This window comes from Stenotrophomonas sp. YJH_SMC_10 (assembly GCF_059371555.1).
Genome location: NZ_JCAFUS010000003.1, coordinates 1 through 56,975 on the forward strand (window position 1 = coordinate 1; position 56,975 = coordinate 56,975).

A 56,975-nucleotide genomic window follows, 5' to 3' on the forward strand; every position below is an offset into this window, starting at 1 on the left:
GACGTCGGTACCGCGGATCTGCGTGCCGAAGCGCTCGGAGATCGCCAGGCCGGCGGCGTCGTCCTTGGCGCTGTTGATGCGCGAACCGGAGGACAGGCGCTGGATGGTGGTAGCCAGCGAGCTGCCGCTGGTGCTCAGGTTACGCTGAGCATTCAACGACATCGTATTGGTGTTGATGACTTGTGCCATGAGGAGAGGTCCTTGAGCGGTTGCACGTGAGTTGGGTTAGACGCCCCCGACGTGCCCCGGGGGCGGCTCATGTCAGCGCTGCAACAGGCTGAGCACGTTCTGCGGTACCTGGTTGGCCTGGGCCAGCATGGCCGTACCGGCCTGCTGCAGGATCTGGGTGCGGGTCAGTTCGGCGGTTTCCTTGGCGAAGTCGGTATCGCGGATGCGGCTGCGCGATGCGGACAGGTTCTCCGAGGAGGTCTGCAGGTTGGCCACCACCGAGGTGAAGCGGTTCTGGATCGCGCCGAGGTCGGCGCGGACGCTGTTGACCGATTCCAGGGCCTTGTCGACGATCGACATCGCCTTCTGGGCGCCTTCGGCGGTGGTGACGTTCAGGTCCTTGACGAAGCTGACCGCTGCACCGGTCAGGGTGCCGCCGTTGGTGCTGGTTTCGGTCAGGCCCAGGCCGGCGAGGGTCGCAGCGGTGGCGCCGGCCGGCGGGGTGGCCGCGCTGACGCCCAGGGCGAAGGTCTGGCCGTCCTTGACCGAGGCCAGGCTGATGACGCCGGCATTGACCGAGGCCACCACGCCGGTTTCACCCAGCTTGTTGTTGATCGCTGCAGCGGTGGCCGAGGTGATCGACTCGCCGGCCTTCACGGTGAAGTCGCTGATGGTGACCGTGGTGGCGGTGCCGCCCGGCGGGGTCACCGAGACCTGCAGGCCGGAGTAGGTGGTGTCGGCCGTCGCCTTGTCCACCGCCAGTGCGGTGCCGGTGTAGCCGTTGGCGAAGGTGGCCGCGCCCAGCGAATCGGCCTTGGCATTGACCACGCTGTTGATCGCGATGGCCTGGCCGGCGTTGGCGCCCACCTGGAACAGCTGGCTGGTGAAGCTGCCATCGAGCAGCTTGGTGCCGTTGAAGTCGGCCTGCTTGGCGACGCGGTCGATTTCCGAGACCAGCTGGGTCACTTCGGCCTGCAGTGCCTTGCGGTCGCTGGCCGAGTTGGTGGCGTTGGAGGCCTGCACGCCCAGTTCGCGGATGCGCTGCAGGTTGTTGCCCACTTCGTTCAGCGAACCTTCGGCGACCTGGGCCAGCGAGATGCCGTCGTTGGCGTTGCGGATGGCCACGTCCAGGCCACGGATCTGGGTGGTGAAGCGCTCGCTGATGGCCAGGCCGGCCGCGTCGTCCTTCGCGCTGTTGATGCGCAGGCCGGACGAGAGGCGCTGGATGGTGGTAGCCAGCGAGCTGCCGCTGGTGCTCAGGTTGCGCTGAGCGTTGAGCGACATCGTATTGGTGTTGATTACCTGTGCCATGGGGTCGTCTCCTCTTATATGGAACCCGTTGGTGAATGGAACGAAGCGCCGCCTGTTTTTTTGTGTGGCTGTGTGCTTCGCCGTTGCCAAATGAATAACGGCGCTTTGTCAACAACCTTTAGCCGTGAATTCCGTCGAAGCCAGAATTCGTTGCCTGAAGCTGTTTTCCCGGGGTTTTCAGCCCTGATGCCAGGGTGGAAGCGGCCCCGGGCGGGGCGGTCGGGCAGGGCCTGACCAGCGCTGATGAAGGTATCGGCGGGGTCGGGCCGGGCTTGATGGAGAATCACGGAACATCGGCCGGCGACGGCCAGGTGGCCGCGCGCCGGCAGGCAGGCGCGCAAACGAAAAAGGCCGCGATGCAGGGCATCGCGGCCTTTCGGGACTGACGCGGGCGGGGCGTCAGCGCAGCTTGTTGAACAGCGACATCGACTGCATCTGCGAGAAGATCGTCTGCGCCGCCTGCAACGCGGTGCTCTGCAGCTGGTACTGGCTCAGCGCATCGGCGTAATCCAGGTCGCGCATCTGCGACAGCGTGGTTTTCAGGGTCACGCCATTGGCCTCGCGCATGTCGGCGGCATTGTCCAGCGCCTTCAGCTGCGCGCCTCCCGCAGCGCGCGAATCGATCATCCGCTCGGACGCACGCGCCACGTCGCGCAGTGCGCTCTGCAGCTGGTTCTGCTGCGCGGCCATCTGTGCAGGGGTGCCAGTGTCGGCGCCCAGCGCGGCCACCAGGTTGTCCATGGTGGTGAAGATGTCGCGGCTGCTGGCCGCCTGCACGTTGAAGCTGTCGCCGGCTGCCGGTGCGCCGGTGATGCGCAGGCGCACACCGTTCACTTCCAGGTCGTCGCCGGCCTTGTAGGTGCCGGTGCCGGTCACGTTGCCCGCACCGTCCACCACCTCGTACTGGGTGCCGGTGGTGAAGCGGACGCTGAAGCCCTGGCCGTTCCAGCTGTCGCTGCCGTCGCGGGTGATGTTGGTCAGCACGCCGTTGCCGGTGTTGCCGGCCGCGGCGCTGCCGTCGACGAAGCCATCGCCGGTGGGAATGCGCATGAAGATCTCGCTGCCGGGCAGCGCGTCCTTCACGTAGGTATCCGGACCGACTTCGACCTGGCGCTGGGTCTGGTCGCCACGGTAGACCACCTTGCCGTTGATCTTGGCAAAGGGCGGGTCGCCGTCGTTGGTGCCACCGAACACGTAGCGGCCGGTGCCATCATCGGCGTTGGCCAGCGACAGCAGGCCGTCGCGGATCTGGTTGACCTCGGTGATCAGCGTCTTCTTGTCCGCCGCGCTCAGCGCCGGGTTGCTGGCCTGGATGGTCAGATCGTTGACGCGCGCCATCAGCTCGTTGACCTGCGCCAGGGTGTTTTCCTGCACGCCCAGGCGGTTCTGGACGTTGCCGGCATTGAGCTTCATGCGGTCCAGTGCGGCCAGGCTGCGGTCGAGGCCGACCGCTGTGCCGGCAGCCACCGGATCGTCCTTGGCGCTGACGATCTTGCTGCCGGTGGCGATCTGCTGCTCCAGGTGGCTGAGCTTGGCCTGCTTGGCCATCATCAGCGACACCGACTGGTTGAACATCATGCTGGTGGAAATACGGCTGCTCATCGGCGGACGGCTCCCAGGATGGTCTGGAACATGCTGTCGGCGGTCGAGATCAGCTGCGAGGCGGCCTGGTAGGCCTGCTGCAGGCGCAGCATGTCCGCCGCTTCCTCGTCCAGGTTCACGCCGGAGACTTCGTCGCGGGCTTCCTGCGCTTTGTCATTGATCACCAGCTGCGCGTCGAGCGAGTACTCGGCCGAGCGGGCGGCGGCGCCGACCTGGGTGGTCAGGCCCCCCAGCGCACCATTGAGTGTCACCGTTCCGGCGTTGAAGGCCTTTGCGCTTTCCACCTTGGCCAGCTTCGACGCGTTGCTGTTGTCCGACGAGCCGGCCGGGGTGGGGGTGATGTTGAACGTGTCGCCCACCTTCGGCGCACCGTCCAGCACGAAGCTCCAGCCGTTGGCACTGATGGTCTGGCCCGGCGTATAGGTCTGCGGCGGGCCACCGTCGATGGTGTAGGTGGTGGCCGAGGTGAACACGATCGCTGCCGGATTGCGCAGGTTCGCGTGGGTCGAATCGGTGACGGTGACACCGCTCAGCTTGCCGGTGCCGGTGTTGGCGGTGGCTGCTGCACCCTTGACGGCGGCGGCGGCGGCGATGCGCGACGGATCGGTGATCGCCATTTCCAGGCTGCCGGCCACCCCCGCGGTCGGCTGCAGCAGGAAGCGGTCGTTGGCCGCCGGCGTGCCGCCGACCACCAGCTGCACGCCGTTGATCACCAGCGGATCGCCGGCGGTGCCGGTGCCGGTCAGCGGGATGCTGGCGCCGGTGTCGGCACGGCTGGCCTTCCAGGTGGTGCCATCGAACTGCAGCACCACGTTCTGCGCGTCCAGCTTGCCCAGGTCGCCATAGGTTGCGGTCAGGGTGCCGGTGCCGCTGTTGCTGTTGTTGGCGGTGACGCGCGGGTTGCCGATGTTGAAGAAGTCCCCACCCATCTGGCCATACAGGTCCACGCCCTGGTGGTGCACCTGGTTGAAGCTCTCGGCCAGGCCCACCGCCAGCTTGCCCAGTTCGGCCTGCGCCGGGGTCAGCACGGTGTCGCGGAACTCCAGCAGGCCGCCGATCTGGCCGCCGACTGCCTTCGGGTCGAGGCGGATGGTGTTGCCCTGGGTCTCCAGCGCCAACTGCAGGCGCTCGGGCTGGTACGGGTCGGCCACGGTGGTGACCTTGGTCGCCGTGGTACCCACCACCAGTGCGTTGCCGCCGGCGGTGTAGACATTCATGATGCCGCCGTCCTGGATCACCGCCGTGCCACCGGTGTAGCCGATCAGCTGGGTGATCAGCTGGTCGCGGCGGTCGAGCAGGTCGGGCGCCGCGGTGGCGACGTTGGTGCCGATGGCGCCGTTGATCTGGGCGATCTCCTGCGCCAGGCGGTTGACCTCGGTGGCACCGGCCAGCAGGCCGTTGTTGACCTCGCTGTTGAGGTTGTTCAGGTGCGTGTTGAGCTGCACGAAGCGGTTGGCCAGGGCTTTGCCACCGTCGAGCATGTTCTGGCGGTCGGCGGTGCCGGCCGCGTTCGACGACAGGCCACTGACCGAATCGAAGAAGTTCGACCAGACGCCAGAGACATTCGTGGCCGCATCGGAGAACAGCGCGTTGACCCGGTCGGCCATGCCCGAAAGCTGTTTCAGGCGCGCCAGTTCACCGCTGCTGTCGAGCAGGCGCGAGATCGCCAGCTGGTCGGCGGTGCGGCGGATGTCGGTGATCCGGGTGCCGTTGCCGACCGTGCCATAGCCGTAGTTCTGCGGGTCGGCGGTGGCGAAGTTGACCTTCTGCCGGCTGTAGCCGGGCGTATTGAGGTTGGCCACGTTGTGGCTGGTGGTCGCCAACGCACGCTGGAAGGCGAGCAGGGCACCGGTACCGGTGGAAAGTACGCTGGACATGGGGTTCCTCAACGACGGGTGATACCCAGCGCCGCGGTCGCGGTGCTGGCGAAGGTCTGGCCAAGGCGCGAGCCGGCGTCGGTCACGGCCGCTACGGCACGCTCGATGGTCGGGCCACCGGCAATCGCGGCGATCTTGGCTGCATAGCGCGGGTCGGTGGCATAGCCGGCGCGCTGCAGGCCACGGGCGAAGCCCTGCACATCGGTGCCGGCCTGCAGGGCCTGCTGGTAACGCGGGCTGGTCTTCAGCAGACGCACATAGTCGGCAAAGCTCTCGGCGGGCGAGCTGTAGGCGCGGAAGCTGGCGGTTTCGTTGCGGCGCACGCCATCCACGTATTCGTGGGTGCCGGCTTCAACGCGCTGGCCGCTCCAGCCGGTGGCCTTGATGCCGAACAGATTGTGCGAGGTGCTGCCGTCGGACTGGCGGATGTGGCGCTTGCCCCAACCGGTTTCCAGTGCTGCCTGCGCCACCAGCGCCCGGGCATCCACGCCCAGTTCCCGGGCCGCGCTCTGCGCGTGCTGCCAGATGCTGGCGACGAAACCCTCCGGCGTGTGCTCGCCGAGCTGGGCGACGGCGGTCCGGGTGGCCAGCGCGTCGACCGGGCTGACGGCGGTGCCGCGGTTGCTGGCCGTGGCCGACCATTGATCGTTGTTGGCGGCCCAATCCTGGCCCTGCAGGCTGCCCATGTACGGATCCTCGGTGCCGAGCGAGCGATGCAGGCCGCTGCTTTCGCGGCCGGCGATCAGGTCCAGCGCCTGCTCCATCGGTGCCAGCGCGGCCTGGGCACCGTGCTGTGCGCCGGCCGCCATCTGCTGCAGCATGCGCACGGCCTGGCTGCCATCTTCCAGCGGCAGCGACGGTGCCGGCTTGTCCGGGGCGTTGAGCTGGTAGGCGCGGCTGGCCTTGGCCGGATCCACGCGGGTATCCAGCGCCGGGCCGTCGGCGGCCTGGCCGGACAGCTGCCGGCTGATCATGCCCGACAGCCCCAGGCCCTTGCCGCGGGTCATCGCCTCGGCGATCTTCTGGTCGTACATGTCGCGGAACATCTTGTTCTCGCCGGGAAACAGCGAGTCGCCGAAGCTGGCATCGCGCATGCTCTTGACCAGCATCTGCGCGAACTGGCCTTCCAGCTGGCGTGCGACCTTGTCGATCTTCGCCGGATCGTTCTGCTGCGCCGGGTGCAGGTCGAATGCGGGATTGATGCGCATGTCAGATCACCTCGAGCTCGGCACTCAGTGCGCCGGCCTGCTTCAGGGCTTCCAGGATCGCGATCAGGTCACCCGGTGCCGCACCCACGGCGTTCACCGCGTGCACGATCTCGTCCAGGGTGGTGCCGCCGCTGAACTTGAACATGCGGCTGCCGTCGTTGGTGGCGGTGATGGTCGACTGCGGGCTGGCGACGGTGCGGCCGCCGGACAGGGCATTGGGCTGGCTGACGTTGGTGTTTTCCTGGATCGTCACCGTCAGCGAACCATGCGAGATGGCTGCAGGGCCGACCCGTACCTGCTGGCCGATGACCACCGTGCCCGTGCGCGAATTGACCACGACCTTGGCCGGCGCGCTGCCCGGGGTCAGTTCCAGGTTCTCGATGCGCGCCAGCAGGCCGATGCGCGCGCCCGGATCGGTCGGCGCAGTGACCGCGACCGTCACGCCATCGATCGCCCGCGCGGCGCCTTCGCCGAACGCATTGTTGAGCGCGGCGACCATGCGCGAGACCGTGGTGAAATCGTTGTTGTGCAGGTTCAGGGTGATGTCACCGCCGTTGGCCAGCGGATCGGGCAGGGCGCGTTCAACGGTGGCGCCGTTGGGAATGCGGCCGACGCTGGGCACGTTCACCGAGACGCGCGAACCATCCTTGCCCTGCGCACCGAAGCCGCCGACGATCAGGTTGCCCTGCGCGATCGCATAGATCTGGCCATCGGCACCGCGCAACGGGGCCATCAGCAGCGAGCCGCCGCGCAGCGACACCGCGTTGCCGATCGAGGACACGGTGATGTCGATCGGCTGGCCCGGCTTGGCGAACGGCGGCAGCTCGGCATGGATCGCCACCGCCGCCACATTCTTCAGCTGCGGGTTGACGTTCGGCGGCACGTTCACGCCCAGTTCGCCGAGCAGGTTCTTCAGGCTCTGCACGGTGAAGGGCGCCTGGCTGGTGCGGTCGCCGCTGCCATCCAGGCCGACCACCAGGCCGTAGCCCACCAGTGCGTTGCCCCGCACGCCGCCGACCTGGGCCAGGTCCTTGATGCGCTCGGCGCTGGCCGGGGCAGCCACGACCAGCAGCATCAGCGCGACGAACGACGCCACGCGGCGCTGCCAGGAAGAAGAGGAGAAGAGTTTCATGGCCATACTCAGAACGGCGTCAGGCCGGAATTGAAGAAGCGGCTCAGCCAGCCCATCGCGTTGGACTGCGCGACCGGGCCGCGCCCGCCGTAGACGATGCGGGCCTCGGCCACGCGACTGGAAGGAATGGTGTTGTCCTGGCTGATGTCGCCCGGGCGCACGATGCCCTGCACCTGCACCAGTTCATCACCCTGGTTCAGTCGCAGGTTCTTCTGCCCCTGCACCACCAGGTTGCCGTTGGGCAGGCGCTGGATCACCGTGACGGTGACGCTGCCCTGCAGGCGGTTGCTCTGCGCGCTGTTGCCCTTGCCGGTGAAATCGCGCTTGCCTGCTGCGGTGGCGCTGAGGATGTCCTTGCCGCCCAGGGTGACCGGCGCGCCGAGGATGGACGGCGTGCCCAGGCTCAGGTTCGATTCCTTGTTGGTGGCAGTGTTGGCACTGGTCTGCGCGGTGGTGTTTTCCAGCAGGGTGATGGTCAGCAGGTCGCCGACATCACGTGCGCGGCGGTCCGAGTACAGCTGCAGGGTGGGACCGGCGGCGTAGATCGCGCCGGCAGTCGGCGCGGCCTGCGGCGGCATGATCGGCTGGATCGGTGCCATCGCCGGGTAGGGGCGCACGTCGCCCGCGATCACGCAGCCACCGAGCAGGGCGACCACGGCGCAGGCGAGGGCAGTGCGGGCGAAGTTGGAAATGGGCGACATGGCGGTTTCCCGGTTGGGCCGGTCAGATCTTGTTGTTGAGGTAGCCGAGCATCGAATCGGTGGTGGAGATCGCCTTGGCGTTCATTTCGTAGGCGCGCTGGGTTTCGATCATCGACACCAGCTCTTCGACCACGTTGACGTTGCTGCCTTCCAGTGCGCCCTGCACCACGGTGCCGAGGCCGTTCAGGCCGGGGTTGCCGTTCTGCGCCGGGCCCGATGCCGTGGTTTCCAGGAACAGGTTCTCGCCACGCGCCTGCAAGCCGGCCGGATTGACGAAGTCGGTCAGGGTCAGCGCGCCCACTTCCACCGACGCCGCGTTGTCGGCCATCTTCACGCTGATGGTGCCGTCGCTGCCGATGGTGACCGACTGCGCACCTTCAGGAATCTGGATGCCCGGCTGCACCGGGTAGCCGCTGTTGGTGACCAGTTCGCTGTCCTGGTTGATCTTGAACGAGCCATCACGGGTATAGGCCGAGCTGCCGTCGGGCATCTGCACTTCGAAGAAGCCGCGGCCGTTGACCATCACGTCCAGCGCGCGGCCGGTCTGCTGCTGGCCGCCCTGTTCGAAATTCTTGGCGGTGGCGACCACGCGAACGCCGGTACCGAGCTGCAGGCCGGTCGGCAGCTGGGTCTGCGCCGACGACGAACCGCCGGGCTGGCGTACCTGCTGGTACAGCAGGTCCTCGAAGCTGGCACGGTCCTGCTTGAAGCCGGTGGTGTTGGTGTTGGCGAGGTTGTTGGAAACCACCGACATGCGCATCTGCTGCGCATCCAGTCCGGTTTTCGCGATCCACAATGCCTGGTTCATCTTCGGTGTCCTGTCTGGGTGAAGCCGGCCGCGCGATGCGGCCCCTGGTAACGGGTGTGCAAGCGGTGTGCCAGCGCCGCGCCCGGGCGGCGCCGGAAATCCGTCAGCTGCCCAGGCGCAGCAGGCTGTTGGCACTGCGCGCGTTGTCGTCGCCGTGCTTGATCACCTGCACCTGCATTTCGTACTGGCGCTGCAGCTGGATCATCTGCACCAGCGCACCGGCGGCATCGACGTTGCTGCCTTCCAGCTGGCCGCTGTGCACGGCCGTGCCCTGCGCCGGGGCGAACGGCTGGCGCGGATCGGTGTTGCGGAACAGGCCATCCAGGCCGCGCTCCAGGCGCTCGTCCGGGGCCTGCACCACCTTGATCCGGCCGATCTGCGCCATCGTCTGCGGGCCTTCGCCCTGCGGGATGATCGAGATCGTGCCGTCGCCGCCGATCTCCATCGCCTGGTAGGGCGGAATGGCGATCGGGTTGTTGTTGTCATCCAGCACCGTGCGGCCGCCGGAGGTCACCAGCTGGCCGTTCGGCGTCACCGACAAGGCTGCGCCGCGCGTGTACGCTTCGCTGCCGTCGCTGGCCTGCACGGCCAGCCAGGTGCCGCTCTGCAGCGCGAGGTCCAACGGCTTGCCGGTGATGTGCTGCGCGCCGGGCCGGCGGTTGAAGCCGGCGTCGACGTGCAGCGCATCCACCCGCGAGGCAAAGCCCGGGCCGCGGATCGGGAAGGCTTCGGTGTTGGCCAGCGCTTCCTTGAAGCCGGGGGTGTCCGAGTTGGCGAGGTTGTGGCTGAGCGTTCCCTGCGCCTGCAGGGAGGCGCGGGCACCGGTCATCGCCACGTAAAGGGCTTTATCCATGCGGGGAGTTCCGTGACAGGGTCAGCAGCTCATCAACGGATGTTGATGACGGTCTGGGTGATCTGGTCCTGGGTGGTGATCATCTGCGCGTTGGCCTGGAAGTTGCGCTGCGCGGTGATCATGTTGACCAGCTGCTCGGTGAGGTCGACGGTGGACGCTTCCAGCGAGCCGGCCTGGATCTTGCCGAGGTTGGAGGTGTCCGGCATGCCGGTGCGCGGCGTGCCCGATTCGAAGGTCTCCACCCACAGGTTGTTGCCCTTCGATTCCAGGCCCTGCGTGTTGTTGAACGTGGTCAGCGCGACCTGGCCCAGCGGCTTGTCGTCGCCGTTGGAATAGCGGGCGTAGACCACGCCGGATTCGGAGACGGTGATTTCATTGAGCTTGCCGGCGGCGTAGCCGTCCTGCTGGGTGTTGCGCAGCGCGAACTTCTCGCCGTACTGGGTCGAGCCGCTGATGTCCAGCGTCATGTTCAGCTGGCCGGCGCCGGTGGTGGGGGTGAAGGTGCCGAGGCTGACCTTGCCGTTGGCCGGGACGGTCAGCTTGCCGCTGTTGTCGAAGGTGACCGCAGTCGGGGTGCCGGCGGGCTGGCCATCGACGTAGTTGTGCACGGTCCATTCGTTGGGGTTGGCGCCCTTGACGAAGTACGAGACCTGGATGTGGCTCACGCCCAGCGAGTCGTACACGGTGATGCCACCGCTGGAATGGTTGTAGCTGTTGGAATCGGCCGGGTCGAAAGTCGCCACGGTCGGCTGCTTGGCATTGGCCGGCAGGGTGAAGCCAACCTTCACTTCGCTGGTCTGCTTCGGCGGGCTGTCGGTGGTCAGCAGCTGCAGGTCGACCAGGCGACCGGCATCGAAGTTGGTGCCGTCGGCATTCGGCGCGAACACCTGCAGGCGCGCGCCCTGCGGGTTGACCACGTAGCCGGCCGAATCGGTCTGGAAGTTGCCGGCACGCGAGTACACACGCGAACCGTTCATGTTCATGGTGAAGAAGCCCTCACCGGAGATGGCCATGTCCAGGCTGCGCCCGGTCTGCTCGTTGTGGCCCTGGATGAACTGCTGGGCGACGTTGGAGACGCGCACGCCCGAGCCGGTCTGGTTCTTCGACAGGCCATAGCTGGTGGAGGCGAACAGATCGGCGAACTCGGCGCGCGACTGCTTGAAGCCGGTGGTGTTGACGTTGGCGACGTTGTTGGCGGTGACGCTCAGGTCGGTGTTGGCGGCATTGATGCCGGACAGCGAGACATTGAAGCCCATGGGATGCTCCTGGTTGATGCGGGATGTGCGGCTCAGCTGACGCGGAGCACGTAGTCGATCGGGGCCGTGCCCAGGCCCTTGAGGTTCAGGTACAGGCCGTCGGAACCGACGGTCACGCTCTCCACCGGCGCCTGCACGTAGGTGGACAGCTTGGTGCTCTTGCCGGCGGTATCGACATGGTTGGCGACGATGGAGTACTTGCCCGGCTCCATGCGCTTGCCGTTGGCGTCCTTGCCGTCCCACTGGAAGGCGGTTTCGCCGGCGGCCGTGGCTTCCACGCTCAGCGAGGTGACCTTGGCGCCATTGGCATCGGTGATGTCCACGGTGATGATGCCGGCCGACGGTGCTGCCACCGTGCCTTCGACGCTGCCTTCCTTCTCCAGCACCAGCTTTTCCGACGGGACCAGCACCTGGTGGCCGACCAGCGCCGCACCACGCAGCACCTGGTCACTGGCCATCGATTCCTGGAAGCCCTTGACCGTCTTGTTCAGATCGGTGATGCCCTGCACGGTGGACATCTGCGCCATCTGCGCGACCATCTGCGTGTTGTCCATCGGCTTCAGTGGATCCTGGTGCTGCAGCTGCTCGGTCATCAGGCGCAGGAAATCGGCCTGGTCGAGCGTGTTCTTCTTTTTCGTGGCGTTGCTGTTGGGGGCGTTCAGGCCCAGCGCGGAGTACACATCCTGGCTGGTCTGGTTGTTGACGGCGGTGGTCATGGCGGTATCCGGTGCGGCGGGCCTCAACGGCCCATGGTCAAGGTGGCCAGGGCCAGTTCCTTGGCGGTGGTCAACATCTCCACGCCGGCCTGGTAATTGCGCGAGGTCGAGATCAGGTTGACCATCTGTGCGACCGGATCGACGTCGGGCTGGTAGATGTAGCCATCGGCGTCGGCCAGCGGGTGGCCCGGCTCGTAGCGCTTGATCGGCGCGGCCTCGCTCTGGGTGATCTCCTTCACCTTCACCGAGGTGATGTTCGGATCGTCCTTGCTGGTGACGGCCTGGAAGATCGGTTCCAGCGGCTTGTAGACGGCGTCGGCGGAACCGGCGACGGTGTCGGCGTTGGAGAGGTTGGAGGCGATGGTGCTCATGCGCACCGACTGCGCCTGCAGCGCGGAACCGGCGATATCGAAGATCGGCAGGTTGCTCATTGCTTATTGCCCCGTGATCGCGGTCAGCATGGAACGCACCTTGCTCTCGACGAAGCTGAGCGAGGCGCGGTATTCCAGTGCGGCGCGGCCATAGGCGGCACGCTCGGCATCCGGATCGACGGTGTTGCCGTCCAGGCTGGGCTGCACGCCTTCGCGCGCGATCTGGAACGGGTTCAGGCCACTACTGATCTCGTAGTGCTGCTCATGGGTGGTGGCCATCAGGCCGTTGGCATCCTGCCCCTGGGCGTGGCGCAGGGCGGCATCGAAGTCCAGGTCCTGGGCCTTGTAGCCGGGCGTATCGGCATTGCCGAGGTTGCTGGCGATCAGCTTCATCCGCTGTTCGCGCAACGGCATGGCCTGGGCGTGGACGCCCAGGTAGTCGGAAATCAGGTTGCGCACGGTGCACTCCCACGGGAACGTTGCCCGGGAAGCTGCAAGGGGTGTGCCAAATTCGAGGGGTTAGTGCCGGCCGCTGGCCGGCTCCCCGATGGATCTGCGGTTGCCGGCCAGCGGCCGGCACTACCGGATCAGTGGCTGTCAGGCCGCCATCGCCACCTTGCGCAGGCGGTCCAGCACGAAATCGGCCAGTTCGTGCGGCGAGTACTTGGCGACGAACGCGTTGGCGCCGACGCGCTCGACCATGGCGTTGTTGAATACGCCCGACAGCGAGGTGTGCAGCAGCACGTACAGGCCGGCCAGGCCCGGGTGGCGCCGGATTTCTGTCGTCAGCGTATAGCCGTCCATGGCCGGCATCTCGATGTCGGAGATGACCATGGCGTAGCGCTCGGCCGGGTTCTCGCCGGAGGCGTGCACCTGCAGCAGGTGGTCCAGTGCCTGCTTGCCGTCGGAGAGCAGGGTGGCGCCCACCCCCAGCTGGTCCAGCACGCTGCGGATCTGCTGGCGGGCCACGCGCGAGTCGTCCACCACCAGTACCTGCAGCTGCGGCCCGTCGGACGGCATGGCCATCGCCGGGTCGAGCACCGCTTCGCCGCGCACCTGGGCGATATCGGCCAGCACGCTCTCCACGTCGATCACCTGGATCAGTTCGCCCTGGAAGCGCGTCACGGCGGTCAGGTAGCTGGATTCGGCGCCAAGTTCCGGCGGCGGGTGGATGTCCTCCACCGCGATGTTGACGATGCGCTCGACGCCGCTGACCAGGAAGCCCTGGATCGAGCGGTTGAACTCGGTGACCACCAGGTAGCCCGGCGAGGTATCCGCATCGGGCTCGCGTTCGGGGTGGCCGATGGCCAGGCCCAGGTCCAGCACCGGCACCGAGCGGCCACGCACGTCGGCCACGCCGGCGAACTGGCTGGGCAGCCCGGGCACCTGGAACAGCTCCGGGCGCCGCAGGACTTCCTGCACCTTGAAGACATTGACGCCAAAAAGCTGACGTCCGCCGAGACGGAACAGCAGCAGCGCCAGGCGGTTGTGGCCGGCCAGTCGGGTCCGCTGGTCGATCCGGTTGAGCAGGTCATGGGACATGGCTGCTGTATCGGCGTGGCAGTGGCGGAACTTGAGGGCGTTCTGCCGCCCGCGAGGCCCGCACCGCGTTTGTAGAGTCGACTGTCAGTCGACTCTACCCATCCGGTCGCATCCCCATCCCGGATCCGATCAACGGGCCCCGGCGCTCTGGCACACCCCTTGCACGCTGCTGGGCCAGATCCCATCGACAGGAGGCGCCATGCGCCGGGTCACATCTCTGTTCGCCATCGCGCTCGCCCTGGCCGCGCCGTGGGCGGGCGCCGCGGACTGGCAGCCGGTGGCCAGCATCCGCACTGCGGCGCTGTCGACGCTGCCCGCCGGCAGCGAAGGCGAGGCCCAGGTGGCCGATGCGCTGCGGCTGCCGAAATGTGGCGGTGCGTTGCAGGTGCAGCCCACCGCCAACACCACGGTGGAGGTCAGTTGCCCCGATGCCGGCGGCTGGCGGCTGTTCGTGCCGGTGAAGGTGCGGCGCAACCAGACCGTGCTGGTGCTCAACCGCGGAATCGGCACTGGAGAAACCCTCACGGCCGCCGATATCACTACTGCCCAGCGTGACGCTGCCCGGATTGCCGGTGCGGTGCTGTCCGATCCGAATGCTGCGATCGGCCGCATTGCCCGCCGTCCGTTGCAGGCCGGAGCCCTGCTGTCGAACAACGATCTGGTGGTCCAGCGTCTCATCAAGCGAGGAGACAATGTGGCCCTGGTTTCGCGTCGCGGCTCGGTCGAGGTCCGCATTGCCGGCCGCGCGATGGGTGATGCCGGTGAGAACGAGCGGGTCTCGGTGGAGAACCTGTCCTCGCGGCGGATCGTGCAGGGCACGGTCGACGCCGCAGGTGACGTAATCGTGGCGCGTTGATTTACCGCAAAATATCCCTAAAGATCACGGCCCTGCGGCCGTTATCCCTTGTGAACGGCAACTCCAGGACACCCCATGAGCCAGAAAATCGACGGCAACCTGCAGGTCCCCCAGGCCCTGCGCAGCGTGACGACCCCGGCCCCCAAGCCCGGTGTCAGCACCGATGCGGCGGCACGCCCGGTCGAGGCGGCCGACAGCCTGCGCCTGACCGGCGAGGCCACCAACCTGCAGGCGATCGAGCGTGAGCTGACCACCGCCCCGGCGATCGACGCCCAGCGCGTGGCGGCCGTGCGCGAGTCGCTGCAGAACGGCACCTACAAGATCAATCCGGACGCGATCGCATCGCGCATGCTCGATCTGGACCAGCAGCTGCGCGGATGACTGCGGCGATGAGCGAGCCGCTGCAGCGTCTCGCCCAGGCCCTGGACGTTGAGCGCCAGGCCCTGGTCGAGCACGACGTGCACGCCCTGATCCGTGCCACCGGTGCCAAGCTGGAAGCGCTGCGTGCGCTGGAAGGCGCGCCGCCGGTGGGCGAGGGCGAACAGCTGCAGGAGCTGGCCGAGCGCAACCGCGCCAACGGCGTGCTGCTGGCGCGCCGCCGCCGCGAAGTGAACTGGGCACTGCGCCAGCTCGGCCGCACCGAAGACGCCTCGGCCTACGACGCCAAGGGCCAGTCGCACACGGTCAGCATCGGCCGGCCGCTCGCCGTCGCCTGACGCGACGGCGATTCCACACTGCTTCCCTGCGGGCTGAACCCCGCTGCGTGACCGCGTATATTGGGCGCCTGTTCGAACGCCCGAGTCGCCGTGTCCGCTGCCAACGCCCTGGTTACCGCCCCCCTCCCGCCGCAGCCGGTGCTGCAGGCCCTGCTTGAGCGCCTGCGCGAGGGCCTGCTGCTGTTCACTGAAGACGGGCAGGTGGCCCTGGCCAACCCGGCCGCGCAGAACCTGCTGGCCAGTGGCGAGCACGGTGGCCTGCCGCCGCCGCAGCGCCTGCGCGAACTGCTGCCCCCCGATGCGCTGGAACATGCACGCCAGCATGGCCACTGGAATGGCAGCCTGCCGCTGGGCGAGGGCGTGGTCATTGCCCACCTGTACCACCACGGCCCGGTCGGCGAAGGGCATTTCCTGGCCCTGTTCCGCCACATCGAGGGCCAGGAAGATTACGAACGCGAACTGCAGCAGCGCCACGCCGAGCTGCGCCAGGCCTACCTGCGCCTCAATGGCACCCAGGAAAAGCTGCTGCAGTCGGAGAAGATGGCGTCGATCGGCCAGCTGGCCGCCGGCGTCGCGCACGAGATCAACAACCCGATCGGCTACGTGCACTCCAACCTGGGCAGCCTGCAGGAATACCTGCGCAGCCTGTTCACCGTGATCGAAGCCTACGAGCGCGCCCTGCGCGCGCCGGACCCGAAGGCGCTGATCCCGGAAATCGACGATATCCGTGACCGCCTGGACATCGATTTCATCAGCCGCGATCTGCCGCAGCTGATGGCCGAATCCCGTGAGGGCATCGAGCGGGTGACACGCATCGTGCGTGACCTGAAGGACTTCTCGTACTCTGGCCGCGACGAGTCGTGGAAGCTGGTCGACCTGCACGCCGGCCTCGAGTCGACCATCAACATCATCTGGAACGAACTCAAGTACAAGGTCACCCTGGTGCGCGAGTTCGGACAGCTGCCGCTGGTGGAGTGCCTGCCGTCGGAGTTGAACCAGGTCTACATGAACCTGCTGCTCAACGCCGGCCATGCCATCGCCGAACGCGGCACGATCACGGTGCGCACCGGCGTCGAGGGCGATCACGTGTGGGTCGAGTTCGAAGATACCGGCGGTGGCATCTCGCCGGAACTGCGCCAGCGCATCTTCGATCCGTTCTTCACCACCAAGCCGGTGGGCAGTGGCACGGGCCTGGGCCTGTCGATTTCCTACAGCATCATCAACAAGCACCATGGCCGCATCGACCTGGACAGCACCCCGGGCGTGGGTTCGCGCTTCCGCGTCGTACTGCCGATCAAGCAGCCGCGCTGACCGCTTCCGGTAGTGCCGGCCGCTGGCCGGCAACCTCATCGAACCGGGCACCCAGAGCAGCCGGCCAGCGGCCGGCTCTACCCAGGGCCAATCGGTAGTGCCGGCCGCTGGCCGGCAACCTCATGGGAATCGGACACCCAGAGCAGCCGGCCAGCGGCCGGCTCTACCTGGGCCAATCGACGGTAGTGCCGGCCGCTGGCCGGCAACCTCATCGAACCGGACACCCAAGAGCAGCCGGCCAGCGGCCGGCTCCACCGGGGCCAATCGGTAGTGCCGGCCGCTGGCCGGCAACCTCATCGAACCGGGCACCCAGAGCAGCCGGCCAGCGGCCGGCTCTACCAGGACCAATCGGTAGTGCCGGCCGCTGGCCGGCAACCTCATTGAACCGGACACCCAGAGCAGCCGGCCAGCGGCCGGCTCTACCGGGGTCAATCGGTGGTGCCGGCCGCTGGCCGGCAACCTCATCGAACCGGACACCCCAAAGCAGCCGGCCAGCGGCCGGCTCTACCAGGACCAATCGGCTGGCCGGCAACCTCATTGGAACCGGACACCCAGAGCAGCCGGCCAGCGGCCGGCTCTACCCGGCGGAATCGTCACCGCGGCGGGCGATCCTCACCGCCGTCTCCGCTTTCCACCTGCACCGGCCCGGCATTGCTGCGGCGCTGTTCCTCGTACGTGCGGAACGCCTGGTGGATGTGCTTGCGCAACTCGTCGTCGTTCCATGGCTTGGTCAGGAAGCGATAGATCGCACCGCGGTTGATCGCATCGGTCACCGTGTTCAGATCGGTGTAGCCCGACAGCACCAGGCGGATCGTATCCGGGTACAGCATCTTCACCCGGCCCAGGAACTCGGTGCCGCTCATGTCGCTCATGCGCTGGTCGGACAGGATCACCTGCACGTCGTTGATCGCCAGCAGGTCGAACGCATCACGCACGTTGCCCGCCGCCAGGATGCGGTAGCCGTCGCGGCGGAACAGGCGCACCAGCGAGCGCAGCACGTTTTCCTCGTCATCCAGCAGCAGCAGCGTCCGGTCCGGGCGCGTTTCGGCGAAGGCTTCCGGGCGCAGGTAGCGGCGGCGCAGGGTCATGCCGGCGGCATCGGCCGACATCGGCTCGCCGAACAGGTAGCCCTGGAACACGTCGCAGTCGTTGCGGCGCAGGAAGCCCAGCTGGGCCTGCGATTCCACGCCGTTGGCGATCACCGTCATGCCCAGCTGGTGGCCCATCGCGATGATCGCGCGGGCAATGGCCGCCTCGCGGTTACCGGCCGGCGCGCTCTTGATGAAGCTGCGGTCGATCTTCAGCTTGTCCACCGGGTAGCGCACCAGCGCGCTCAGGCTGGAGTCGCCGGTACCGAAGTTGTCCAGGCTCAGGCTGATGCCTTCGTTGCGCAGGTTGGCCAGCGTCTCATGGACGAAATTGACGTTGTTGGTCAGCGCGCTTTCGTTGATCTCCAGCGTCAGCATGTGCGCCGGCACGCCAGCGGCCTGCAGCAGGGACATCACCTCGGCGAAGAAGTTCGGCCGCAGCAGCTGCAACGTGGACACGTTCACTGCGATGGTGAAGTCATCAAAGCCCTGGTCGCGCCACAGCCGGGCCTGCTTCAGCGCGCCTTCCAGCACCCACGTGCCGATCTGCACGATGATGCCCAGGCGCTCGGCGGTGCGCATGAACCGCTCCGGCACCAGCATGCCCAGGGTCGGCGACTGCCAGCGCAGCAGCGCCTCCATGCCGACCACGTGGCCGTCGCGGGCGCTCACCAGCGGCTGGTAGCGCAGCTTCAATTCGCCATTGGGAATGGCGTCGACGATCTGGCGCGCGATGATGCTCTCGCTGTGCGCGCTCGGCGGGGTATCCACCGCATGGATGCGCACGGCATTGCCGCCTTCGCGGGCGGCCTGGTACAGCGCATCCTCGGCATGGTCGAGCAGGCGCGAGGCGCTGCTGGCGTGCTCCGGGCACAGGCTCACGCCCAGCTTGCCGGTCATGAACAGCGTGTACGGCAGCACCGACAGCGGCAGTTCCATCTGCTGGCGGATCTCCTCGGCGAAATCCTCCGGCAGCGGCACGTCGTCGGTGCGTGGCACGGCGATCAGGAACTCGTCGCTGCCATGCCGCCACAGCTTGCCGCGCCCACGCAGGTAGGACTGCAGGCGCTGGGCCACCAGCACCAGCGCCTGGTCGCCCACTTCGGCGCTCATGTTCTCGTTGACCGATGCGAAGTGGTCGATGTCCACGTGCATCAACATCAGCGCGATGCCGCCGGAGGCCGCCTCGGCAACCATCGCCTGCAGCTCGGGGTTGCCGGCGCCAAGGCGGTCGGGAGCATCATCGATGCTGACCGGGGGCAGGTTGGAATTCCACATAGGCTCAGTATTCCGGTGAATCGACGGCGGCCATGCAGGCCGCCTGGTAGGGAAGATGGACGTCGACCAGGGTGCCTTCGCCATGCGCGGACTCGATCCGCACGTGGCCGCCGACGCTCTGCGCGCGCTCGCGCATCACGATCAGGCCGAGGCCGCGCGGGCCATCCGGATCGAAGCCCTCGCCATCGTCGCGGATCTGCAGGTGCAGGCCGCGCTGGCCGACATCGCGCAGCTGCAGCAGGACCTGGCTGGCGCGCGCATGGCGCAGCGCGTTGGTCAGGCTTTCCTGGGCAATGCGGAAGCAGGCCTGTTCGATGCTGTTGTCCGGGCGATGCGGCAGCGGTTCGATCTCGGCCAGCAGCTCCACCGGCGAAGAGCGGAACAGCACCCGCGCCTGCCAGCTCAGCGCCGCCTCCAGGCCCAGTGCATCCAGTTGCGGTGGACGGAGCAGGGTCGAGATGTCGCGCAGCTTGGCCACAGTGGTGTCGGCCAGGCTGACGATCTGCGCCAGATCCTCGCCGCGACGCTGCGGATCATCCTCGTCCTGCGCCGCGTGCGCGGACAGCTTGATCGCGGTGATGGCCTGGCCGATGTCATCGTGCAGGTCGCGCGAGATCGCGCGCCGCTCGTCCTCCTGCAGCGAGAACAGTCGCCCGGCCATCGCCTGCAGTTCGCGGTTGCTGGTTTCCAGCGCGCTGCGCGTGCGTTCGGAATCGCTCAGGTCGCGCACGATCAGCAGCTTGCAGTCGCGGCCGCCGTAGCGCACTTCGCCCACCGCCAGGCCGGCGTGGAAGCTGCGGCCGTCGGCACGCTGCATCGCCACCACGCTGCTGTGGCCCGGCCCCAGGTGGGGCTGGCCGGCGCGCAGCTGGCTGCGCACCCGCGGCAGGTCTGCGGCAGCAACCAGTGCCGACAACGGCTCGCCCAGCAGGGTATGGCTGCCATAGCCGAACAGGCCGGCGGCCCAGGCATTGGCGTACAGCACATGTTCGTCGGACAGGATCACCACGCCGTCGGGCAGCACCCGCACCAGCTCGCGGAACTGCTCCTCGCGCTCGCGCAGCAGGCGCCGCGACTGCTCGCGCTCGGTCACGTCCTGCAGCGTGCCCAGCACGCGGCTGCGACCGGCTTCATCGACGCCACTGGCCGCGCGCAGGTGCACCATCAGCGCGCGCCCGTCCATCGACAGCAGCGGCAGCAGCACGTCCACCTGCACCGGCTCGCCGCAGCACAGCTCGGCCAGCAGCTGTTCGGTCTGGGTGGCGGTGGCCGGGTCGGCCGGGACCAGCAGTTCGTCGAAGCGGTGCCAGCGCCGGGCCTCGGGCGGGCGCCGGCCGAGCAGGCGATAGACCTGGTTGGAATAGCGGCCCAGCCCGGTGGACGGGTCCAGTTCCCAGGCGCCGATGCGAGCCAGTTCGTGGGCTTCCTCCACCCGTGCCAGCGCCTGGTCGCGACGCAGCTGGGCCAGGTCCTCGGCAGTGCGGTCGATGGCGATCAGCAGGCGGGCGTTGTGGCCGTCGTAGCTGATGGCGTTGGAGCGCAGTTCCATGTGCCGCAGCGAGCCATCGCGCAGCTGCAGCTGCGCGCGCAGGATGCACAACGCCTCGGGCGCCTCGCGGATCGCCTCCAGCTTGGTCTGCAGCGCCTGGTCCTGGCCCGGTGGCCACAGCGCATCGATGGTCTGCTCCAGCAGTTCGTCACGGTCCCAGCCGAACGCGCTGCAGGCGGCGGGATTGGCATCGAGGATCGCCAGCGTGTCCAGGTCATAGACCAGGATCGGGCCGGGGTTGCCCTCGAACATCTGGCGCAGGCGCAGCTCCGAGGCCTGCTGGCGGGCATGGGTGTGCAGCACGTGTTCGGCCAGCGGCCGCAGCAGCAGATACAGCAGGCCTGCGCTGGCCAGGGCGAAGAACGAACCCTTCAGGCCCTGCCACAGCGCCGCCCGCTGCGGATCGGGCACCAATGCCTGGACCACGCTGTCGGTGGAGATCATCCAGGCCAGCGCCATCACCAGGTAACTCAGCACCACCCGCCGCCGGTCACGGCTCAGCGCCTGCGCCATCCGCGGGTCGGGAACAGGGGCGTTGCCGGTGGGGTCTGCGGGCATGGGCGGGGCGGGTGACAGGGGCGCCGGTCATCTTACCCCGCAGCGTGCCGTGACCACTCAATTATCCGCCGCAGGCGCCGTTAACCACTGCGTGCCCCGCTGACGGGCGTGTCATCCGGAGCAAGATCGCGTGGACCAAGGGATCATCGCCAGCCTGCTGCAGCACCCGCTTGCGTCGGCGCTGGTCATCGTCGACCGTGCCGGGCGCCCGCTGGCGGCCAATCCGGCCGCGCGCGAGCATGGCCTGCCGGCCACCGTGGCGGCCTATGCGCCGATGCTGGAAGATCTGCGCCTGATGGCCGCCGATGGCGGCATCGTCGCCTGCACGCTGCCGGGAGGCCCGCGCGGGCACTACGACGGCCACCTGCGTGCGGTGCACGACGGCGCCGGCAACCTGCTGGCCTTCACCCTGAGCATCCCCGAGCCGGTGCCGGTGGACGGGGGCGGGCGCTGGGAGCTGGCGCTGGACAGTGCCGGCCACAGCCTGTGGGACTGGGACATTCCCGGTGACCGCGTCACACGCACGCCCGCGCTCGGCGAGGATGCTGCGACCGGCATGCTGGCACACGTGCACGGCGAGGACATCGTGCAGGTGCGTGCCGCGCTCGACGAGCACCTGCGCGGGCACAGCGAGCAGTACAGCGCACAGTTCCGTTTCCGCCAGGCCGATGGCCAGTGGCGTTGGGTGCTCGATCGCGGCCGCGTGGTCGCCCGCACCGCCGATGGTCAGCCCCTGCGCATGGTCGGCACGCATACCGATATCGAGCAGCAGAAGCAGCTCGAATCGCTGCTGCAGGAACAGCAGCTGCACCTGAGCGAGGCCCAGCGCATCGCCAGCATGGGGAGCTGGTCGTTTGATCCCAACAGCGGGCATTTCTGGTGGTCGCCGGAACTGCGTTCGCTGCTGGCCCTGGAGCAGGGCGCCGTTCCGGGCCAGCGGCGCTGGCTGAAGCAGCTGCATCCACGCTCCCGCGGCGCGCTGCGCGCGGCATGGCGGCGGTTGTGGCGCGATGGCCGGGCTGCCAACCTCGAGCTGGAGCTGACCCGCGGCCATGAGCCTTCGCAGCACCTGCGGCTGTGGATGCAGCCGCTGCTGGATATGGATGGGCAACCCAAGCGACTGCTTGGCCAGGTACAGAACATCACCGAACAGCACCAGACCGATGCGTTGATCCGCTGGCGCACCGAACTGCTGAACCGGGTTTCCGCGCTGGGCCGCATCGGCGGCTGCGAGATCGAAGTGCAGACCCGCAGCATGCAATGGACCGAGGAGTGCTACCGCATCCATGGCCTGCGCAAGGAACCGATCACCCTCGACCAGGCGCTGGCGCTGTACACCGAGGACTCGCGCAACGCGTTCGAGGCGGCGCTCGCCCGTATCGCCAACGGCGGCCTGCCCGAACAGCTGGACCTGTGCTTCTACCGCCAGTCCGGCCTGCGCGTTTGGGTGCAGGTGCTGATCGAACTGGACCGCCGTGACGGCCTGCCGCCGCGGTTCGTCGTCCTGTTCCGTGACATCACCCGCGAGCGTGAAGCCAACGAGCGCATCGAACTGCTGGCCCACTACGATCTGCTGACCGGCCTGCCCAATCGCGTGCTGCTCGGCGAGCAGACTGCCGAGGCCATCGAGGAAGCGCGCGATCGCGGGACCTCGCTGGCGATGCTGTTCATCGACCTGGACGGCTTCAAGACCATCAACGACAGCTTCGGCCACGCCACCGGCGATGCGCTGCTGAAGGCCGCCGCCACCCGGCTGCACCAGAACCTGCGCAACAACGACCTGTTCGGCCGCTTCAGTGGCGACGAATTCATCGTGGTGCTGCGTGACCTGGCCGAGCCGGAGGACGCCGGTCACGTGGCACGCAAGCTGATCGCCTCGTTGGCCGAGCCGCTGCGCCGTGGCGAGACCACGTTGAAGGTCGGCGCCAGTGTCGGCATCGCCATGCTGGGCGATGCGCAGACCGATTTCGACTCACTGCTGCGCGCGGCCGACGCCGCGATGTATGCGGCCAAGGAAGCCGGGCGCAATACCTACCAGTACTACAGCCAGGACGCGCTGGCCCGCATCCAGCGTCGGCTGGACGTCGAGCATGCCCTGCATGGGGCGATCGAGCGCGACGAGTTCAGCCTGGCCTACCAGCCGCTGCTGCACGCCCACCACGGCGAGCCACCGGCGATCGAGGCACTGTTGCGCTGGCACCGACCCGGCATCGGCTACTGCAGCCCGGCCGAGTTCATTCCCATTGCCGAAAAGTGCGGCGAGATCGTGCGCATCGGCGACTGGGTGCTGAACGAGGCCTGCCGCCAGGCAACCGCGTGGGATCGTGCCGGACTGCACTTTGATCGCATCGCGGTCAATGTGTCGGCGGTGCAGCTACGGGATCGCGGCTTCGCCGAGCGCGTGATCGAGATCTGCCATGCCCATGGCTGGCCGCCGCAACGGCTGGAACTGGAGCTGACCGAGTCGGCGCTGATCCGTGACACCGACATCCTGCGCCACTGCTTCGACGTGCTGGAGCGGCACGGCGTGCCGCTGGCGGTGGACGACTTCGGCACCGGCTTCTCCAACCTCAATTACCTCAATCGCTTCCCGGTGGGGCGCCTGAAGATCGACCGCAGTTTCGTGCAGGGGATGCTGCATGATTCGGGCACGGCCGAAGTCACCCAGGCCATCGTCCACCTGGGCCACGCGCTGGGCATGAAGGTGGTGGCCGAAGGCGTGGAAACCCACCAGGAAGAAGACATGCTGCGCCGCCAGGGCTGCGACGAGATCCAGGGCTACCTGTACTCGCGCCCGCTCAGCCCGCGCGATCTGGCGCAGTGGCTGCGCCAGCAGCGCCCGGCGCCGATGCGCACCGACGCCAGCGGCGAAGCGGTGCTGGTGCGCTGACGATCTGCGCTGGCAGATGCCGGCCCGGTGTGGCCTGACTCTGGTGCGCCCGGCTCCGGTGGGTGCCGGCCGTCGGTCGGCACGGATGCGCGGGCGCGCGACCATCCACGCACGGCGTGGCCCTACCTGGGAAACTCCGCCTTCAACTGCATGCGCAGGGCCTCGACGACGGCCGCATAGCGCCGCTTCTGGACCAGGTAGCTGGCCAGGAACAGCGGCAGTACCAGCAGCATCGGCGCCACCATCGGGCGCATCGCCACCAGCGGCAACAGCAGCAGCGACAGGATCGCCACGAACCAGCTGCACAGGCCCGTCACCCGCACCTCGTGCCGTCGCGCGTTGAGTACGATGCGACCGCGCATCACCGGGAAGTAGCGCAGGCCGAAGCTCGGCGCGAAGCTCTCGCGGAACGCCATGCTGCCATCGGGCAGCGCATGGAAGGCCAGTCGCAACCACTTGTCGTGTGGCAGGTCACGTTCCAGGCTGCCCAGCGAGAGGCGGGCCTGCATGGCCGGTGACGCCGCAATGCGTTCGTTGAACAGGGTGATGCCCCAGCTGAAATAGCCGGCCACCCAGGCCATCAGAAGGACCGTTTCGATCAGGAGTACTGCGATCAGGGCGATGGCCATCGGTCTTCCATGAACGGGACCGGTGGATCATGCCATGCGCGACGGCCATCCACGCAGGACGCGGATCTACTTCAGGGCTTCGCCATCCAGCCCGAGGTCCCATGCCAGGCCCAGCAGTTCATCGTCGGCTCGGGAGGGGGCGGGGCGCGCATCGGCCAGGTGCTGCAGTTCGAGCAGTTCCTCGCGGGCGACGTCTTCCAGCTGCTGCAACTGCTCACGCACGCTCGCGTTGCGCGGGCGCTCGGTGTCGGTGAGGGCGGGCAGGGCGCGGATCAGGGTCATGGTGCGCGTACAGGATGCATCCAACGGCGGGTCACAGGCAAAGGCCCCGGGCGAACCGGGGCCTTGCGGGCTGCCGGCGAGGGCAGCGGACATCAGGATCAGAACAGCTCGACGGTGCCGGCGCCCATGCTCTGCTGGGCGACCGGCTTGTGCGGCGGGCGTTCCCATTCGCTGCGCAGCTCGCGCAGGCGGTTGCCGGTGCGCTGCAGGGCGCTGGCAATCTCTTCGTCGAACACGCCGCCGTTGCGGTGCAGCAGCTCCTGCAGGGCCACCGCTTCGCGATTGATGGCGGTCAGACGGTCGAGGTGGGTGTGCACGCCGCCCAGGGCCTGGGTGGCGATGTCTTCGAACTGCAGGGCGCGCACGGCTTCGGCCACGCTGCCATCGATCGCACGGGCGCACTCGGACACTTCGCGCATGCCGTCGCCGAGCGAGGCATTGATCTGCGCGACATTGTCGAGCATCGCCGCCGCTTCCTGGCGCGCTTCGCGGGAGCGGTCCATGTCACGCGAGGCCATGTGCGAGACCGTCTCGCGCACCTTGGCAATGGCGTCCTTGGAGCTGTGCGCCAGCTTGCGGATCTGCTCGTTGAAGGTGGTCGAGCGTTCGGACAGGTTGCGCACTTCGTCGGCGACCACGGCGAAGCCACGACCGGCTTCACCGGCACGCGCCGCTTCGATGGCCGCGTTCAGCGCCAGCAGGTTGGTCTGGTCGGCGATCGACTTGACGTCTTCCAGCAACGCGAAGATGCCATCCAGGTGCTGCGCCATCTGGTCGATGTGCTGCACGGTGGTGCTGCTCTGGCCGCTGACCTGTTCCAGCGCTTCCACCAGCTGTTCCATGCGATGGCTGGCGTGCTGGGCGAAACGGGCGACGTCGAGGCCGGCATTGCCTTCATCGCCGGCGCGGTCGACGATGCGCGACAGGGCCTGGCTCTGTTGGCGCGACTTGCGGTTCATCGCATCGAAGCTGCCGCCGAGGCTGGAGACGGCCTGGCGGATCAGGTCACGGGCGCGTTCCACTTCGCCACGCGAACCGTCGATCTCGTTGCCGACGAAGTTGCGCAGCTCGGTCAGCAGCTGGTCCTGTTCGCGCAGGACACGGGCGTGCTCGGGGGAACGATGTGCCTGGGCGCGGGTGGTCCACCACGCAAAGCCGAGCCAGCTCAGCGTCATCGTGGTCAGGATCGCCCAGCGCAGGGCGGCCGGCCATTCGAAACCGATGGCGAAGGGGAGCAGCAGGGTCAGAGCCAGGGGGGCGGCCAGACGGATGAAAATGCGTGAGTACATGGACGTTCTCGGGAGGTGCACGGAGGATGTATCGGCCGTACCCCCTTTCTCTTTAACGTCGATGTGCCTCGAAGTGCATTCTGAATGCGCCGGTTTTCCGGCGCCCTGGCGGCCTCGGGGTCGGAGCCCTTTCCGTGTCGGAAAGGGATCCGACCCCTTGGGCAGGCAGCAACGGGGTCGGATCCCTTTTCCATGGAAAAGGGCTCTGACCCCACACCCTCAGGCCAGCAGGCGGTCCACGGCCTCGATCATCGCCTTTCGCCCGAACAGGAAATCCCAGTAGCTGCCACCCAGCTGCCGCCACAGCACCGCCGCGCGCACCGCGGCCAGCAGCAGGGCGCGGATCTCCGCCACCACGCCGGCCTGGCCCAGGTAGTGCGGGTTGCCCTGGACCATCACCCGCGGCTTGAGGTGGCTGATGGTGTCGGCGTACAGGCCGCCCAGGCTGGCGAGCACGTCCGGGTGACCGCTGTCACCCAGTTCGGCGGCCTGGCGCTGGGCGCGCTCGATGCCCGAGGCGACCTTGTTCACGGTCGCCCCGTCCTGCACGAAGCGGCGCTCCAGCTGCAGCACCGACAGGGCCAGCTTGGGCAGGATCGGGTCCTGGCCCTGGCTGCGGAAGTAGTTGTGCAGCAGGCGCAGCCCCGCCTTCAATGCATGGCGGTCACCGAACACCGCCTGCGGCGAGGACGCATCCACGCGGAACACGCTGTCCACGGCGGTGCGTACGGCGGCGGCGTCGGAATGGCCGGTATCGGCGATGCGGCGGACCTGCTGCAGGGCCTGGGCAATGCCGGCCAGGGCCAGGACGCGGTCGTCGACAGTGAAACTCATGCAGCGATTACCTCAAAAGGGGAGGGGGTGGTGCGCAGGCGCTCTTCCAGCGGCGCATCGGTGGCGGCGATCACCGCGCCACCCAGGCACACATCACCGTCATACAGCACCAACGATTGACCGGGGGTAACGGCGCGCTGCGGGCGCGCGAAGGTGACCAGCACGCTGCCGTCGTCCAGCACCTGCACCGTGCAGGGCTCATCGGGCTGGCGGTAACGGGTCTGGGCAGTACATTCGAAGTGCCGCGCCGGCGGCGCGCCGGCGATCCAGTGCGCGCGTTCCGAACGCAGGCGCCCGGACAGCATCCACGGGCTGTCGCGGTCCTGGTCCACATACAGCACGTTGCTGGCCACATCCTTGCCGACCACATACCACGGTGCAGCCGGGCGGCCACGCACGCCGCCGATGTTGAGACCCTCGCGCTGGCCCAGCGTGAAATAGAACACGCCCGGATGCTCGGCAATCACGCTGCCGTCGGCCGGGTCGAGGATCTGGCCCGGCTTGGCCGGCAAATAGCGTCCAAGGAACTCGCGGAAATCGCGCTCACCGATGAAGCAGATGCCGGTGGAATCCTTCTTGGCGTGGGTCGGCAGGCCAACGTCGCGCGCGATCCGGCGCAGGTCGCTCTTTTCCAGGTCGCCGATCGGGAACAGGGTGGCCGCCAGCTGCTCCTGGCCCAGCTGGTGCAGGAAGTAGCTCTGGTCCTTGGAACGGTCGGCGCCGCGCAGCAGCAGCCACTGGTGGCCGCGCTGGGTCACCCGGGCATAGTGGCCGGTGGCGATGCGCTCGGCGCCCAGCTCGCGGGCAGCATCCAGGAAATGCTTGAACTTCACTTCGCGGTTGCACAGCACGTCCGGGTTCGGCGTGCGGCCGGCCGCATACTCGGCCAGGAAGTGCTCGAACACGCCCTGCCAGTACTCGCTGGAGAAGTCGCGGAAGTGGAACGGGATGCCGAGCAGGCCGCAGACCGCCACCGCATCGCGGCGGTCGTCCTCGGCGCGGCAGTCACCGCTGCCGTCGTCGGCCCAGTTCTGCATGAACAGGCCGGCCACGGCCTCGCCCTGCTGGACCAGGCGCCAGGCGGCGACCGAGGAATCGACGCCACCGGACACGCCCACCATCACGCGCGGAGTGCTCATGCGACCTCCCGGACCAGTGAAAGCGGATGGCGCTGGCCACCCAGGTAATCGGCCACCACCTGCCATACCAACGGGCTGCGCTGGCGCGCGCCGGCGGCCTGCAGCTCGGCCGGGGTCAGCCACAGTGCACGGTCGATGCCGGTGTCCAACGGCTGCGCCGGGTCGTGCGAGACCGGGCGCGCCGCATAGCAGAAGCGCAGGAAGGCAGTGCCGTCGCCGGCGGTCCACTGGTAGCAGCCGATGAAGTGGGTCAGCTGCACGGTCCAGCCGGTTTCCTCGCGGGTCTCGCGCAGGGCAGCCTCGGCCAGGCTTTCGCCCGGCTCGAGGTGGCCGGCCGGCTGGTTGAGCACCGGGCGGCCGTCGATGGTCTCTTCAACCAGCAGCACGCGGCCGCCGTCGACCACCACCGTGGCGACGGTGGCGTGCGGTGCCCAGCGCGGGTCCGGCGTGGCGTTCAACTCAGAACTCGTCCTTCTTGGTCAGTTCCAGCTCCATCGCGTCGGCGGTGCGGATGGCCGCATCGATGGCGTCGCTGAGCTGGTCGGGGGTGGCATCGGCGTCGATCTTCACCACGAACATGGCGGTGGTGTCCTGCTTCACCCAGCCGCCCATCTTGGCGTCCTGCGAATCTTCCAGCAGGCGGTTGGCCACGGCCACCGGGAACTGCTTGGTCTTGGCACTGTAGGCCGGCGACCAGATCTCGCGGATGTTGTGGCTGCCGAAGTCTTCCACCGCCGAGCGCACGTAGACCATCTGGGTGCGGTCACCCTCGACGTCGAAGACCATGCGGTAGTCGCCATCCTCGTCGACCTCGTAGGTGTAACCCAGCTTGTCCAGGTGGCGGGCCACGGACTTGTCGGCCTGGGGTGCGGCGGTGGCAGCACCGGCAGCGGCCAGGGTGATCAGCAGGGCGGGCAGAAGGGTCCTTTTCATGAAGATCCTGTGAAACAGTGTTGAAAGAAGCTGCAATTGTGACGTTGGGCGTGCGTGCCGTCCAATCCACGGCGCGCCGACGCAGGCGCGGTGCAACCTCTATAATGGGGGGATGCCCCATGAGTCCCCCCCCGATTCCCATCACGAGCACGGCGTTGCCGTGGAGCCCGCGCGCCCGGAAGTGGCGCCGCCGCCGTTCTACCAGGTGATGCTGCTCAACGACGACTACACCCCGATGGATTTCGTGGTGGATGTACTGCAGCAGTTCTTCAGCATGGACCTGGACAAGGCCACGCAGGTGATGCTGCACGTCCATACCCGCGGCCGCGGCGTCTGCGGGGTGTTCACCCGCGAGGTCGCCGAGACCAAGGTTGCCCAGGTCAACGAGTATTCGAGGATGAACCAGCACCCGCTGCTGTGCACGATGGAAAAGGCCTGACCGGCTGCCGATTCTCGTCCGGGCACATCGATCCCGGATGGGTGTGCCCACCAAGGTGCGCACCTGCCAAGCGCGGGTCTCACCTCTCCGCCAGCGCCTCCAGTGCCATCCGCGCCACCGCCTCGTCGATGTCGGCGGGGTCGCCATCGTCCTGGAACCACACGGCCGACAGTGCCGCGCTGGCGGCGATCCAGCGCAGCAGGCGCGCCCGTTCCAGCCCAGCCAGCGCGCTGACCTGTTCCAGTCGGGCGGCAAACCGCTCCGGCCGCGTGGCCACGTGGATGCCCGGGCCGCACAGATCCGGATTGCTGAACAGCGTCGTGTAGTCGAACGCGCGGTCACCCAGCAGCCGTTTCGGATCGATCGCCAGCCAGCCGCGCGCACCAAAATCCAGCACGTTGTCATGGTGCAGGTCGCCGTGCAGCGGCCGGATCTCCCGTTCTTCCTGCAACACCCCTTCTGCCAGTGATCTGCACTGTTCCAGCAGTGGCGGCAGCGCGGCCCTTGGCTGCAGCAGGTCGGCGAACCATCTACGCAGGCAGACCAGGTCTGCAGGCGGCGCGCTCCGTGGCCGGTGCAACCGCTGCAGGACCTGGCACAGGATCGTGGTGCAGGCGTCATCGGCGCCATCGATCGAGCGTTGCCGCAGCGACTGACCGCTGGCGCGCTCGATCAGGATCGCCGGCCCCTCGTGGGCCAGCAGCCGGGCAGCGCCATCGCCGTCCCACCAGCGCAGCAGGCGATGGCCGTTCTGCTCCTCGGTTTCGCCGGCAATCTTCAGCATCGCCGGCTCGCCGCCGGCGGTCAGCACCGGCCAGAGCCGGGCGTGGGGCGTACGGATGGCCGGGCCATCACGCCGCAATCGCCAGCGGCTCAGGTAGGGTTCGCTCATGCCGGTTGTACGATCCTGGAGTGAATGAAGATCAAGCGATCTGCAGTGCTAACGCCATCTGAACGCAGCAATCCGCTAGGGTGATGGAAATCGCGTAGTCAGGCCGCATATTGTTCCCATCTGCCGCCGGAGTAATCCATGTTCAGCAAAGACCTCGAACACACCATCGGCCAGTGCTACAAGCGCGCCCGTGAGGCCCGGCATGAGTTCATGACGGTCGAACACCTGCTGTTGGCACTGCTCGACAACCCGTCTGCCCAGGCCGTACTGAAGGCCTGTGGTGCCGACGCCGAACGCCTGCGCCAGGAGCTGGAGCAGGCCATCGAGGCCTCCGTGTCCCGCCTGGCCGAAGATGACGGCCGCGATACCCAGCCGACACTGGGTTTCCAGCGGGTGCTGCAGCGGGCCGTGTACCACGTGCAGTCCTCGGGCAAGAAGGAGGTCACCGGCGCCAACGTGCTGGTCGCCATCTTCGGCGAAAAGGACTCCCACGCCGTCTATTACCTCAACCAGCAGGATGTGACCCGGCTGGATGTGGTCAATTACCTGTCCCACGGCATCGCCAAGCTGGGCGAGGAAGGCGAGCAGCCGTCCTCCTCCTCCGAGGGCGAGGGCCGCATGGAGGGCGGGGAGGGCGAGCCGAAGGGCGATGCACTGACCGAATTTGCCAGCAACCTCAACGAACAGGCGCGGTCCGGCCGCATCGATCCGCTGGTCGGCCGCGCCGACGAGATCGAGCGCACGATCCAGGTCCTGTGCCGCCGTCGCAAGAACAACCCGCTGTACGTGGGTGAGGCCGGCGTGGGCAAGACCGCCATCGCCGAGGGCCTGGCCCGCCGCATCGTGGAGGGCTCGGTACCCGAAGTGCTGGCCGACGCGGTGATCTACTCGCTCGACCTGGGCGCGCTGGTGGCCGGCACCAAGTACCGTGGCGACTTCGAGAAGCGCCTGAAGAGCGTGCTGACCGCACTGAAGAAGGTGCCCAACGCGGTGCTGTTCATCGACGAGATCCACACCATCATCGGTGCCGGCTCGGCCTCGGGCGGCACCATGGATGCGTCCAACCTGATCAAGCCGGCGCTGGCCTCCGGCGAGCTGCGCTGCATCGGCTCGACCACCTTCCAGGAATACCGCGGCATCTTCGAGAAGGACCGGGCGCTGGCCCGCCGCTTCCAGAAGATCGACATCGTCGAGCCGACCGTGGGCGAGACCTACGAGATCCTGCAGGGACTGAAGTCCAAGTACGAGCTGCACCACGGTGTGACCTATTCGGACGAAGCGCTGCAGGCGGCGGTGGACCTGTCGGTGAAGCACATCGGCGACCGCCTGCTGCCGGACAAGGCCATCGACGTGATCGACGAGGCCGGTGCCCGCCAGCGCCTGCTGCCGGAAGGCCAGCGCAAGGAGCTGATCGACGTCGAGGAAGTGGAGGCGATCGTGGCCAAGATGGCGCGCATCCCGACCAAGCAGGTCAGTGCCACCGACAAGGACGTGCTGCAGCACCTGGAGCGCAACCTGAAGATGGTGATCTTCGGCCAGGACCCGGCCATCGAGACGCTGTCCTCGGCGATCAAGCTGGCCCGCTCGGGCCTGGGCAATCCGGAAAAGCCGATTGGCAACTTCCTGTTCGCCGGGCCGACCGGTGTCGGCAAGACCGAGGTGACCAAGCAGCTGGCGCTGCAGCTGGGCATCGAGCTGGTCCGCTTCGACATGTCCGAGTACATGGAGCCGCATTCGATCAGCCGCCTGATCGGTGCCCCTCCGGGCTATGTCGGCTTCGACCAGGGCGGCCTGCTGACCGAGAAGATCGTCAAGACGCCGCACTGCGTGCTGCTGCTGGACGAGATCGAGAAGGCGCATCCGGACATCTTCAACATCCTGCTGCAGGTGATGGACCGCGGCGTGCTGACCGATACCAATGGTCGCGAGGCCAACTTCAAGAACGTGGTGCTGGTGATGACCACCAATGCTGGCGCGGCGCAGGCCTCGCGGCGTTCGATCGGCTTCACCAAGCAGGACCATGCCACCGACGCGATGGAGACCATCCGCCGCAGCTTCACCCCGGAATTCCGCAACCGCCTCGATGCGGTGGTGCAGTTCCAGGCGTTGGGCTTCGAGCACATCCTGCGCGTGGTCGACAAGTTCCTGATCGAGCTGGAGATGCTGCTGCAGGACAAGCACGTCAGCCTGTCGGCCACGCCGACCGCGCGCGACTGGCTGGCCCACCACGGCTTCGACCCGCTGATGGGTGCCCGCCCGATGGCCCGCGTGATCCAGGACAAGATCAAGCGGCCGCTGGCCGACGAGCTGCTGTTCGGCAAGCTGGTCAATGGCGGCAAGGTGAGCATCGATGTGCGCGACGACGAACTGGTAGTCGAGACGCAGGCCGAACCGGAGCGCTTGCTGCCGGTCACGGTGGAGTGAGCTGACCTCCGTCCGGTTTCGACGGACCTGACATGACAAGGGCGGCTTCGGCCGCCCTTGTTGTACGCGACGTCAGCGGCTGCGCTGGCGGGCTTTCTTCTTGAAGGTGGCCTCGTCGATCGGTTCGACCTGCGCCACGGTGCAGCGGTTGGCGTCGGTGCGCAGCTGGCTGCGCCCGGCGGCGCACAGCAGGCCCTGCTGGCCATCGGTGAAGAAGCTCAGCTTGCGCGAATGGGCCGCAGCGGAGCAGTCGTCCTGGAAATGCACGACATAGTGGTCCTGGCCATTGCGTAGCAGGATGTTGCGCGAGGCGCCGGCGCGCACCAGTTGCTGGTCGCCGCCCAGTTGGATGCAGTCAGCGGCGTTCGCCGCAGGGGGGGTATCGGCGGCGCGCGCAGGCAGCGCGCTGGCGGACGCGACGAGGGCGATGAGCAGGGCGGTCAGCGAGGGCATGTTCATGGCGGGGCAGGGGATGGCGATCCGGACTGGATCGGTTCCTACGATGCCGCCGCGGATGCAGATGCGAATCTGCCGCAAGCAGGGCTGACCGACGTCACGGTGAGTTCGGTCACGATGACCTCCGGCAGGGCCGGATGGCAGGCATGACAAAAGGCCAGCAACCAGGGCTGGCCTTGTCGACGTGGCGCCAGGCGCCGACCGCTTACTTCATGCGGTAGGTGATACGACCCTTGGTCAGGTCGTACGGGGTCATTTCAACCTTGACCCGGTCACCGGTGAGGATGCGGATGTAGTTCTTGCGCATGCGGCCGGAGATATGGGCAATGATCTCGTGCCCATTTTCCAGACGAACGCGGAAAGTGGTGTTCGGCAGCGTCTCGCTGACGGTGCCCTCGAACTCGATGGAATCGTCTTTCGACATGTAGTCCTGTGCGGTTCAGAAAACGGCCACGCTGGGCCTAAGGCGCAGTATTTTACGCGTGACCGGCCCAGCTTGCAAAGTTTGTGTTAACCCCCGGCCAAACGCCGAGCCGGCAGGCGTCCCACCGCCTGCGTCCACGGGCCTTCACGGCCCTTGTCGCGCACCGCCTGGCGCACGTGATCCAGAAACGCCGCGCGCGGCAGATGCGTGGCGCCCATCCGCAGCAGGTGTGGATTCTCCACCTGGGCATCGATCAGCGGCCAGCCCCAGCCGGCAAGCGTGGCCGCCAACGCGGCCAGCGCGATCTTGGAGCCCCCGCTGGCACCGCTGAACATGCTCTCGCCGAAAAACACGGTACCGATCGCCACACCGTAGATGCCGCCGACCAGCGTCTGCCGGTCCCAGACCTCGAACGAGTGGGCAAACCCGAGGTCGTGCAGCTGGCTGTAGGCCTCGATCATGGCCGGGCTGATCCAGGTGCCGTCCTGGCCGGGCCGCGGCGCGGCGGCGCAGGCGCGCATCACCTGGCCAAACGCGGTGTCGGCAGTGACCTCCCAGTCGCAGCCACGTAGCTGGCGGCGGAAGCGGCTGGACAGGTGCACGCCATCGGTGCGGAACACCATGCGCGGGTCAGGCGACCACCACAGGATCGGTTCGCCCTCGCTGAACCACGGAAAGATGCCGCCTGCATACGCGTTGAGCAGGCGCGCCGGGTGCAGGTCGCCGCCCACGGCGAGCAGGCCGTCGGGCTGGCGCAGGGCGGTCTCGGCCGGGGGGAAGGGGGCGTCCGGCGCATCGGCCAGGCGCCAGGGCAGCTGGCGGGTCATGCCGGCATTGTATTCGTCGCGGCCCCGCGCGAATGCCGCGGTAGATGCCAAACCTTGGTTGGCAGGTCACCCGTCCGCGCGAAATGGGCTGTGGCCCAGCAGCTCCTGCCGGTATCGGCGCACATCGCGCCGCTCCTGCCGGCACCAGTCCTGCAGCGCTTCGGCGAAGTCCGCGTCCGCCACCCAGTGCCGGCTGCGCACCAGGGTCGGCAGGAAGCCGCGCGCCAGCTTGTGCTCGCCCTGCGCGCCCGGCTCGAAACGGCTCAGGCCTTCGCGCAGGCAGTACTCGATGCCCTGGTAGTAACAGGCTTCGAAATGCAGGCCGGGCAGGGTGGCCCCGCCCCAGTAGCGGCCATACAGAGTGCTGCCACCCCGCAGGCAAAGTGCGCCGGCAATCGGCTGGCCTTCCTGCTCGGCCAGGAACAGCACCAGCCCACGCCCGAGCGAGATCGCCAGATGGCGCAGGAAGGGCTCGGTCAGCGCCGGGGCATTGCCGTATTCCAGGAAGGTCTGCAGGTAGAAGCGGTACATCGCCTGCAGGTCGGCGCGGCTGGCCTCGTCGCCGTGCACCACGCGGAAAGTGATGCCCTGGCGGGTGACCTTGGCCCGTTCCTGGCGGATGTTCTTGCGGTGCTTGTGGTCCATCGCGGCGAGGAACTGCTCGAACGTTGCCCACTCACCGGGGTTCTGCCACTGGAACTGCACATCCTCGCGCAGCAGCCAGTCCTCGCCGAACAGCGCTTCGTCCGCTGCGGTGTGGAAGTTGATATGGGCCGATGACACCTCCAGTGCCGGCAGCGCATCACGCAACACCGACAGCAACGCGGCGCGATCTGAATCGTGACGGGCCAGCAGGCGCGGCCCGGTGACCGGCGAGTACGGTACCGCGCCCAGCCACTTCGGGTAGTAGTCGCGGCCATGCCGGGCATAGGCGTTGGCCCAGGCATGGTCGAACACGAATTCGCCGTGGGAGTTGGTCTTCAGGTAGCCCGGAATGGCGCCGATCAGGGTGTCGCCTTCCCAGAGCGTGAAGTGCCGGGGCTGCCAGCCCCAGTCCTCGCGGAGGCAGCCGTGCTGTTCCAGGCCTGAGAGGAAGGCATGGCTGACGAACGGGTTCTGGCCGTCGTGCAGGGCGTCCCAGTCGGTGGCGGGAATGGACTGAAGGGAGTGGAGGAGGCGGGTGGAGGGCATGGTTGGCAAGGATAGGCCAGGTGGATCGCGAACGGTGTTGGCGGAGCTGGGTTGGTTTGTTTCGGTTGGAGGTGAGGAAAATTTGAATTCTCCATCCGTGTGCGCTGGGTGCGGAATGCCTGAATTCGAAAGGACAGAGTGAGCTGCGCCGCTGGAGCGGTGCATTCACTCTTTGCATGGAGTAGCCAAAATGAACCAGAAGCTTCGCCTTGGATCCCTTTCTGTTCTGCTGTCTCTTGTGGGCGGCGGACTGTTGATCAGCCCCGCGCAGGCCGTTGACGCTCCTCGTGCGGTGGAGCAGGACACTGGGCTCGACATCCTATTGACCCAGAAGGCGCGCGACATTCTGGAGCGCGTTCGTCTTGTGGATGGCCAGGCGCGCAGTCGCCGGGTTGAGGTATCAGCAGATATCGCCAACGGTGTAGTGACCGTGGCGCTGGATCGGGTCTTCCTTCCTGCCGATTACGGGCCGTCGTTCGAGGATCAGCGAAGCGAGATCAGTTTTGGACTACTGCATTGGGCCGAGCAGGCGGCTCCGTTCAGTCGTGTCGTTTTTCTGTATGACGGGAAAGAGATCGAATACTACTTTCCTGAGATAAAGGCTGCGGACGATGCGGCGCGGGAAGCGGGGGAAGCGCTGCGGCGGACGCGTGGAACGCCTGGGTCCGGGATGGCGTTTGTCGCAGCCGGGCATGGGTATTTCTACAGCTACAAGGACAACCGGTGGGTGACCTCGAGGGATGAATGGAATGGCGTCTCGGAGGGGCTGTTGACTCCGTCGTACGCCGCGGACCTGAAGGCGATGATCGAGCAAAGGAGCCAAATGCCTGTCATCCGCCCGCGCGTTCAGATCACGGGAACGACTCATCCTCCGAGTGGTGAGGAGTGGTGGACCATAGCTGCGCGCTACGCGATTGCCGAGCAGTATCCGGCCGAGACGAAGATATGGAACACGTACGCAGGCAGTACGCTTTGGGATCGGGAGGAGCGTGAAGACATCAACAGTCGGCCGCTTCTCGCAAACCACCACGGAGCTGAGGTGGCGATTCATCTGCACAGCAATGGAGAACCCTCAGGGGCCGCGCGCGGTACTCGTGTGATCGTGCAACCTGGTAGGCCGATGGATGCTGCTCTTGCAGAGAGTGTCCTGTGCTCGATGAAGGAGCTGATTCACTCGCTACCTGAGTATGCGGCATTCACCGTGGCTCCCGCTCCGCACGCGCTGAACAAGGGGGAGAACCGAGAGGCGCACATGCCATCGATCATCGTAGAGACGGCGTTTCACACGAATCCGGATGATGCCAAGGCGCTGCAGGACCCCGTCTTCCGCTCGGCGTCGATGAAAGGGGTGGAGAAGGGCTATCGCCTGTGGGCAAAGGGAAAGACGTGTGAGCCGCTGTCCGGGCAGCCGATCGCAGATGTCGATGTCCCATCCGGCGACTCGCGCGAGGTGGACGTCGCGTTTGCGGGCAATCCGCAATTCCCGATCAGCCTGATCACCCGCAATACGCTGTGCCCATCAGGGTGGAGCTGCAGCGGACGAACGGTGGTCATCGATTCGCCTGACCAGCCCAGCAGGATGCAACTCAGCTGCGGTCGCGACAGCGTGGGGACGCTCGGCTGGGAGACGCATGTGTTGGATGCGGATGGGGTCAAGTCGCAGCCCGTGCCTCACACCGTTCGTTGTGTTGCCGATGCGGCCGGCCCTGATCGAAATGGCTTGCCTGAGAATACGGCTGCCGCAGGGATGTAACGAGAAAGGCCGACGCTTTCGCGTCGGCCTTTCTCCTGAGTCGAGCATGGCTCGACTCTACAGAGCATAATCAGCGCTTCAGCTGGCCTTGCCCTGCGCGTCCAGATAGCGCTCGGCGTCCAGAGCGGCCATGCAGCCGAAGCCGGCCGAGGTGATCGCCTGGCGGTAGTGCTGGTCGGCCACGTCGCCGGCGGCGAACACGCCTTCCGCCGAGGTCTGGGTGGCGTTGCCGCCCAGGCCCGAACGGATTTCCAGGTAGCCGTTGTTCATCGCCAGCTGGCCGTCGAACAGGGTGGTGTTGGGATGATGGCCGATGGCCACGAAGAAGCCGTGGGCGTCGATGTCGCGGGTGCTGCCGTCCAGGGTGGACTTCACGCGAACGCCGGTCACGCCGGCGTCGTTGCCCAGCACTTCCTCCACCTGGTGGTGCCAGACGGTCTCGATCTTGCCTTCGGCGACCTTCCTGAACAGCTTGTCCTGCATGATCTTCTCCGCCTTCAGGGTGTCGCGGCGGTGGACCAGGTAGACCTTGCGGGCGATGTTGGACAGGTAGAGCGCCTCTTCCACGGCGGTGTTGCCGCCACCGACCACGACCACGTCCTGGTCGCGGTAGAAGAAGCCGTCACAGGTGGCGCAGGCGGAGACACCGCGACCCTTGAAGGTCTCTTCGGTCGGGATGCCCAGGTACTTGGCGGTGGCGCCGGTGGCGATGATCAGCGCGTCGCAGGTGTACTCATGGCTGTCGCCGATCAGCTTGAACGGGCGCTGCGACAGGTCGGCAGTGTGGATATGGTCGAAGATGACCTCGGTCTCGAAGCGCTCGGCGTGGGCCTGCATGCGCGCCATCAGGTCCGGGCCCATCAGGCCGTGGGCGTCACCCGGCCAGTTGTCGACCTCGGTGGTGGTCATCAGCTGGCCACCCTGCTGCAGGCCGGTGATGACGACCGGCTTCAGGTTGGCACGGGCGGCGTAGACGGCGGCGGTCCAGCCGGCCGGTCCGGAACCGAGGATGACGAGGCGCTGGTGGCGGGAGGGCAGGCTAGTGCTCATGTAAACTCGCGAAAAGGTAGATGGGACAAGGCGCTGGCGATGTTTGCGCAGCATCCTCGGCAGGTCATAGAGTGGCGGCTGGGGCAGGGCGATTCAAGCCGATGAACAGAACGCCGTCATCCAGCGGTGGTTTCGGCCCTGTCCGGACGCGGCCAGATGTCGCATAACTGAAAACTGACGCCGTCTCATTTATTATCAATCACTAACAGCGCATTCCAAAGGTATGGTCTAAGGTGGCGAAGCAGGTCCCTGAACGCTCCAAGTCGGACGACAGCAAGGCGTCACGTCGCACGGCCGCGGCGGCGACGACCGACAATCCACGCCGCCAGCGCCTCTGGCGCGACCTGGGCCTGATCGCCATCGCGCCGGCCCTGCTCTATCTGGCGGCCAGTCTTTTCACCTATTCAGCGACCGATCCGGGCTGGTCGCACACCGGCAGCGTGGTCGCGCCGGTGCACAACCTGGGCGGCCGCGCCGGCGCCTGGATCGCCGACGTGCTGCTGCAGCTGTTTGGCTACATCGCCTTCCTGCTGCCCATCGTGCTGGGCGCGCTGGCCTGGATCGCCATGTTCGGCCTCAAGCGCGAGAGCAAGGGCGAGAACGACCTGGATCCGGCACTGCGCCTGGTCGGTCTGGTCGGGTTCCTGATTGCCGGCACCGGCTTCCTGCATGTGCGCCTGTTCAGTGGCGATGTCGCCAGTGCCGGCGGCATCCTCGGCAAGCTGGTAGGCAACTCGCTGACGGTGGGCTTCGGCGCGCTGGGGGCCAACCTGTTCGTGCTGGTGCTGCTGCTGGCCTCGATCACCCTGGCGACGGGGCTGTCATGGTTCACGGTGATGGAGAAGATCGGCCGCGGCGTGATGTCGCTGGCGCCGTTGCTGGAACGCAAGAAGGAAGAAGTCACCGAGTGGAAGCAGACCCGGGTGATGCGCGAGGAACGCCAGGAAGTGCGCAAGGCCGACGCCGAGGTGCGCGCCAAGCGCGAGCCGGTGAAGATCGAGCCGCGTCCGGAGCCGGTGATCGAGAAGAGTGATCGGGCCAAGCGCGACACCCAGATTCCGATGTTCCGTGGCGTCAATGGCGATGGTTCCGACCTGCCGCCGCTGGCGCTGCTGGATGATCCCAAGCCGCAGCCGAAGGGCTATGACGAAGAAACGCTGGAAACCCTGTCGCGGCAGATCGAGTTCAAGCTGAAGGATTTCCGCATCGATGCGCAGGTGGTCGGCGCCAACCCTGGCCCGGTCATCACCCGTTTCGAGATCGAGCCGGCACCGGGCATCAAGGTCAGCCAGATCAGTTCGCTGGACAAGGACATCGCGCGTGGCCTGTCGGTGAAGTCGGTGCGCGTGGTCGATGTCATTCCGGGCAAGTCCGTGATCGGCCTGGAGATCCCCAACGTCACCCGCGAGATGATCTTCCTGTCCGAGCTGCTGCGCTCGAAGGAATATGACAAGTCGGCCAGCGTGCTGACCCTGGCGCTGGGCAAGGACATCGCCGGCCGCCCGACGGTGGCCGACCTGGCGCGCATGCCGCACCTGCTGGTGGCCGGTACCACCGGTTCGGGCAAGTCGGTGGCGGTCAACGCGATGGTGCTGAGCCTGCTGTTCAAGGCTTCGCCCAAGGACCTGCGGATGCTGATGATCGACCCGAAGATGCTCGAACTGAGCGTCTACCAGGGCATTCCGCACCTGCTGGCACCGGTGGTCACCGACATGAAGGAGGCCGCCAACGGCCTGCGCTGGTGCGTGGCCGAGATGGAGCGCCGGTACAAGCTGATGAGCGCAGTGGGTGTGCGCAACCTGGCCGGCTTCAACAAGAAGGTGAAGGAAGCCCAGGACGCCGGCCAGCCGCTGATGGACCCGCTGTTCAAGCCGAACCCGGAACTGGGCGAGGCGCCGCGACCGCTGGAGACGCTGCCGTTCATCGTCATCTTCATCGACGAATTCGCCGACATGATGATGATCGTCGGCAAGAAGGTCGAAGAGCTGATCGCGCGCCTGGCGCAGAAGGCGCGTGCGGCCGGCATCCACCTGATCCTGGCCACGCAGCGCCCGTCGGTGGACGTGATCACCGGCCTGATCAAGGCCAACATCCCGACCCGTATCGCCTTCCAGGTCAGCTCCAAGATCGACTCGCGCACCATCCTCGACCAGTCCGGCGCGGAAACCCTGCTCGGCCACGGCGACATGCTGTACCTGCCGCCGGGCACCGCGCTGCCCGAGCGCGTGCATGGTGCGTTCGTGTCCGATGACGAAGTGCACCGCGTGGTCGAGCACCTCAAGGCGATGGGCCCGGCCGACTATGTCGACGGGGTGCTGGACGAGGTGCAGACGATGGGCGACGGCGTGGTCGTCGGTGCCACCGGCCTGCCCGAGACCAGTGCGGCCGGCGACGAGTCCGACCCGCTGTATGACGAAGCGCTGCGGGTGGTCACCGAGACCCGCCGCGCCTCCATTTCCGGCGTGCAGCGCCGGCTGAAGATCGGCTACAACCGTGCAGCGCGACTGATCGAGGCCATGGAAGCGGCCGGCGTGGTCAGCCCGCCCGAGCACAACGGCGACCGCACGGTGCTGGCACCGCCGCCGCCGAAGTAAGACCCGAGGTATCCCCCACGACGTCCAAGGAACCGACGCATGCTTCACCCCGTACCAAGCGCGCTGGCACTGGCGCTGGCAGCCTTGCTGGCTGCCAGTCCGGCACTGGCAGAAACCGCCACCTCCGCGCCCGCCACGGCGCCGCCTTCCACCAGCGGCGATACCGAAGCCAGCAATAATTTCAGCATTGTCCGTTACCGCGCCGACTACCAGGTCCGGCCGGATGCGGGCAATGTGCAGACCGAAACCTACGAAGTCCTGCTCAAGACCAAGGCCTCGGTCGAGCAGTTCAGCCAGGTGCGGCTGAGCTACAGCGAGAAGATGGAAACCCTGGAGGTGCTTGGCGCCTACACCATCACCGCCGACGGCCAGCGCCGCGACGTGCCGGCCGACCGCATCTACACCCAGGAAAGCTACTCCAGCGCCTCGGCGGCGATGTACGCCGACCGCAAGGTGCGGGTGATCGTGTTCCCGAACCTGGCGCCGGGCACGCGGCTGTACTACCAGGTGCGCCGGACCCAGCTGACGCCGTACTTCCCGGGCTATTTCGGCCTGTGGGAGACCTTCAATGTCTTTACCGAATACGAGGACGCCGAGGTCACCCTGAGTGCGCCGGCCAACCTGCCGATGTTCATCGACAGCCGCGGCGTGCAGGGCAGCGATCGCCCGACAGTGAAGAACGGCCAGGCGCAGTGGCGCTGGCGCTACCAGCGGCGTGAGGCGATGCCGGCGCAGAACTGGTCGGCCGCCGGTTGGGAGTTCGGCCCGAACATCATGGCCAGCACGTATCGTGACTGGGCGCAGATGGGCCGCGCCTATCAGCGCAAGGCCGGGCCGGCGGCGCAGGTCACGCCGGAACTGCAGGCGCTGGCCGACCAGATCACCGCCGGCATCAGCGACCGCCGCGGGCAGGCCGATGCGCTGTACCGCTGGGTGGCGCAGAACATCCGCTATGTGGCGGTGTACCTGGGCAATGGCGGCCTGGAGCCGAACAGCGCGCAGAGCATCCTCGACAACCACTATGGTGACTGCAAGGACCATGTGACGATCCTGGAAGCGCTGCTGGCGGCCAAGGGCATCGCCAGCTCGCCGGTGCTGATTGGCGCCGGGGGCGGTCCGACGCTGCCGAAGATTCCGGTGCTGGGCCGCTTCAACCACGCCATCACCTACATCCCCGAGTTCGATCTGTACCTGGATTCGACCACGGCATGGGCGCGCTTCGGACAGTTGCCAGAAGGCGATCTGGGGGCGCCGGTGGTGCGCACCCGCGACGCCACGCTGGCGCGCACCCCGGCCAACACGCCCGATCGCAACGCCACGTCGATGGAAGTGCGCTTCACCTTCGACGCCAATGGCGACCTGCGCGGCGAGACGATTCCGAAGCTGGGCGAGAACGCCGAGATCGGCATGCGCGCGCAGTTCTCACAGCTCAACGCGCAGAACCGTGCGCGCGCTGAGGAGCAGATCATGGCCGCGTCGGGTTTTGACGGGCGCGGGCAGTTGCAGATCCAGGGCGTGCCAGGCGACTTGACCCGGCCCTTCGGCTATCGCATGGCGTTCCAGGCCGAGGACTACGCCGATTTCAGCGTGGCCGGGGGCATGGCCGTGCCGGACCCGCCGGGTGGCGAGTCGGTGCGCGGCCTGTACGCCACTGCCTCGGCGCCGGCCAACGAAACGCCGTTCTACTGCAATGCCAGCCTGCGCGAGGAAACCTATCGCCTGCAGTTCCCGGCCAATGCACCGATCATCGCCATCCCGGCCAGCCAGCGTTTCGCCAACGCCGCCGGCGAGTACCGCGTGGACTGGAGTCGCGAGGGCCAGGACGTGATCGTGCACCACCGCTTGCAGCAGAACGCGGTGCGTGGCCCGGAGGCGCTGTGCCAGCCGCAGGACTATCCGGCGTTCCGCGCGCTGTATCGCGAAGTGCGGCGCGGCTTCCGTGGCCAGGTGCTGTACGGCCGGCTGAAGTAGATCCGCACCCTGCGTGGATGAAGCCGCCTTCGTGCGTGCATCGCCGTTCGACGATCAGGGCGGCATAATGTCGCCCTGATCGCCCATTCAGCTTGCACCGGGCACACTCACATCCAACTTTCCTGGCCTGCGTGCCCACAGGATTTCCGCATGAACGTCCGCTTCCGCCGTTTCCTTGCTTCCACCACCCTGGCCGTGGCCTGCGCCGCCGCCGGCAGTGCCTGGGCTGGCGCCCGCGATGACCTCAAGGCTTTCACCAGCGGCCTGAAGGGCCTGGATGGCCAGTTCAGCCAGCAGGTGTTCGACAGCCGCGGCAAGGTGAAGGAATCGACCAGCGGCCGCGTGGCCCTGTCGGCGCCGCGCTTGTTCCGCTGGGAATACGTGCGCCCGCACGAGCAGTTGATCGTGGCTGACGGCAAGAAGGTCTGGATGTACGAGCCGGACCTGGAGCAGGCCACCGTGCGCGAGCAGGGCAAGGAAGAGCAGAACAGCCCGCTGACCGGGCTGATCAATCCGGCGCTGCTGGAACAGCAGTACGACGTCAGCGAAGAGGCTGCGCAGCGCGATGGCCTGCAGTGGCTGTCGCTGTCGCCGAAGCGTGAGACCGAAGCCAGCTTCCAGTACGCGGCGCTGGGCTTCAACGCGCAGGGCCTGGCCAAGATGGAAATCACCGATGCGGTTGGCCAGCGTACCGTGATCAGCTTCAGTGGCTGGAAGCGCAACCCGGGCTTCGCCGCCGGTACCTTCAGCTTCACCCCGCCAAAGGGCACCGACGTCATCGGTAATTGATCAGGGCGCCGGGCATGGCCCGGCGCTACTGCTCTGATGGGTGCCAACCGTTGGTTGGTGCTTGGGATATGCCGGCCAGCGGCCGGCACTACCGAACCCGTTGACCTGATCCACCGGGCCTGTAGACGGGCAGTCATAAATTGATCCTGCTGGGAACCATAGGTTCAGCCAAGGGCGTTCTGTACAGATCCACCTATGGTGGCTTGGGTGGCTTCCGCCTACGCTGCCGGCACGGCGGCGGGATCCTCAGCCGCAATCCGTCCGGAGTCGCCTCTGGCATGAGTGCAGCGATGACAATGGCAGCCACCACCATCGCTGCTGCTATAGCTGCCACAAGCAAGTAAGTGCGCCCACTGCTGCAAGCGCGGTTGCAGATTTACATTTGGGCCAACGGTGTCACATCCTCATAGCCGCAGGAATTGGCGGATTCGTTGGAGCGCTTTTGGCCAAGCCGTTGGCAGTGCCATCGGTGGTAGCCAGCTTTGGCTGGTGCGACGCCGCTCCAGCGGCGGGGAAGTCATCAGGCCGCTACTGCGGGTTCTGTGGCTGGGTGTTCTGGCGGCCGGTCAGCTAGAGCTGCGAGGTGATGGTAAGGTGACCGTCGTAGACAGTAAGTCGAGGCACTATCTACCAGCAGCGGTCGAGGCCGCCAGGTATCCTGCGATATTGAGATATGTGGGTCTTGTCCTATCTCAAGCGAAGCTGCAGGGGTTCCGCTTCCATATTGATAATGATGGGTTTTTCGAACGCTCGGAGAAGTTGTCTCAGGAGATTTTAGAATGATTCCAGTTTCCGGTAGCGTCACGGCGCTCTGTGAGCGCATCTACAATGGCTATGGGCGATCTGACAAAGTCGGAATTCCGTATTTTTTGGAATTCCATCATGAACTACCCAGGCAAAATGCGATTGAATTCCTGGCGTTCAACTTCCGAGAGTACCCTTACGTCTATTCGTCCGAACTGATGCTGGGAACACCGTTTGTTTGGGCGGACTTCACTTCCCAAGAGTGGGTTGCATTGCTCCGGGCTGGTAGCCCGCGGCCAAACTCCCTTCGGCTCATTGAGGAAATTTCATCGTTCTGTGATCTGGAATTTTTGGTCAAGTACCTGAGACTGAATGCCCTTAATGTATACGCGGCCGATCCGCTGATATCTGATCTGGATAAGATGAATGCCATTGGGTACTTCAAGCGGTTTTCCTACCTCTTGGAACCCGAGGTTGACGATCTGCTCGATGGAGTATCTTTGATTGGCATTAAGGAAATTGAGCGAATTCGCTCCAGGTTGGTGGATGAGGGGGTATTCTCACCTCTGGTTGACTAGGACCTGTTATAGGCCTGCAGCGATCTCGATGCAGTAGCGGACTGCAGCAGCTGTCCTTGCGCGGCGATGTTGCTGCGTTCCAGCTCTCGCGAGACTTCCCCATTGACCGGCAGGTCGACTTCATCTCCCTGCGGACTTTATGAGGACGCAGCTTGGAGCAGTTGAAACCCCTGGAAACGCCCAGCGTGCCGACGCTGCGCCGATGTGCTCCGGACCGAACGCGGCTGAGATGGTCATCGATTCCAAATGTGGCCCTTGATCGCAGAGGAGCGTCGCGTTCAGAGACAAGGGTGGCAGCTCACAAAGGCCCAGCTCCACGCTTGAGCTGTCGAAGGCCTAGATGCCATGGCTGGGGCCAGGGTGGCGGCGTTCACGGTAGCAATCTGATTATGCTGCTCACGTGGCGCAATTTTCTAAAGCATGGGCGTATTGGATACGGCGTCAAACTGCTTGTCGTGTTCCGTGGTGAGTCGTGGCCCTAAGGTTGGCCCGCTGGCCTAATAATTAAACAGCGTCGGCTCGCTGGGTGTTTCGGCCTTCACCCTTTACGTCGAGCCGCCCGCTTGAAGCGCCGATCTCGTCTTCCGCGAGTCCGCAGCCACTTGGCATCGTCAGTTCCCGCGCGCTTCCACGTGTTTTAGCGCCGGGCACAACTCAGGCCACGCTGCCCGGCTAAGCCGAACTCGCCACAATGCAGCCAGAGTTTTGTCAGGCCTTTGACGACCTTGGTAAGAGCGCAAATCCACGGTTTCCCGCCTACATGGCCCGGCGCCGCCTCCTTTGGGAGGTGTCACCTTGGTTGATACGCATTTGGTTTGCCGGCCAGCGGCCGGCACTACCGGAATTGCTGGCACGCTCTCGCGGTACAATAAGCGGGTGCCAAGACATCGCTCCACTTCCTTCCCCGGTCCCGATCTGCTGAGCGTTGATCGGGAGCACCTGCGCCCGCTGGCCGAGCGCATGCGCCCGCGCACCCTCGACGAAATGGTCGGGCAGAAGCGCCTGCTGGCGCCGGACAGCGCGCTGCGCCGCGCGGTCGAGTCCGGTCGCGTGCATTCGATGATCCTGTGGGGGCCGCCGGGCTGCGGCAAGACCACGCTGGCGCTGCTGCTGGCCGAGTACGCCGATGCGGAATTCCGTGCCATCTCTGCCGTGCTGTCCGGGCTGCCGGAGGTGCGCCAGGTGCTGGCCGAAGCCGCGCAACGCTTCGCGGAGGGCCGGCGCACCGTGCTGTTCGTGGACGAGGTGCATCGTTTCAACAAGGCGCAGCAGGACGCATTCCTGCCGCACATCGAGCGCGGCACGATCCTGTTCGTCGGCGCCACCACCGAGAATCCGTCGTTCGAGCTGAACTCGGCGCTGCTGTCGCGTTGCCGCGTGCATGTGCTGGAAGGTGTTTCGCCGACCGATATCGTCGAAGCGCTGGAACGTGCGCTGGGGGATCGCGAGCGCGGCTTGGGCGAAGAGCGCATCGAGGTCGCACCCGAACTGCTGCTGGAGATCGCCACCGCCGCCGATGGCGACGTGCGCCGTGCGTTGACCCTGCTGGAGATCGCCGCCGAACTGGCGGGCGGGGAGGGGGGGCGCATCACGCCGCAGACCCTGACCCAGGTGCTGGCCGATCGCACCCGTCGCTTCGACAAGGGCGGCGAGCAGTTCTACGACCAGATCTCGGCACTGCACAAGTCGGTACGCAGTTCCAACCCGGACGCCGCACTGTACTGGCTGACCCGCATGCTCGATGGCGGCTGCGATCCGTCGTATCTGGCGCGTCGACTGACCCGCATGGCCATCGAGGACATCGGCCTGGCCGATCCGCGCGCGCAGAGCATGGCGCTGGAAGCCTGGGACATCTACGAGCGGCTCGGCAGCCCGGAAGGCGAACTCGCCTTCGCGCAGCTGGTGCTGTACCTGGCCAGCACTGCCAAGTCGAACGCCGGCTATGCGGCCTTCAACCAGGCCAAGGCTGACGTGCGTCAGAGCGGTACCGAAGAGGTGCCGCTGCACCTGCGCAATGCGCCGACCAAGCTGATGAAGGAGCTGGGCTATGGCGCCGAATATCAGTACGACCACGATGCCGAAGGTGGCATCGCGCTGGACCAGACCGGTTTCCCGGACGCGATGGGCGAACGGGTGTACTACAACCCGGTGCCGCGCGGCCTGGAAATCAAGCTGAAGGAAAAGCTGGACCGGCTGCGTGCCGAGCGCGAAGCGGCGCGGGCCGCGAAGGGCCGTTGAGCCGGCTTATGTGGGGTCGAGCCATGCTCGACGCTGCATTGTTCCCGCCGCCGGTCTTTGGCACACTGCGCGGCCACTTTTTCAAGGATCGATGCCGTGCAGGAAATGATTCTGCCGTTGAAGCGTTACGCCCAGTTCGAGGGTCGTGCCAACCGTCGCGAGTACTGGATGTTCCAGCTGTTCCTGTTGATCGTATCGGCCGTACTGATGGTGCCGCTCGTTGCCGGGCTGGTGATGCAGTCCGACGTCCTCGGCATTGCGTCGATCATCCTGTTCGTCGTGTTCTGGCTGGCCACCGTGCTGCCGGTCATCGCGGTGACCGTCCGTCGCCTGCATGACTGCAACCAGTCGGGCTGGATGTACCTGCTGGCCTTCATTCCGTTCGGTGGCCTGGTGATCTTCGTATTCGCACTGCTGCCGGGCACGCCGCAGGAGAATGCATACGGTCCGGTGCCTTCGGGACCGTGACACGGCGCGAGTCGAGCGCGCCTCGACGCTACAGGGCAGCAGAATGAAGCCGGCATTTCGCCGGCTTCGTCTTTACTTGATGGTGCAGTCGCCGAAGGACAGGTAGTCGGTGCCCGAGCTGAACTGCAGCGTGCAGCTGGCGGTGAACGTCGCGCCTTCTTCCAGCGCGCCCAGCTTGGCCGCCTGCTGTTCGTCGTCGCTGGTCAGCCGGGCCAGCACATTGCCCTGGTCGTCGCCGGCCTCGATCAGCGGCTCGCCCGCCAGGTTGCTGGAAACGCTCAGGGCTACGGCAGTGAAGGTCACCGTCTGGTTGAGCTGGTCCATGCCCAGTGACGAATTGCCGGCTTCTTCAAAGGCCTGGTAGAGCGTTGGCAGGTCCTGTGCGGCATGGGCAGCCAGCGGCGCAAGCAGGCCGAGGGAGAGGGCGATCAGGGTGGTGTGCTTCAAGGGAGTCTCACAATCATGGGATCCAATCCCATGGCGGTTGTGTGCAGATGAACGCGACCCGGATGGCGGCAAGTGCCCGCCATCCATGGCTGCGCTGGAAGCGGGGCGATCCAATGCCCCGATGGGCGGCAAAATAGGGGAATTGCTGCCCCTTGCGCAAGCCGGGCATCCGCGCGCGTGATACACAGCGTGACGTTTGATCGATGTGATAATCATTCGCGTTTAAGGTAGACTGCGGTCCCCTGTGAACCGGCGGCCCCGTGCCGCGTCTGCCGCCGCTGATGAAGCATTTCGTCCCGCCTTCGCGCCGTGGTCCGCTGGCCCGCGGCCTGGCCGCCCTGATGATGGCTCTGCTCCTGGTCACCTCGTACGCCCATGCCCAGCAGCGCAATCCGCTGCAGACGATCGGCCATACCGTGCTCGACGAGCCGGCGGCCAGCTATCGCTTCGAACATTTCGTGGTGGACAGCCCGGACCAGCAGCGCCGTTGGCGGGTGAATCTCGCGATCCCGGTCAAGCCTGGCAAGGCGCCCTCGCCGGTGCTGTACGCACTGGATGGCAATGCGGTGGCCATGGTGCTGGACCAGCCGTTGCTGGCCGAACTGGCCGCGCGCAAGGCGCCACCGGTGCTGGTGCTGATCGGCTACGACAACGACCTGCGCATCGATTCCAAGGCGCGCACCCGCGACTACACCGCGTGGATCGACCGTGCCGACGACGAGGGCGGCACAACCCAGGCGGTCGGCGGTGGTGCTGCGGCCTTCCTGGATGTGATCGAACGCCGCATCAAGCCGGAAGTCGAGCGTCGCGCACGCATCGATACGCAGCAGCAAGCGCTGTGGGGGCACTCGCTGGGCGGGTTGTTCGTGCTCCATGCGCTGTACACGCGTCCCGCCGCCTTCCAGTCCTATCTGGCGGCCAGCCCCTCGCTGTGGTGGAGCCAGGGTGCGGCGCTGGGTGATCCGGAACAGCAGTTCGTGCAGAACGTGCACGGCCAGCAGGCCAGCCTGTGGCTGATGCTGGGCGGCGCCGAGCGCGTCGGCGATCGCGGCAAGCGTGACATGACCAATCCGCGCGTGGTGGCGCACCTGCGCCGTATCGGTGGCGCCACGCCGGACGCGGCAATGCAGTTGGCCGAGCGCTTGGGCAAAGTGCCGGGCCTGAGCGTGCGCTACCGGGAATTTCCTGGCCTGGGCCATGGCCCGATGCTGCCCGCCTCGTTCCACGCGGCGCTGCACGAGCTGTACGGCGTAACCGACCGTAGTACCAGCGATGGCGCACCCAATGGCGGTGACAACGCCGCCGAGTGACCCGAACCGCACGCGCTGCCGTGCGACCCCACCACCCAGGCGAGGCTGCCGGCGTGCAGCGGCCCAGGCAACCGATGAATCCCGCGCCACGTGGCGCGGCCTACGTGTGCAAGGAGCCTGCCATGTCGTTCCGTCCGTCTTTCCGTCTTACCACTCTTGCTGCCGGCCTGCTGCTGGCGGTGACCGCCACCGCGCAGCCGGTGTTCGACCAGCCGGCCAACGCCACCTTCAAGGGTGAGGTCGTCTCACGCGGTGAGAACGTGGTTCCCGGCAGCACCGCCGACGTGGTCGGCCGTGGCTTCGTGCCGGGCCAGAAGGTCAGCCTGCTGCGTGGCGACAGCGTGCTCAACGCGCAGCCGCTGGTGGTCGATGCCGATGGCAACTTCAAGACCCAGCTGAGCATTCCGACCGACGCGGTGCCGGGCACCCACCCGGTGGTGGTGCGCGCCAGTCAGCCGGCTGCGGCCACGGTGCTGAAGCTGCGCGTGTCGCCGCAGCTGCCGCTGTCCGGCCAGGCGCAGTTCGCCACCCAGTCCAGCAAGCTGGTGCCCGGCCTGTACCAGTCCGCCTACAGCGCCGCCAGCAATGCGCTGTTCGTGACCTCGGCGGTGGGGCGCCCGCCGGTGACCCAGTCGCAGCTGCTGAAGCTGGACCCGACGTCGCTGAAGGTGACCCAGGCGATCACCCCGGCGCAGGTGCCGGGCAACACCCATGGTGCGGTCTACGCGGTTTACGGGGTGGGCGTGGATGACACCCACGGCAATGTCTGGGTCACCAATACCCGCCAGAACTCGATCGCGGTCTATCGCCAGAAGGACCTGTCGCTGGTCCATCAGTTCCCGGTCGATGCCGTGCCGCACGCGCGCGACGTGGTGGTCGATGGCACCCGCGGCAAGGTATTCGCCTCGGCCACGGGTGAAGACCACCTGTCGGTGTTCGATGCCAGGACCTTCAAGGAACTGCCGCCGGTGACGCTCGAATCCGGCGTCGATGACGGGAAGTTCACCCCGATGAGCCTGGTGCTGGATGAGAAGGGCGGCAAGCTGTTCACCGTCAGCATCGGCACGCCGGAAGCGGCGGTGATCGATGTGGCCAGCGGCAAGGTCGAGAAGGTCATCGACCTGGGCAATTCGATCAGTGCCTCGGGCGTGGCCTTCGACGCGACACGCAACCGCCTGTACGTGGCCTCGCAGGGCACCGACAACCTGCTGATCGTCGATGTGGCCGCAGGCAAGGTGCTGCACGACGTGCCGGTCGGCGCCGGCGCGCTGAACGTCGCCTTCGATGATGCCTCCGGCCTGGCCTACGTCAGCAACCGGGGCGCCGGCACGGTCACCGTGGTGAATGGTGACGGCAAGGTGGTTGCCAACCTCGATGGCGGCACGCTGCCGAACCATGTCCGCGCCGATGGCAAGGGCAACGTGTTCGCGGTGAACAAGTCGCGTGGCGCCGAAGATCCGAAGGGTGACCCCATCACCCGCATTACCCCGAAGCAGTAAGTCACAGGGCGGGGCGGCCTGCACGTCGCCCTGCCAGCAAGGAGAACGAGCATGAACATCGCGTCCCGTCTGCGCCTGTGTGCGCTTCCGTTGGCTGTTTCGCTGGCGCTGGCCGCCTGCAGCGGTTCGTCGACACCGCCTGATGGCCACAAGGCCGCCGAGCCGCCCGCCGCAACCGCCGCTGCGGACACCGCGTTGCCGGCAGGCTGGCAGCGCGTGGCCGGTGCCGAGATGCCGGCGGTGCATGACCAGAAGGCGGTGCTGCCGGCCAAAGTGCATTCCGATGACGGCGCCGATATCGAGGTGACCGATACCCGCCGGATCATTGCCGGTGGCGACGACGTCATCGCGGTGATCGAAGCACTGGGCCTGGGCACGCAGGTATTCGCCGCGCCGACCAACACCACCACCCAGGCCGGCCTGGCCGCGCCGCACCAGTTCCTGTTCAACCGCACCACCGGCGTGGAGGGCGTGCTGAGCCTGCAGGGCTCGCTGTTCCTCGGCAACAGCCTGCGCCGCCACACCGAGCTGGCGAAAAAGCTGCGCGAGGTGGGCGAGCCAGCGGTGGTCATCGATGACCTGCAGCCGGCGCCGGACAAGGTGCGCAAGGTCGCCGCCGCACTAGGGCTGGCCGAAGCGGGGCAAACACTGGCCACGCAGGTGCAGCGCCAGCTCGACGAGGCTGCAGCGATTGGCAAGGGCCTGGGCCATGCGCCACGACTGATCCACGTCTCGGCCACCGGCGCTGGCGGCTCGCCTACTGTTGCCGGTGCCGACAGCGCGTCGGCGCAGCTGATCGCCCTGGCCGGCGGCATCAACATCGGCACCGAGGCCGGGGTGAAGAACTACTCGCAGCTGAGCAACGAGGGCGTGGTCGCGGCGGCACCGGAAGTGATCCTGGTGACCGAGCATGACCTGCAGCTGTTCGGCGGTGCCGAAGGCCTGTGGAAGGCCTACCCGACGCTGAAGCAGACCCCGGCCGGGCAGGCCAATCGGGTCTGGGTGATGCCGGATGTGCAGCTGAAGTACACCAGCGTGGGTTCTGGTGCGGGCGCGCTGGCGCTGGCCAAGGCCCTGGCGGCGTTGCCCAAGGCATGAGTCCGGCGGATCGGCGCCGCCGTCGCGGGCGGGCGATGTTGATGGTGGCGTTGCTGGCACTGCTGGGGGCAGTGCTGGCGTCGTTCGCCGTGGGTCCGTTGCGGTTGCCGCCGCTGGAGGTGATGCAGGCGCTGGCGGTGAAGCTGGGCCTGCTTGACCCACAGGCGGTCAGCAGTCGCGACCTGGCCGTGGTCTGGCAACTGCGTATTCCGCGTGCCCTGTTGGGCGCAATGGTGGGTGCATCGCTGGCGATGGCCGGTGCCAGCCTGCAGGGGCTGTTCGGCAATCCGCTGGCGGACCCCGGCATCGTAGGTGTCAGCCAGGGTGCTGCGCTGGGGGCGGTGGCCGCCATCGTGCTCGGCGCTGCCGGTGCGGCGGGCTGGCTGGTGCCGGTGGCGGCGTTCGCCGGCGGTGCGCTGGCGATCGGCCTGACCTACGCACTGGCGCGACCCGGCAAAGGTTCGGGCAACGCGACGCTGTTGCTGGTCGGCATCGCGATGGCTGCATTCTGCTCGGCGCTGATCGGTTTCCTCACGTACATCGCCAGTGAGAGCGAGCTGCAGTCGCTGGTGTTCTGGCAGATGGGCTCGCTGGCGCGCGCCAACTGGGCCGATGTGGCAGCCGTGGTGCCGCTGTTCGCGTTGGGCGTGTTTGCGCTGCAGCGGTTGGCCACGCCGCTGGACATGCTGGCGCTGGGCGAACGCCAGGCACAGCACCTTGGGCTGGACGTCATCCGTACGCGCCGCCGCCTGGTGGCGTTCAGTGCGCTGCTGGTGGGCGCAGCGGTGGCGTTTGCCGGCTCGATCAGTTTCGTTGGCCTGGTGGTGCCGCACGTCGCGCGCCTGCTGGTCGGCCCCGGGCATCGCTGGTTGCTGCCGTTGTCCGGCCTGCTGGGTGCGCTGCTGATCGTGGTGGCCGACACCGCTGCACGCACGCTTGATCCGCCCGCGGAGATTCCGCTGGGCTTGTTCTCGGCCGCGTTGGGCGCACCGTTCTTCCTCTGGCTGGTGCTGCAGCAGCGCCGCAAGGCGGCGCCATGAGCGTGCTTCTGAAGCTGCACGAGGTGGTGGTGCGCCGCCAGCAGCGCGAGATCCTGCATGGCGTCTCGCTCGCGTTCGAGCCGGGTACGGTGACCGCGCTGGTTGGCCCGAACGGCGCAGGCAAGTCCACGTTGTTGGCGGTGGCTGCCGGTGACCTGCGCGCCGATGCGGGCGAGGTGAGCCTGCTGGGCAAGCCGTTGGCCAGTTACAAGGCGGGGCCGCTGGCACGCGAGCGCGCGGTAATGCCGCAGGAGCATGGCGTGCGCTTCGCCTTCAGCGTGGAGGAGGTGGTCGCGATGGGACGGTTGCCGCATTCGCCGGATCCGCGAGTGGACGATGCTCAGGTGGAAGCTGCAATCGATGCCGCCGAACTGCAGGCGCTGCGCCTGCGCGAGGTGCAGCAGCTGTCCGGTGGCGAGTCCGCCCGGACAACGTTTGCGCGCGTGCTGGCGCAGGACACGCCGCTGCTGTTGCTTGATGAGCCGACCGCCGCGCTGGATCTGCGCCACCAGGAGCGCACGCTGCGCAGTGTGCGTGCCTGTGCCGAAGCCGGTGCGTGCGTGATCGTGGTGCTGCACGACCTCAACCTGGCCGCCGGCTATGCCGACCGCATCGTGCTGCTGGAGCAGGGCAGGGTGGCGGCCGATGGCACGCCGCTGCAGGTGCTGACCGAAGACAACCTGCAGCGGGTTTACCAGCAGGATGTGGTGGTGCTGGAGCATCCGCGGCGCGGGGTACCGCTGGTGGTGGTGACATAGGCCGGATCTGCTGCCGTCGCCGCGTATCATGTCCGGCCGGTATTCCCTCAATGGACTGATGCAATGATCTGTAGCATTTCGCGCGGCACTGTGCTGGCCGTGTTGGCTGGCTTCGCAGGCGCTGCGACTGCGGCTTCCACCTCGCCGGTTTCGCTTACCGATGCAGCGGAGAATGCCTCGCTGATCGAGATCCGGCATTCCGCTGGCGCGGGCTCCCCTGTTGCGTCCATCCGGTCGCAGTACTTCGCCAACGAGGAAATGTCCGTGAGCTGGGACGACCAGCAGGTGCTGGTGCTTTGCAAGGAGGCGGCGTACCTGCAGATTCCCCCTGCCAAGCTCAAGGCCGCTGCGTTGAGCACCGAGCAGCGGCAGATGATCGTCTACCAGGCGCTGATGTCCGGCCTGGGCGCTGTCGCGGGCGTGGTCGGCCCTGCGGGCGAGGTGGTGGCGGTGGCGGATGACGGAAGCGAGACCCGCAGCGTTGGCGAAAATCCTTGGGCGTACGGTATCGAGCGCTACGACATCACCACCCAGCGCATGCCGGGCGGCGCGCTACGCGTGCATTCCCGCAAGACCGCGACCGTGAACACGACGCCCCCGGCGAGCCCGGACGACACGTTCAGCACCGAGGATGACCAGGCGGCACGCCTGTCCGAACTGGCCCCGGTCGGTAGCTGGACCGAGGTGGTGATCCATGGCGGCCCACGGCTGCCGCACATGGACCCGGCGACGTCGCTGAAGGGGTGGATGTCGATGGGAGATGACCAAGCGGCGACCGTGGCCGAGGCGCGCACGCTGCACGGCTGCAAGTAAAGGCTGAGAGGGGTCAGATCCCTTTGCCGTCGCAAAGGGATCCGCCCCTGACGCCCGCCGGCCTCATCGTTCCATTTGTGTGTGCGATATTCACTTGCGCGCCAGATTGGCAGGTCTACAATGCGCGCCATGAACCGGATGCCGCTCCTGAAGTTTTTCACCCTGACCCGCGCAAGCGCGGAACGGGCGTGTCTGCCTGGAGCCCCACGAGGCCGTTGAAGCGGCCATCGCTGGACCTTCGACAGAGCGCCCTCCGGGGCGCTCTTTTCGTTTTTGATTCTTGTACTCGACTAATTTCCCGCGAGTCGACTAACAGTCGACTCTACCCAGCCGACGCTACTCAGTACCGCAAAGGAGAACGTGCCATGCACCAGATCGCCGAGACCGAACGCTAGCCGCGCACCCTGTCGCCAACCGGGGTGCGCGGCCCCCGAAGTTGGCTTTGCAGGAACCTCTCTCATGAACACCCAAGTCCTTTCCCGCCGTCGCAACCTTGGCATCATTGCCCACATCGACGCAGGCAAGACCACGCTGACCGAACGCCTGCTGTGGAAAAGCGGCGAGATCCACCGCGTCGGCGAAGTACACGACGGCAACGCGACCACCGACTTCTCGGCGATCGAGCGCGAACGTGGCATCACCATTGGCGCGGCCGCCGTGCAGGCGCAGTGGGCGCCGCGCGACCTGCCGCCGCATCGGCTGACCCTGATCGACACCCCCGGCCACATCGACTTCGCCATCGAGGTCGAGCGTTCGCTGCGGGTGCTCGACGGTGCCGTGGCCGTGTTCTCGGCCGTGGACGGCGTGCAGCCGCAGTCCGAAACCGTGTGGCGCCAGGCGCGTCGCCATCGCGTGCCGCTGATCGCTTTCGTCAACAAGATGGACCGCGTCGGCGCTTCGTTCGAGCGCGTGCTGGAGCAGCTGCAGGACAAGCTGCAGGCACGACCCTGGGCGCTCGGCGTTCCGCTGGGCAGCGAAAGCGGCTTCAACGGTTGGGTCGACCTGGTCGACGAGCGTGTGCTGCAGTGGCAGGACGGTGCGGCTGCGTCCATCACCACGTGGGACGACGCGGCGCGTGCGCAGTGGCAGCCGCAGCGCGATGCGCTGGTCGAAGCCGTGGCCGATCACGATGAACAGCTGGCCGATGCCTGGCTGGAAGGTCGCGTGATCGATGCCGGGGTGCTGCGCGCGGCGATCCGCCGGGCGACGCTCGCCGGTGCGGGCGTGCCCGTGCTGGCCGGTGCCGCGTTCAAGGACAAGGGTATCGAGACGCTGCTGGACGCTGTGGTCGATTACCTGCCGTCGCCGCTGGATCGCCCTGCCGTCAGCGCCGAAAGCGATGACGGCGAGGTGGTACTGCCGCCGGACCCGGACGGTCCGCTGGCCGGCCTGCTGTTCAAGATCACCCACCAGCAGCACGGCGCGCTGAGCTTCGTGCGGCTGTACTCGGGCAGCTTGAAGGTGGGCGACGCGGTGGCCAGTTCGCAGCATCCGCAGGGTCGGCGGGTCAGCCGGCTGGTGCGGGTGCAGGCCGACCAGACCCACGACATCGACCAGGCCGTGGCCGGGGACATCGTCGCGGTGCTGGGCTGGAAGGATGCGGTCAGCGGTGAAACGCTGAGCAGTCGTGCACGCCCGCTGCGCCTGGAGAACATCCAGGCCCAGGCGCCGGTGCTGGCCTGGCGCCTGGAGCCGGCGCGTGCGGCAGACCTGATCCGGATGGCGCAGGGCCTGGCCAGCCTGGCCCAGGAAGACCCCTCGTTCCGTGTGGAAACGGACCGGGAAACGGGCGAAACCCTGGTCTGGGGCATGGGCGAGCTGCACCTGGAAGTGATGGTCGAGCGCCTGCGCAGCGAGTGGAAGGTCGATGTGGGCGTAGGTGCGCCACGCGTGGCCTACCAGGAGACGCCGATGCGCCCGATGACCGGTGTCGTCGGGCGGCTGGTCAAGCAGACCGGTGGCCAGGGCCAGTTCGCGCACGTGGTGCTGGACGTATCGCCGCGCGAGGACGACCAGGTGGTGTTCAATGACCGCATCGTCGGTGGCGTGGTGCCGCGCAGCTTCATCGCAGCGGTGGAGAAGGGCGTGCGGGCTGCGCTGTCGGAAGGCCCGCACGGGCATCCGGTGGTGGGTATCGAGGTCACGCTTGTGGATGGCCAGACCCATGCAAAGGACTCGTCGGAGATGGCGTTCCATCGTGCGGGCGCCGAGGCGATCAAGGCGGCGCTGGCCGAGGGGGGCACGCAGCTGCTGGAGCCGGTGATGGCGGTGACGG

The 56,975-nt window shown here is 66.9% G+C and carries 52 protein-coding genes (1 of these 52 running past the window's edge); 22 read left to right on the forward strand and 30 right to left on the reverse strand.

The genetic code is table 11. The features are described from left to right. Positions 1-189: flagellin N-terminal helical domain-containing protein (locus AC5P9C_RS05640; RefSeq protein WP_180850687.1), on the reverse strand; the 189-nt coding region annotated here is incomplete at its 3' end. 72 nt (positions 190-261) lie between these two features. Beyond that, positions 262-1,479, reverse strand: a complete 1,218-nt coding sequence (locus tag AC5P9C_RS05645) for a flagellin (protein WP_329850510.1) — start codon at positions 1,477-1,479, stop codon at positions 262-264. Positions 1,480-1,673: 194 nt separating this feature from the next. On the opposite strand from AC5P9C_RS05645, the gene AC5P9C_RS05650 reads away from it, so the two are divergent. Then, positions 1,674-1,865: a hypothetical protein gene (locus AC5P9C_RS05650; protein WP_313287347.1), complete on the forward strand. Its 192-nt coding sequence runs from the start codon at positions 1,674-1,676 to the stop codon at positions 1,863-1,865. 13 nt (positions 1,866-1,878) lie between these two features. On the opposite strand, the gene flgL is transcribed toward AC5P9C_RS05650, so the two are convergent. The 12 genes from flgL to AC5P9C_RS05710 form a co-directional block, all read right to left on the reverse strand. After that, positions 1,879-3,081: a flagellar hook-associated protein FlgL gene (gene flgL / locus AC5P9C_RS05655; protein WP_164688366.1), complete on the reverse strand. Its 1,203-nt coding sequence runs from the start codon at positions 3,079-3,081 to the stop codon at positions 1,879-1,881. Beyond that, entirely contained in the window at positions 3,078-4,958 is a 1,881-nt protein-coding gene (gene flgK / locus AC5P9C_RS05660; protein WP_064238486.1) for a flagellar hook-associated protein FlgK, read from the reverse strand. Before flgK ends, flgL begins: the two co-directional genes overlap by 4 nt. An 8-nt stretch (positions 4,959-4,966) precedes the next feature. Further along, complete coding sequence (flgJ, locus tag AC5P9C_RS05665) at positions 4,967-6,166, reverse strand: flagellar assembly peptidoglycan hydrolase FlgJ (RefSeq protein WP_057494232.1); 1,200 nt, start codon at positions 6,164-6,166, stop codon at positions 4,967-4,969. A gap of 1 nt (position 6,167) precedes the next feature. After that, the gene (locus AC5P9C_RS05670; protein ID WP_053463209.1) at positions 6,168-7,304 is read right to left on the reverse strand and encodes a flagellar basal body P-ring protein FlgI; all 1,137 of its coding nucleotides are present in this window, start codon (positions 7,302-7,304) and stop codon (positions 6,168-6,170) included. Between the two features lie 2 nt (positions 7,305-7,306). Continuing rightward, the gene (gene flgH / locus AC5P9C_RS05675) at positions 7,307-7,999 is read right to left on the reverse strand and encodes a flagellar basal body L-ring protein FlgH (RefSeq protein WP_049467794.1); all 693 of its coding nucleotides are present in this window, start codon (positions 7,997-7,999) and stop codon (positions 7,307-7,309) included. 22 nt (positions 8,000-8,021) lie between these two features. Then, complete coding sequence (gene flgG / locus AC5P9C_RS05680) at positions 8,022-8,807, reverse strand: flagellar basal-body rod protein FlgG (protein ID WP_005416457.1); 786 nt, start codon at positions 8,805-8,807, stop codon at positions 8,022-8,024. 103 nt (positions 8,808-8,910) lie between these two features. Next, complete coding sequence (locus AC5P9C_RS05685) at positions 8,911-9,660, reverse strand: flagellar basal body rod protein FlgF (RefSeq protein WP_049467791.1); 750 nt, start codon at positions 9,658-9,660, stop codon at positions 8,911-8,913. A 32-nt stretch (positions 9,661-9,692) separates the two neighbouring features. Further along, the gene (flgE, locus tag AC5P9C_RS05690; RefSeq protein ID WP_049467789.1) at positions 9,693-10,916 is read right to left on the reverse strand and encodes a flagellar hook protein FlgE; all 1,224 of its coding nucleotides are present in this window, start codon (positions 10,914-10,916) and stop codon (positions 9,693-9,695) included. A gap of 32 nt (positions 10,917-10,948) precedes the next feature. Beyond that, positions 10,949-11,632 (reverse strand): flagellar hook assembly protein FlgD, encoded by a 684-nt coding sequence (locus AC5P9C_RS05695; RefSeq protein WP_049467786.1) that lies wholly within the window; start codon positions 11,630-11,632, stop codon positions 10,949-10,951. A 23-nt stretch (positions 11,633-11,655) separates the two neighbouring features. Beyond that, positions 11,656-12,063 (reverse strand): flagellar basal body rod protein FlgC, encoded by a 408-nt coding sequence (gene flgC, locus AC5P9C_RS05700; RefSeq protein ID WP_049467783.1) that lies wholly within the window; start codon positions 12,061-12,063, stop codon positions 11,656-11,658. Positions 12,064-12,066: 3 nt separating this feature from the next. Then, on the reverse strand, positions 12,067-12,462 hold the full coding sequence (gene flgB / locus AC5P9C_RS05705) for a flagellar basal body rod protein FlgB (RefSeq protein WP_049467779.1): 396 nt from the start codon (positions 12,460-12,462) through the stop codon (positions 12,067-12,069). 138 nt (positions 12,463-12,600) lie between these two features. Further along, complete coding sequence (locus tag AC5P9C_RS05710) at positions 12,601-13,545, reverse strand: chemotaxis protein (RefSeq protein ID WP_049467776.1); 945 nt, start codon at positions 13,543-13,545, stop codon at positions 12,601-12,603. Between the two features lie 199 nt (positions 13,546-13,744). Between AC5P9C_RS05710 and flgA the strand changes: the two genes are divergently transcribed. The 4 genes from flgA to AC5P9C_RS05730 all read left to right on the forward strand — a co-directional run bounded on the left by flgA (position 13,745) and on the right by AC5P9C_RS05730 (position 16,428). Next, complete coding sequence (gene flgA / locus AC5P9C_RS05715; protein ID WP_312556998.1) at positions 13,745-14,401, forward strand: flagellar basal body P-ring formation chaperone FlgA; 657 nt, start codon at positions 13,745-13,747, stop codon at positions 14,399-14,401. A 75-nt stretch (positions 14,402-14,476) separates the two neighbouring features. Next, positions 14,477-14,782, forward strand: coding sequence for a flagellar biosynthesis anti-sigma factor FlgM (gene flgM, locus AC5P9C_RS05720; protein WP_074725091.1), 306 nt, complete (start codon positions 14,477-14,479; stop codon positions 14,780-14,782). Beyond that, positions 14,779-15,117, forward strand: coding sequence for a flagella protein (locus AC5P9C_RS05725; RefSeq protein ID WP_049467768.1), 339 nt, complete (start codon positions 14,779-14,781; stop codon positions 15,115-15,117). Before flgM ends, AC5P9C_RS05725 begins: the two co-directional genes overlap by 4 nt. A gap of 90 nt (positions 15,118-15,207) precedes the next feature. Further along, positions 15,208-16,428, forward strand: a complete 1,221-nt coding sequence (locus AC5P9C_RS05730) for an ATP-binding protein (protein ID WP_049467822.1) — start codon at positions 15,208-15,210, stop codon at positions 16,426-16,428. Between the two features lie 593 nt (positions 16,429-17,021). Here the strand turns inward: AC5P9C_RS05730 and AC5P9C_RS05735 are convergent. Both AC5P9C_RS05735 and AC5P9C_RS05740 read right to left on the reverse strand, forming a co-directional pair. Then, complete coding sequence (locus tag AC5P9C_RS05735) at positions 17,022-18,794, reverse strand: EAL domain-containing protein (RefSeq protein ID WP_049467766.1); 1,773 nt, start codon at positions 18,792-18,794, stop codon at positions 17,022-17,024. Between the two features lie 4 nt (positions 18,795-18,798). Further along, entirely contained in the window at positions 18,799-20,901 is a 2,103-nt protein-coding gene (locus AC5P9C_RS05740; protein ID WP_343543392.1) for a sensor histidine kinase, read from the reverse strand. A gap of 130 nt (positions 20,902-21,031) precedes the next feature. Between AC5P9C_RS05740 and AC5P9C_RS05745 the strand changes: the two genes are divergently transcribed. Then, positions 21,032-23,791 (forward strand): bifunctional diguanylate cyclase/phosphodiesterase, encoded by a 2,760-nt coding sequence (locus tag AC5P9C_RS05745; protein WP_414614963.1) that lies wholly within the window; start codon positions 21,032-21,034, stop codon positions 23,789-23,791. 122 nt (positions 23,792-23,913) lie between these two features. Here AC5P9C_RS05745 and AC5P9C_RS05750 read toward each other — a convergent pair whose 3' ends face one another. The 7 genes from AC5P9C_RS05750 to AC5P9C_RS05780 form a co-directional block, all read right to left on the reverse strand. After that, entirely contained in the window at positions 23,914-24,420 is a 507-nt protein-coding gene (locus tag AC5P9C_RS05750; RefSeq protein ID WP_329852943.1) for a hypothetical protein, read from the reverse strand. A gap of 66 nt (positions 24,421-24,486) precedes the next feature. Continuing rightward, positions 24,487-24,702, reverse strand: coding sequence for a hypothetical protein (locus AC5P9C_RS05755; RefSeq protein WP_053463201.1), 216 nt, complete (start codon positions 24,700-24,702; stop codon positions 24,487-24,489). 98 nt (positions 24,703-24,800) lie between these two features. Further along, the gene (locus AC5P9C_RS05760) at positions 24,801-25,991 is read right to left on the reverse strand and encodes a methyl-accepting chemotaxis protein (RefSeq protein ID WP_014647075.1); all 1,191 of its coding nucleotides are present in this window, start codon (positions 25,989-25,991) and stop codon (positions 24,801-24,803) included. Positions 25,992-26,210: 219 nt separating this feature from the next. Beyond that, positions 26,211-26,825, reverse strand: coding sequence for a high frequency lysogenization protein HflD (gene hflD / locus AC5P9C_RS05765; RefSeq protein WP_049467751.1), 615 nt, complete (start codon positions 26,823-26,825; stop codon positions 26,211-26,213). Beyond that, a complete protein-coding gene (gene mnmA, locus AC5P9C_RS05770) occupies positions 26,822-27,964 on the reverse strand; it encodes a tRNA 2-thiouridine(34) synthase MnmA (RefSeq protein ID WP_103282381.1) in 1,143 nt (380 codons plus the stop codon). The genes hflD and mnmA overlap by 4 nt, the downstream gene beginning before the upstream one ends. Next, positions 27,961-28,422, reverse strand: coding sequence for an NUDIX hydrolase (locus AC5P9C_RS05775; protein ID WP_049467746.1), 462 nt, complete (start codon positions 28,420-28,422; stop codon positions 27,961-27,963). Before AC5P9C_RS05775 ends, mnmA begins: the two co-directional genes overlap by 4 nt. A 1-nt stretch (position 28,423) precedes the next feature. Then, positions 28,424-28,897 (reverse strand): hypothetical protein, encoded by a 474-nt coding sequence (locus AC5P9C_RS05780; protein ID WP_049467743.1) that lies wholly within the window; start codon positions 28,895-28,897, stop codon positions 28,424-28,426. Between the two features lie 112 nt (positions 28,898-29,009). Here AC5P9C_RS05780 and clpS point away from each other — a divergent pair, with 112 nt between their 5' ends. Beyond that, positions 29,010-29,336: an ATP-dependent Clp protease adapter ClpS gene (gene clpS, locus AC5P9C_RS05785; protein WP_414614964.1), complete on the forward strand. Its 327-nt coding sequence runs from the start codon at positions 29,010-29,012 to the stop codon at positions 29,334-29,336. Between the two features lie 79 nt (positions 29,337-29,415). On the opposite strand, the gene AC5P9C_RS05790 is transcribed toward clpS, so the two are convergent. Continuing rightward, complete coding sequence (locus AC5P9C_RS05790) at positions 29,416-30,228, reverse strand: APH(6) family putative aminoglycoside O-phosphotransferase (protein WP_414614965.1); 813 nt, start codon at positions 30,226-30,228, stop codon at positions 29,416-29,418. Between the two features lie 138 nt (positions 30,229-30,366). On the opposite strand from AC5P9C_RS05790, the gene clpA reads away from it, so the two are divergent. Next, the gene (clpA, locus tag AC5P9C_RS05795; RefSeq protein WP_049467738.1) at positions 30,367-32,652 is read left to right on the forward strand and encodes an ATP-dependent Clp protease ATP-binding subunit ClpA; all 2,286 of its coding nucleotides are present in this window, start codon (positions 30,367-30,369) and stop codon (positions 32,650-32,652) included. Positions 32,653-32,724: 72 nt separating this feature from the next. Here the strand turns inward: clpA and AC5P9C_RS05800 are convergent, their stop codons facing one another. The 4 genes from AC5P9C_RS05800 to AC5P9C_RS05815 form a co-directional block, all read right to left on the reverse strand. Further along, on the reverse strand, positions 32,725-33,111 hold the full coding sequence (locus tag AC5P9C_RS05800; protein ID WP_312581078.1) for a hypothetical protein: 387 nt from the start codon (positions 33,109-33,111) through the stop codon (positions 32,725-32,727). 202 nt (positions 33,112-33,313) lie between these two features. Next, positions 33,314-33,532 carry a translation initiation factor IF-1 gene (gene infA / locus AC5P9C_RS05805; protein ID WP_005409596.1) on the reverse strand — a complete coding sequence of 73 codons (219 nt, stop codon included), beginning with the start codon at positions 33,530-33,532 and terminating at the stop codon, positions 33,314-33,316. Positions 33,533-33,618: 86 nt separating this feature from the next. After that, positions 33,619-34,359, reverse strand: a complete 741-nt coding sequence (gene aat, locus AC5P9C_RS05810) for a leucyl/phenylalanyl-tRNA--protein transferase (RefSeq protein ID WP_074725097.1) — start codon at positions 34,357-34,359, stop codon at positions 33,619-33,621. Between the two features lie 66 nt (positions 34,360-34,425). Then, a complete protein-coding gene (locus AC5P9C_RS05815) occupies positions 34,426-35,550 on the reverse strand; it encodes a GNAT family N-acetyltransferase (protein ID WP_103282378.1) in 1,125 nt (374 codons plus the stop codon). Between the two features lie 190 nt (positions 35,551-35,740). On the opposite strand from AC5P9C_RS05815, the gene AC5P9C_RS05820 reads away from it, so the two are divergent. Next, positions 35,741-37,303, forward strand: a complete 1,563-nt coding sequence (locus tag AC5P9C_RS05820; RefSeq protein ID WP_343542757.1) for an N-acetylmuramoyl-L-alanine amidase family protein — start codon at positions 35,741-35,743, stop codon at positions 37,301-37,303. Between the two features lie 78 nt (positions 37,304-37,381). Here AC5P9C_RS05820 and trxB read toward each other — a convergent pair whose 3' ends face one another. Then, positions 37,382-38,353, reverse strand: a complete 972-nt coding sequence (gene trxB / locus AC5P9C_RS05825) for a thioredoxin-disulfide reductase (RefSeq protein WP_414614966.1) — start codon at positions 38,351-38,353, stop codon at positions 37,382-37,384. Positions 38,354-38,586: 233 nt separating this feature from the next. On the opposite strand from trxB, the gene AC5P9C_RS05830 reads away from it, so the two are divergent. The 6 genes from AC5P9C_RS05830 to AC5P9C_RS05855 all read left to right on the forward strand — a co-directional run bounded on the left by AC5P9C_RS05830 (position 38,587) and on the right by AC5P9C_RS05855 (position 47,735). Then, on the forward strand, positions 38,587-40,947 hold the full coding sequence (locus tag AC5P9C_RS05830) for a DNA translocase FtsK (protein ID WP_064238502.1): 2,361 nt from the start codon (positions 38,587-38,589) through the stop codon (positions 40,945-40,947). A gap of 39 nt (positions 40,948-40,986) precedes the next feature. Further along, the gene (locus tag AC5P9C_RS05835) at positions 40,987-42,918 is read left to right on the forward strand and encodes a DUF3857 domain-containing protein (protein WP_049467718.1); all 1,932 of its coding nucleotides are present in this window, start codon (positions 40,987-40,989) and stop codon (positions 42,916-42,918) included. A gap of 150 nt (positions 42,919-43,068) precedes the next feature. After that, positions 43,069-43,707, forward strand: coding sequence for an outer membrane lipoprotein periplasmic chaperone LolA (gene lolA, locus AC5P9C_RS05840; RefSeq protein ID WP_343543167.1), 639 nt, complete (start codon positions 43,069-43,071; stop codon positions 43,705-43,707). Between the two features lie 779 nt (positions 43,708-44,486). Next, a complete protein-coding gene (locus AC5P9C_RS05845) occupies positions 44,487-45,029 on the forward strand; it encodes a hypothetical protein (RefSeq protein ID WP_343543168.1) in 543 nt (180 codons plus the stop codon). 960 nt (positions 45,030-45,989) lie between these two features. Further along, positions 45,990-47,267 (forward strand): replication-associated recombination protein A, encoded by a 1,278-nt coding sequence (locus AC5P9C_RS05850; protein ID WP_210240759.1) that lies wholly within the window; start codon positions 45,990-45,992, stop codon positions 47,265-47,267. A 96-nt stretch (positions 47,268-47,363) separates the two neighbouring features. Further along, positions 47,364-47,735: a DUF805 domain-containing protein gene (locus AC5P9C_RS05855; RefSeq protein WP_049467709.1), complete on the forward strand. Its 372-nt coding sequence runs from the start codon at positions 47,364-47,366 to the stop codon at positions 47,733-47,735. A 72-nt stretch (positions 47,736-47,807) separates the two neighbouring features. Here the strand turns inward: AC5P9C_RS05855 and AC5P9C_RS05860 are convergent, their stop codons facing one another. Beyond that, positions 47,808-48,182 (reverse strand): hypothetical protein, encoded by a 375-nt coding sequence (locus tag AC5P9C_RS05860; RefSeq protein ID WP_014647092.1) that lies wholly within the window; start codon positions 48,180-48,182, stop codon positions 47,808-47,810. Positions 48,183-48,463: 281 nt separating this feature from the next. On the opposite strand from AC5P9C_RS05860, the gene AC5P9C_RS05865 reads away from it, so the two are divergent. From AC5P9C_RS05865 to fusA, 7 genes are all read left to right on the forward strand, one after another. Next, a complete protein-coding gene (locus AC5P9C_RS05865) occupies positions 48,464-49,492 on the forward strand; it encodes an alpha/beta hydrolase (RefSeq protein ID WP_312581085.1) in 1,029 nt (342 codons plus the stop codon). Positions 49,493-49,614: 122 nt separating this feature from the next. Next, entirely contained in the window at positions 49,615-50,991 is a 1,377-nt protein-coding gene (locus AC5P9C_RS05870) for a YncE family protein (protein WP_495205107.1), read from the forward strand. A 51-nt stretch (positions 50,992-51,042) separates the two neighbouring features. Further along, positions 51,043-52,089, forward strand: coding sequence for a heme/hemin ABC transporter substrate-binding protein (locus AC5P9C_RS05875; protein ID WP_164688377.1), 1,047 nt, complete (start codon positions 51,043-51,045; stop codon positions 52,087-52,089). Beyond that, a complete protein-coding gene (locus AC5P9C_RS05880; protein ID WP_343542343.1) occupies positions 52,086-53,129 on the forward strand; it encodes a FecCD family ABC transporter permease in 1,044 nt (347 codons plus the stop codon). The genes AC5P9C_RS05875 and AC5P9C_RS05880 overlap by 4 nt, the downstream gene beginning before the upstream one ends. After that, positions 53,126-53,887, forward strand: a complete 762-nt coding sequence (locus tag AC5P9C_RS05885; protein ID WP_343542347.1) for a heme ABC transporter ATP-binding protein — start codon at positions 53,126-53,128, stop codon at positions 53,885-53,887. Before AC5P9C_RS05880 ends, AC5P9C_RS05885 begins: the two co-directional genes overlap by 4 nt. 63 nt (positions 53,888-53,950) lie before the next feature. Continuing rightward, positions 53,951-54,700, forward strand: coding sequence for a hypothetical protein (locus AC5P9C_RS05890; protein ID WP_343542348.1), 750 nt, complete (start codon positions 53,951-53,953; stop codon positions 54,698-54,700). A 459-nt stretch (positions 54,701-55,159) separates the two neighbouring features. Further along, a protein-coding gene (gene fusA / locus AC5P9C_RS05895; RefSeq protein WP_197639169.1) for an elongation factor G crosses the window boundary here: on the forward strand, positions 55,160-56,975 show its 5' portion. The gene runs 221 nt beyond the window's last position; only the first 1,816 of its 2,037 coding nucleotides appear in the window; it begins with the start codon at positions 55,160-55,162; its stop codon lies off the right edge, out of view.

Coding starts and splice junctions, on each gene's coding strand:
- AC5P9C_RS05880 (WP_343542343.1), top strand. CDS start 52,086: ATGAGTCCGGCGGATCGGCGCCGCCGTCGCGGGCGGGCGATGTTGATG.
- flgC (WP_049467783.1), bottom strand. CDS start 12,063: ATGAGCAACCTGCCGATCTTCGATATCGCCGGTTCCGCGCTGCAGGCG.
- AC5P9C_RS05695 (WP_049467786.1), bottom strand. CDS start 11,632: ATGACCACCGCCGTCAACAACCAGACCAGCCAGGATGTGTACTCCGCG.
- hflD (WP_049467751.1), bottom strand. CDS start 26,825: ATGAGTTTCACTGTCGACGACCGCGTCCTGGCCCTGGCCGGCATTGCC.
- AC5P9C_RS05850 (WP_210240759.1), top strand. CDS start 45,990: ATGCGCCCGCGCACCCTCGACGAAATGGTCGGGCAGAAGCGCCTGCTG.
- AC5P9C_RS05755 (WP_053463201.1), bottom strand. CDS start 24,702: ATGACCCTGATCCGCGCCCTGCCCGCCCTCACCGACACCGAGCGCCCG.
- AC5P9C_RS05790 (WP_414614965.1), bottom strand. CDS start 30,228: ATGAGCGAACCCTACCTGAGCCGCTGGCGATTGCGGCGTGATGGCCCG.
- AC5P9C_RS05870 (WP_495205107.1), top strand. CDS start 49,615: ATGTCGTTCCGTCCGTCTTTCCGTCTTACCACTCTTGCTGCCGGCCTG.
- mnmA (WP_103282381.1), bottom strand. CDS start 27,964: ATGAGCACTCCGCGCGTGATGGTGGGCGTGTCCGGTGGCGTCGATTCC.
- flgH (WP_049467794.1), bottom strand. CDS start 7,999: ATGTCGCCCATTTCCAACTTCGCCCGCACTGCCCTCGCCTGCGCCGTG.
- AC5P9C_RS05725 (WP_049467768.1), top strand. CDS start 14,779: ATGACTGCGGCGATGAGCGAGCCGCTGCAGCGTCTCGCCCAGGCCCTG.
- AC5P9C_RS05780 (WP_049467743.1), bottom strand. CDS start 28,897: ATGAAAAGGACCCTTCTGCCCGCCCTGCTGATCACCCTGGCCGCTGCC.
- infA (WP_005409596.1), bottom strand. CDS start 33,532: ATGTCGAAAGACGATTCCATCGAGTTCGAGGGCACCGTCAGCGAGACG.
- AC5P9C_RS05835 (WP_049467718.1), top strand. CDS start 40,987: ATGCTTCACCCCGTACCAAGCGCGCTGGCACTGGCGCTGGCAGCCTTG.
- flgE (WP_049467789.1), bottom strand. CDS start 10,916: ATGGGCTTCAATGTCTCGCTGTCCGGCATCAATGCCGCCAACACCGAC.
- AC5P9C_RS05875 (WP_164688377.1), top strand. CDS start 51,043: ATGAACATCGCGTCCCGTCTGCGCCTGTGTGCGCTTCCGTTGGCTGTT.
- flgM (WP_074725091.1), top strand. CDS start 14,477: ATGAGCCAGAAAATCGACGGCAACCTGCAGGTCCCCCAGGCCCTGCGC.
- AC5P9C_RS05760 (WP_014647075.1), bottom strand. CDS start 25,991: ATGTACTCACGCATTTTCATCCGTCTGGCCGCCCCCCTGGCTCTGACC.
- flgL (WP_164688366.1), bottom strand. CDS start 3,081: ATGAGCAGCCGTATTTCCACCAGCATGATGTTCAACCAGTCGGTGTCG.
- flgK (WP_064238486.1), bottom strand. CDS start 4,958: ATGTCCAGCGTACTTTCCACCGGTACCGGTGCCCTGCTCGCCTTCCAG.
- trxB (WP_414614966.1), bottom strand. CDS start 38,353: ATGAGCACTAGCCTGCCCTCCCGCCACCAGCGCCTCGTCATCCTCGGT.
- AC5P9C_RS05890 (WP_343542348.1), top strand. CDS start 53,951: ATGATCTGTAGCATTTCGCGCGGCACTGTGCTGGCCGTGTTGGCTGGC.
- AC5P9C_RS05800 (WP_312581078.1), bottom strand. CDS start 33,111: ATGAACATGCCCTCGCTGACCGCCCTGCTCATCGCCCTCGTCGCGTCC.
- AC5P9C_RS05740 (WP_343543392.1), bottom strand. CDS start 20,901: ATGCCCGCAGACCCCACCGGCAACGCCCCTGTTCCCGACCCGCGGATG.
- flgJ (WP_057494232.1), bottom strand. CDS start 6,166: ATGCGCATCAATCCCGCATTCGACCTGCACCCGGCGCAGCAGAACGAT.
- AC5P9C_RS05670 (WP_053463209.1), bottom strand. CDS start 7,304: ATGGCCATGAAACTCTTCTCCTCTTCTTCCTGGCAGCGCCGCGTGGCG.
- AC5P9C_RS05865 (WP_312581085.1), top strand. CDS start 48,464: ATGAAGCATTTCGTCCCGCCTTCGCGCCGTGGTCCGCTGGCCCGCGGC.
- AC5P9C_RS05815 (WP_103282378.1), bottom strand. CDS start 35,550: ATGCCCTCCACCCGCCTCCTCCACTCCCTTCAGTCCATTCCCGCCACC.
- AC5P9C_RS05645 (WP_329850510.1), bottom strand. CDS start 1,479: ATGGCACAGGTAATCAACACCAATACGATGTCGCTCAACGCTCAGCGC.
- clpS (WP_414614964.1), top strand. CDS start 29,010: ATGCCCCATGAGTCCCCCCCCGATTCCCATCACGAGCACGGCGTTGCC.
- AC5P9C_RS05820 (WP_343542757.1), top strand. CDS start 35,741: ATGAACCAGAAGCTTCGCCTTGGATCCCTTTCTGTTCTGCTGTCTCTT.
- AC5P9C_RS05735 (WP_049467766.1), bottom strand. CDS start 18,794: ATGTGGAATTCCAACCTGCCCCCGGTCAGCATCGATGATGCTCCCGAC.
- clpA (WP_049467738.1), top strand. CDS start 30,367: ATGTTCAGCAAAGACCTCGAACACACCATCGGCCAGTGCTACAAGCGC.
- AC5P9C_RS05710 (WP_049467776.1), bottom strand. CDS start 13,545: ATGTCCCATGACCTGCTCAACCGGATCGACCAGCGGACCCGACTGGCC.
- AC5P9C_RS05750 (WP_329852943.1), bottom strand. CDS start 24,420: ATGGCCATCGCCCTGATCGCAGTACTCCTGATCGAAACGGTCCTTCTG.
- AC5P9C_RS05885 (WP_343542347.1), top strand. CDS start 53,126: ATGAGCGTGCTTCTGAAGCTGCACGAGGTGGTGGTGCGCCGCCAGCAG.
- AC5P9C_RS05845 (WP_343543168.1), top strand. CDS start 44,487: ATGATTCCAGTTTCCGGTAGCGTCACGGCGCTCTGTGAGCGCATCTAC.
- aat (WP_074725097.1), bottom strand. CDS start 34,359: ATGACCCGCCAGCTGCCCTGGCGCCTGGCCGATGCGCCGGACGCCCCC.
- flgA (WP_312556998.1), top strand. CDS start 13,745: ATGCGCCGGGTCACATCTCTGTTCGCCATCGCGCTCGCCCTGGCCGCG.
- AC5P9C_RS05685 (WP_049467791.1), bottom strand. CDS start 9,660: ATGGATAAAGCCCTTTACGTGGCGATGACCGGTGCCCGCGCCTCCCTG.
- lolA (WP_343543167.1), top strand. CDS start 43,069: ATGAACGTCCGCTTCCGCCGTTTCCTTGCTTCCACCACCCTGGCCGTG.
- flgG (WP_005416457.1), bottom strand. CDS start 8,807: ATGAACCAGGCATTGTGGATCGCGAAAACCGGACTGGATGCGCAGCAG.